This is a genomic window from Sphingobacterium bambusae (genome assembly GCF_033955345.1).
Taxonomy (GTDB): Bacteria; Bacteroidota; Bacteroidia; order Sphingobacteriales; family Sphingobacteriaceae; genus Sphingobacterium; species Sphingobacterium bambusae.
In genome coordinates, this window is sequence record NZ_CP138332.1 from 5,477,743 (window position 1) to 5,535,413 (window position 57,671).

The following is a 57,671-nucleotide window of genomic DNA, read 5'->3' on the forward strand; positions in this document are numbered from 1 at the left end:
CAGCGCGTCCTTCAAGAATGTAAACTGCTTTCTTACGGTGGTCATCGGTATAAATATAGCAATAATAAAATTTAGCAGGCAGCGCACAACGTATGATGGTGTGCTACATTACAAAAAACGCCACCTCAATCCAATCCCGGTAGCACCGGTCTGTTGACCGGGTACGGCAGCGTGCTAATCGCATCCAAGAAAGCCAGTAAAGCATCGATCTCGTCCGTGCTTAATGCCAAGGGCTTTAAATGCACCGATGTTTCCGGAAAAAGCGGATCATCCTGCTGCGCCGCTTTTCTTTTCGGACGAGGCATCCCGCGGTTATAGGTATTGAGCAAACCACGCAAATCCTGAAACATGCCATTATGCAACCAAGGGCCTGTTTTGGCCACATTGCGTAGCGATGCCGTCTTAAATTTCCCGACATCAGCAGGATTCTTTGTGTGGGTATATCGCCCAAGATCCTGTTTATCTTCCCCATACAGGCTAAAGCCAATATTATGGAAATCATTATCGGTAAAAAGCGGACCATTATGGCAGTTGATACAGCGTGCTTTGGTACGAAAAAGATGTAAGCCATGCACCTGCTTGTCGGATAGCGCCGTACTATCGCCGCCCAGAAAGCGGTCAAAAGAGCTTCAGGCACTGCGGATGCTACGCATAAAGACGACTACGGCGCTGACAAGCTGATCCACGCTGGGCTCGGTATGGGCATAGGCCTCTTGAAAGAGCGGCCGATAGGCTTCGATCTGCAGCAACGTATGCCGCATCTCGGGCAGCGAAGCATTCATTTCATTTTTATTGGTCAGCGAGCCTTTGATCTGTTCCTCCAGCGAATTGGCTCTACCGTCCCAGAACAGCTTTTCACTAGCCCAAGCAAAGGATATACTCGGACTGTTGCGCATCCCGATACGGTGATTATGGCCTATCGCCCGCACGCGTCCATCCGTCCAATGCATGTCCGGGTCGTGACAGGACGAGCAGGATATCTGCTGGCTGGCGCTCAGGCGCGGATCAAAGAACAGCGTCTTTCCCAGTTCGATCATCGCCTTATACTGGGGGTCTCGCGCCTGTATGGGCGCATTCGGCAATACGCCCAGTTCCCGAAAGACAATCCCCGAATCGAGCGTTGCCTGCGGCCAGCCGACGGTAGGCCCAGCATATAACTTACGCAGGGCGTCGATATCCAGCGTTGCCGGATCTTGAACAAAGGCTAAAAAGATGGGTAGTGCCAGCAAGAGCACTACCCGAAGAAAGTAGGGATACCGTTTAAAGCGCACGATTGTTGATTTCGTTAATAGCCAAGCCCCATTCCTCGCTGAGGTAGGTTCGGATAAGCGCATATTTAAGCGCCGTGCGACCGCTGGGATCTAAGGTACTACCCAGATAGCGCGTGCTGAAGTCCTGCTGGTTGTAGCGCAGGGCGGCATAGACAAACATCAAGAAGTCGAGCGTTGCCGTGTAGGATCGCTGGTATTCCAAGAAACCCAGCGAGCGGTAAGCCGTTGCAGAATTTCCCGTCGCATCAAAGAGGGCCACAAAGGCCGCGGGAACCTCAAATTTGGCGCGGCTTAGCGCCTGCGTGAAAAACGCACGATGCAGACTAGCCTGTAGATCCAACTTCTGGCTGGCTGTCAAACTACCGAGTTGGGCATTGGCATAGCCAAATGTCACCTGGTTCAAGCCGCTGTATACCCCAAGGTTGCTGGCTACGGTATCATAGCCGGTTGGCTGATTGGCATTTGCGGTAAGCTGATGTACCCCCGCCGAAAGTAACATCTTGAAAGGCAAGAGGGATTGTAGGCGCTCCTCGCTATAGTCCTGCAGGCAGGCTTTTTTGATAAAGTCAAAGGCCGGCGCAATGGCGGCTGGCTCCGCTTGCCGTGCCATATAGAGCAGCCTTGTGGTTCCATTCCAGCGGAAGTCGTTATCGCTAAAGCGGTAGAGCACATAGCTGCCATATTGCTGGTAGAAGGTCTCAAATTCGGCATCGTAAGCATTATCTCCTTGCGGGAAATCATAGAATTCCTGCGGAGCGGAGGCCACAAGAGTAGCCTCCTTGTCACAGGCGGTAAGCAATGCAGCCAGTACGAGAAATACGGGCACGAAAAGAATACGGTTCATGGTCATCATGTTTATTGGGCAGTCCCCGATCGTTGGGGAGCCAGTATATTTTGAGTTAACTGATTATTATTGAGCAATACATTATCCGGAATCGGCAATACATATGCCGGATCCCCCTGCTGCAAGGTATAGCGCGTCGCCTCCGGCTCAAACCACAGGTGTTCTAGGACTGGCATGCCATAGCGGCGCAGGTCAAACCAGCGTTGGTCTTCGAAACAGAGCTCGCGGCGTCGCTCCTCTCGGCAAAACAGCAGTGCCTGCTCCGCATCCGTAAAATTGACAGGCTGGTAGGAAGCGCTGGCTAGGCGGTTTTTGCGCAGCAGGTTCAGGTCCGCCAAGGCCGCGGCAAGATCGCCCCCTGCACCCGACAGCTGCGCCATAATATTGGCCTCCGCCCGGTTAAGGTAGGCCTCCGCTACGCGCCATGATTTGCCCGGTGCCGAGCGGCTTGCCCATTTTATGGCGCTATAGAGGTAACGCCCCGTGGTTTTCCGCAGATACGTATTCCAGCGTAGGTCGGTCGAAGTGTAACTGCTCGCTAGGGATTCCGAAAGCGTAAACATGGTCGTGTTCGTTGCCAAGTCGCCGCTCTGCACCTCGGTCGTTATCCCAAAGATCCATAGGGTCTCCGGATTGGCCGTGCTCACGATTACCCGGTTGCTTGCGGCGTCCACGGTATATCCATTGAGGTTCAACAAGGTTGGGCGGCGTTCTATCACCTGCGTGGCATGCAGCTTGGCCGATGCCCAATCTTCCATATAGAGGTACACCCGGGAAGCAAGCAGATGCGCCGCGCTGGCATTGATGCGAAAAGCGCCGCCATCAACGGCGGATATTTCCAGCAGTGCAATGCCGGCGTCTAGGTCCTGCTTAATCTGTGCATACACCTCGGCCACCGTATTCCGTCCTTGCGTGGCATCCTGCAAATCGGGGCTCAGCAGCAAGGGTACGCCCAGCGCGGTCTCCGGCGGATGGTTCGCGTCGTTGTAGGGCCAGCCATAGAGGTTGACCAACTGAAAATAGTAGTAGGCACGCAGCACATAAGCCTGTCCTTTAAGGTAGTCTTTATCCTGCACATCACCTGTGGAGCCATCCGCATATTTCAGGGCGATGTTGCAGCCCAGTATGCGGTTGTAGAAGGAAGCCCAAGGATTAGCGCCGGAGGTATTGGCGGCATTCATATATGTGCTGTAGTAGTCGGGCTGCCAGGTAAATGCCCAGCGGTAGGATGCCGTTCGAGCCGATGTAGAGCTGCGCGGCGCAATGCCATCCACGTCATCATCCATTAAGGTTGTCAGGGTATTCATCGGCGGATCGCCAACGCTGGCGCCCGAAAGCAGTGGGTATCCGCTACCCATCAGCAGCTCATTAAATTCTTTGGTGGTCGTGGGCACCAGTTCGTCTTGGGAGCTTTCCTCCAGAAATTTATCACAGGATGCTAAGAGCCCCAGGGCCGAACATAGCAGTATGGTAAAATAATATAGTTTCATCGTGTAGGACTAGATTCCGATTTTAATTGTCATGTTATAGCTTGGGGTGATCGGCTGTGCCAGCCCACCAGTATTCGCCTGCTCGGGGTCTTGCGAGCCCCATACCTTACTTTTTATAATAAAGGGATTGTACACCTGAAAGCCCAGCTGCAAGCTTTGTAGCCCCATCTTTTTCACGGTGTCTTCTTTGAAAAGGTAGCTGCCACCGATATGCCTTATCCGTAGAAAGCTGGCGTTGGCCACTCGGATGTTCGACAGGTTGTACATATCGTATAGACTCACGTAGGTGTTCGATTCGATGGGTAGTGGTACGCTCGTGACGGCAAAATCGTTCACCCGCAAAAAGGCCGGGATATCCGTCGCCGCCTCATCGCCAGGTTGGCGCCAGCGATCCAGCACCGTGCGTTCTAGGTTTTGATCTGGTGCTGGCACATACTGCGTGGCTTTATACAGGCTGTTCAGCCTCTTGTGCTGCCCGATATTAAAGGCCGAGGAGGCATCAAACAGGATGTTTTTGTAGCGAAGGGACATATTGACACCGCCCGTGAAGAGCGGGTCGCGCCTGCCCGAACGCACCAAAAATTGCGAAGGATCAAGATCCTGATCGCTCGTGTTGGTATTGACCTTGTCGATCAAGGGTAGCCCCTGCTGTCCATCAAGCCCTAAAAAGGCGTAGGAATAAAAGGTGCCTACCGATTCGCCATCCACAAAGGTATTCCCGCTGAGGTAGTCGGCGTAGGTATTGAGCGCGCCAGCACGGTATACCTTATTGCTATTTCTGGCGAGGTTTGCTGTGATGGTCCATTGCCAGTTCTTGTTGCGAATCGGCGTGGCGCTGACCGCTAGCTCGATACCCTCATTTTTTAACTGCGCCCCATTTTTATAAGCCGAAGCTATACCATATTCCAAGGGCGTCGGTATCTGGAAGATAATATCGCGACCACTCTTGCGGTAGTAATCCAAGGAAAAGGCCAGCCGGTTTTGCATAAAGCCCAGGTCGAGCCCCAAGTTGCTGGTCGCTGTTTTTTCCCAGCGCAGGTCTGGGTAAGGCAAGCTGCTGATGTTCAGGATGTATTGGCCCGATACCGGATCCACCACATTATCGCCGTAGGCAGCTATAAGCTCTGGTCCTACTTGTTGCACCACATTGCCCTGCAGGCCGTAGGATGCGCGCAGACTCAAGTCTGATAGCCATGCTTGTTCCCTTAACCAGCTTTCTTCATGCATGGCCCATCGGCCGGCGATACTCCATACGGGCAGAAAGCGGTTATTGGTGTATTGGCCAAAGCGGTTGGAGGCATCCGTGCGGGCGTTGGCATTTAGGATATACCGACGGTCATAGCTGTAGGCAAATGTCGCAAAGGCCGATAGGTTGTTGGACAGGTTGTCCTGCAGGGCGGCGTTGTGTTTGGCCAAGGAAGCCCCGTAACTGGATCCGCTCAAGCTGGTACTGGTTGATGAAGGATTGTATTCGTAGGAAATGCTTCGTCCCCTTTTCGGGAAATAGCCCCATTCGGTGGTCGAAAAACCGTCGTATTGGTTAGATCGCAATTCAAATCCGGCCATCGCGTTCAGGTCGTGCTTCGCCCCTAGCCTTTTTTTGTACTGTATGGTATTACGGATTGTATAGTTCAGGTTGTTGACATCATTGTAATACAAGATACCGCCATACGGAAGTTTGGATGCCAGTTCCTGCGCACTGCCGGCCGCTACCGCACCATAGTCGTATCCGCGTATCAAGGCTATGGAATAGGTTTCTTCGCCGGCATAGCGCGCAGCCTTACTGTTGGAGAAGCCCAAGGCCGCCAAGGCGCTGTAGCGGAAATGCGGACTCAGGTCCCAGTTTAGTTCCAGCTGCGCATTAACCTGCCGCACGTTGGCTTCATTTCCGCTATTTTCCAGCTCGTTTTGTATGTTGTAATTCAGAAGTGTCAATCCTTGGTAGTCGCTGGCAGGCGAATAGCGCGTCGGATAGCTCTCCGCAGCGGTCAGGGTGCGACTGGTGTTCAGCGCATAATCGAAAGGATTTATCCCGTAGAATCCGAGTGTCTTCCGGCTGGAGAAGTTAATCCGGCTGTTCAGCTGTATATTGTCGCGCAGCTGGTTTTTCAGGCGAAGGCCAAGGGCATAGCGCTCGGCTTGATCGCCTTTGGCACTTCCTTTATTTTTATCATAGCCTACAGAAAGGAAGTAGTTATCCTTGTCGCTGCCTCCGGATACGCTGAGGTAGTGGTTTTGGTTAAAGGCCGGTTCGAAGAGCAGGTCAAACCAATCGGTATTGTTGGTTTCGTACTGGGCAACACGGCTGTTAAATTCACTTTGGTCAATCCGGTGGTCAAACAGATCGAAAAGTGCGCCTTCATAGGAATAGCTGAAAGGCATATTTTGATAAAGCAATCCATCGTCGTACACCTCTTTGGAAAACGCGACCCGTTCTTTGGAGTTCATGACGTTGAAATCGCTATACGATGGGCGGCGCGAGAAGCCCATGGTGCTGCTGTAATTGATCAGCGTGCGACCCGATCCACCGGATTTCGTCGTTACGACAATCACGCCATTGGCGGCGCGCGTACCGTAGATGGCCGTAGCCGAAGCATCTTTCAGTACGGTTATCGAGGCGATATCTTGCGCATTAAGTCCGGCAATGGCGCCACCAAGGATGTTAAACTGTGCTTCATTGCCCAATTGATCCAGCCTATTGAGCTGGGTGGTTTCAATCAGGTTGTTTACTTCTTGGTTGCTGACGTTAACCGGATCTTCCCAGATCACGCCATCGATCACCCATAAGGGCGTACCGGCGCCCAGCAGGGTTGACACGCCGCGCAGCCTTATTCTTGGCGTCGCTGAGGGGCTTCCCGAGGCATGCATCACCATCAGCCCGGGGATCTGCCCCTGCAACATCTGGTCTAGGCTTTGGTAGCCGCCTAGCACTATGTTTTCGGCTTTCACGGTGCTGGTGGAGCTGGCCAAGATGCGCGCATCACGCTGCTGGTAGCCATCCACCACCACGCGATCCAAGGATTGCAACTGCGACTGCAAGCTGCTGTTCGCCCATCCGTTGCGCAGCACTTCCCCGCTGGCCGCATCATAGCCGAGGTGCGATACTTGGAAGGATAGTGCTTGCGGCGCCTGTCCTTCAGGGAGCTGCACAATTGCTCGGCCGCTTTTGTCGGTTGACAGGTGCCGCTTTAAGGATGGAAAATAGAGGGTCGCGCCATCTAAGGGAGCGCCGTCGAGTCCCTGCACCTGTATGCTGTAGGTAAACTGCTTTGCCTGTCGTCCCTCGGTTGTTTTGCGCTTAATCAATATTTCATTGGAGCTATCCAGCCTTTTCCAGCTGTAGTGGGGCGATAGCAATTTATCCAGCAGCTCCTCCAAGCGCGTGCTGCGAAAGCTGAGGTTAATCAGCTCCTGTGTGTCCACTTCGTCGGTACTGTAAAAGAATTTAAGGCCTTCGCTTTTTGAGAGCTGCGCAAAAACATCGCCCAGCTTCTTGCTGCTTACCTGTATTTCGTACTGCTTTTGCTGCGCAAACAGGGCTTGCTGCGGACTGGCCAAGGACATTGCTCCTGCGCAAATCAGGGCAAAAAGAGGCCTGCCAAGCCTTTTTGTAGGCTTGATTTTAGTCAACCAAACGGTCATATGTTACGTATTATGTTATTTTGTTAATAAATAGGATTTGTTTTCATGTGTAAATCGGATGCCTGCGGTCCAGCAAATCTTCTCGATATTACTGCGCAGATCCTCCTGCGGAGAAATCTCTCCAGTAAAACGGATGTTTGCCATATCCTGATCGGCTAAGCCGATCGGCACGGCATACCAGGCTTCCAGCTGCGTGACGATGCTGGAAAGGCTTTGTGCCTGCGCATGCAGCGGCTTACGCAGCCATAGGTAGTTCGCCGCTGCCGCCGCAGGCTGTTTGCTTACCTGCGCTGCGTGTACCAGCAGTCGCTCTTTTGGTTGTAGCTTCCATTCGGCGGTGTTTAGGCCAAAAGAACGGTAGCTCACCTTTCCCTCCTGCAGGTCTACGTAAAGGGAGTCGGCTTGCTTGTGGTAGCCGGCAAAGAAGCGTGTACCGGTCACCTGTACCCTGCCCTTTTCCAGCTGCACGATAAAGGGGTGTTCGGGGCTGCTCTTCACCTCAAAGTAGGCCTCGCCGTCGAGCTTCACGAGTCGTTCTTTATCTGCTTCCGCATGCTTGTACGAAAGCGTACTGTTTTTATTTAGCCATACTTTACTGCTGTCGGGCAGCAGGATCATGGACGATGCTTTGCCGTTAGCTTGGTAGATATGGCTGTAGATTATTTCCGCTTGGTATCCGTTTGGAAAGTTACGCTGCTGTATATACAGGTACGCAAATGCCGTCAACAGTAGCGTGGCGGCAACGGCGATTGGTGCGAGAAACGTGATAAGTCGCCTTTCTTTGGGCATATGCGGCCGGATCTGCTTCCATGCCTCGGATTTTCGGGTCTCGAAGTAGGCTACTTTTTCCGTTGCAACTTGCTGCTGCGCCACAAGGATTTCCTTCACCGCCAACCATCGGCTGTCTTGCGCGGCAATGGAGGCAAAAAACAGGTCAAACTCCGCTCCTTGCAAGGTCAATAGCTGCTCAAAACGCTGCTCATCCAGTGTTGCTATCAGTTCTTCCAGTAGGTTGTTTGTTTCGTTCATGTTGCTTGCGCACGCTGTGCTGTTTAATTATAAGACACCGAAAAAAGAAAGGGTATTACAATTATTTAAAAAAAATCTAAATAAAGACTGGGCATCCCTCCCGCCTGCTGGATTTAGAATAGGGTTGGGTAGAAAAATATAATAAAATATGGGATGTCTTTTGTCTTCAGACGCTTTCTAATTTCTTTGTATGCCCTGGACATCTGCACCTTCACGGTGTTCACGGAGATGCCTAGCTCGTCGGCTATCAACAGGTGCTTCATCTTTTGGTAGTGCGCCATCCGGAATATTTGTTGACTTTTGGCGGGTAAGCTGGAAATCGCTACTTCAATTTCATCTAAAAGTAGTTTATAGGCTGACTCCTTTTCGATTAAGCTGGCATCGTCTATATATTCGCCGGCCAGTTCTTCGGCTCCTTGTAGGTCTACGAGTTCCATAGCGCGCGCTTTGCTACGCAGATGATTAAGTGCTTGCAGGTAGATGGCTTTATGGGCGTAGGCTTGGAAACTAAAGGTTATCTTGATGGTGTCTCTACTCGTCCACACTTTAATAAAAAAATTTTGGACGAGGTCCTCGGCTTCTTCTTCGTTCTTCACGACGGCATCGGCGGCGGCACATAGCTTGCTGTAATGGTCGGAAAACAGCTGCTCAAAATCATCGACTGAGTTAATAATACTAGACATTATTATTTATAATCATTCTAAATAATATGCAATATTAGCTGTTTAGTTTTAGGATCGCAAATTTAGATGGAAAAAAGATTTGAGGGGGTAGTGCGTCGGATCTCTGAAACATACTTGATGCTATATTGAATTGAATTAACTTCCGACAGCAATGATGTTATCCCCTTAGATCAGGCGCAAACTTTATTAATAGCCATTTATCTTTACTAGTTTAAATGTATCCTCGATATTTCTTGTTCAATGCATTCAAAATCAACAACAAACAATTGCTTAAACTGTATTTATGTTCAAAATAGAGCACTAATTATCTTTAAACAATTTAATTTATCAATTTTTTGTTTAAATATTTGTTATTAAAGTTTTAAACATGTAGTTTAGTTGGTATTATTTACTAACATATATATTCTAAACATGAGATTCCTTAAAATTATTTCGAAGGCACTAATTACTGCAACGGCTATTTCGGCGACATTTCTAGCCTGTCAAAAGGACACATTTAATCCTTCCGCAGAAGAAGACTTGGGCGGGAAGATTTCCTTCAAGTCGGGCACTAAAAGCACTTTTTCGCAAGGTGCATTAAAGACAGGCATTTACCAAATTGATGCAAAACAAGATGGGAGAAAAATCTCTTACACAACAAAAATCGCTAATACCTCAATCCTAAACGGAAACAAAATCGATTTCTCAACGTTTCAACTTGAACTTGTTGATAATAAGCTCGTGTTAGATGGTGAATATGCAATTTATTTAAAAGATGACGAGTTATATTTGGAAACGCCACTATATAGTGGATTTATGAAAGATGGACGCGATAATAAAGTAATCGACACAAAAACAGCCGCTTTAATGCTCTTTTATGGAGAAATAGCCCTATCTTCGGAAAACGTAGAAAAGCAATCTTATGCTCAATTCCTCAACCATTTCGACACTAAGATTGTCGCACAAGGTAAAATGGCGGTCTCAAGAGAAAATAAGGCGCTTTTCAATAACAGGCAATGTGGCATAAATCATGCTGTCGAATTTGGTTGGAGTGCTTCAAGTACGGCGGCGGATCTCCAGCAACAATTAAATAATACGAGCTTTTACAACGGCTGTACTAAGGTTGGAGGCATTGACACATCTTGCATGACTGATTCCCATGCTTGCATGTCATCACAAACATATAATTGTCCATGTTAAAATAATAAAAAGTTATGATGTTATTTATTAATATTGGTTCTGTTGAAGCTACGATACTCATTGCGATTCCCGTTCTGCTGATTCTATATTCACTTTATTTAATCATTAAAAACGAAACTGGAATACCGCGTATCTTATGGATTTTATTTGTCGTCTTCGTACCGTTAATAGCAACATTAATCTATTTGGCGACGTATTTTATTTCCAATCGCGGTAGAAAACGATCATTGTCATAACAAAAGCACTCAGTAAGGCGGGAAATTCCCGCCTTACTGTTTTACACAATACTTTTGCTGCATTAGAAGTGGGCGATTAAAAATCGTAGATCACTAACCTCGCGATTAACCCAGTTTTTCAAATCGAAATTACAGTAAACGATAAACTCGTATTACTTATCACTCATAAAGAGATTATAAGAAACACAAAAATACCATCATTCCTTTAATACTTTGTAAGTTAGTTTTAGAGTTAGAGAACTCTAAAGAAAACGTAAAAATTGCTCTACAGATCTATTAATTAGTATTATAGGATTGAAGCGATTGCAGTTCTTTTTGGTAAGCATCGTGAAGAAGATCGTTCAATTTCGAAAACCGCTGAAGCTGATTGATCCTATTTTTTAACACTTCTTCACGGTACTCCTTATTAAATTCCTCTTGATCATAGTTTTCGATATTAAAAGATGGCTTCCGATCAAGTAAAATTTTTATGATTGTATTATCAGTAGTAGCGGTTGTTGGAACAGCATTTTCTATCCAACTAATTGTCCTGTCATCTTTAGCAAGTTCTGTACATCGCTCGAGAGCATACTCTATCCAAATCCTAGCGACCTTGTCTACATCTAAAACAATATTCCCCCACTCTTCAATCGATTTTAAATCAATATTTTCCGGATCGAATGTCGAAATCTCCGTTTCAAACATATCCGTCACAAAAAACGGCTTCTCGCGTTCGGGACTCAGCTTTGTCAATAAATCCAAGATGGCATCAAAATTTCGGAGAGGTTTTCGATCAGGCGGTAGACAATTGCGATGCTGCCAAAGTTTAAGAATGAGATCGAAACATTCCTTTTGAACCAATTCCCTATCATCTTTCTGAGCAGTCTCCAAATAGACTATTTTTTCGGATAGATAGTGAGCCATCCACCTTGCCAAGGTATCGACTCCCGGCTCTAGCTGCAACTCTTTCACTAAGAGCTTACCTAATTCTACCATTTTCATCTGCACTTCTAAGTTCTCCATCGGATGTCAGTATATAAAGTTTTACTTTAACCTTTTCAGATTCATATTTATCATTTTCATAGCTTCGGTCTATTTTTCGACGGACTTGTAAATCAATCAAAAGCTCACAGTCAAATGTCAAACATAAAGATTTTAAAAAGAGCACAGAGGCTTTAAGACATTTGCCATCCTGATCGGGATATTTGTCAATGTCCTGCCTAAATGAACTCCACATTTGCATCTGCAAAGATATAGATTGGCTAGAACGTGAGTGCCATTTCCTTCCATCATCACGGGTGACTAACTTCATTTTTATAACAATGTCTTTACCAATCTGAAAGGGAGGATAATCAACATTATCGGCATACGGATCATGTTCATCTAGTTTGGTCGAAATTTGTTCATCGACGATCCACCCTTTTAGGACAAATGAGTTATCATCAATCTCCATATCTCGTTCCTGATAGTCCGGTATCTTATAATCATATGGATCACTACAAGTTTGCAGCGCTCTCAATAAAGCATTGGAGTTTCCTTTTGACACCAATCCAGACCTAACAGAAACACTTTCGTGTTTTCCAGATCCTATTTCTTGCCAACCTCCCCAGATACGTAACCAATTTTCGCCATCTCGCTTTATTTTTAAAAGATTATCCATATAATCTTCAGAAATTTCTGTTTTCCAGTTTGGTTCTCGAGAAGTGTACACCCATGCAGGTCTCCTGTAAGGCACGGGATCTTTAAAATCTGCTAACCAATTTCCATTATTGTCCGTCAAAAGATGACGCGAAAGCCAGTAATCCCAACCTTCATAATAGGACCCTCTTTTTGATACGAGAGGCATATTCTCGTAAAGACGTCCTGCCACTACCATCATAGCGTGATAAGAAAGATAAAAATTCAGATTATCGGTTTTCGGATAACTTCCGTGACTATGCGATATTTCTCGATCATATCTTTCCAAAATACCCACCCGAGGATCTTTATCATAGGCGTTATCTTTCTCAAATCCCCATTCTTCGACGAGGAGCTCACCTGCAATATCTGCAACTTGTTCACTTGAAATACCAAATACCCTACCCAATGGCTCAAACCAGTACCTGTTAAAATCCCAACCAAAATGAAAATTATGCACTTTCTTATCCTTTCTCACATCCGTATGCCAATAGCTATCCACAACTTCTTGGTAAGCAACTTTTCGCGTAGCTTTCTTTGACAACTTTAACGAGTTAACCAATTTTAGATCATCTCCATTGTAGACACCATCTATAGCATTACCTAAATTGCTAACGATTTCCAAAGCAAATCTTCTTATAATAACATGTTGTTCAGAAATTCCATACCGTAAAAAAATAGATTTGTGCGCTATCAATAATTTGGGATGCTCCTTGGAAATCTTTGCAAGAGCGATCAAAAGATATTGCTTCGCATGGCGGTCATAGAAGGGAAATTTAGAAGAACCAAAGGCTTCGACCTTACCTTTTTCCATCCAATTTATTAATTCCAAAAGGATTTCCTTATGCCCGAAACTTGCTAATTGTCTTAATACATGAACAGCGTTCCACCTTTCGACTGACCGAGGAGAGCCAAGTGCCGACCATACAAACCCCGCTATATTTACGTTGATATCATCAGAAGTCTGCAAACTTTCTTTCCATTCTCCATCGCCAAAATCACTTTCGATATGAAGTTCAAACCTACTTAAGGCATAATCAAGTATGGATTCAGCTTCACTAGCAGACACTTTTGGCACTGCCAAGCCTGCAAAACCAAAATAAGTATTTGAATCCGAAAATTGAGCGCCGTCTTCTAAGCCTTCGAAAACTCCGTCATTTAGTATATTAGTTTCTTTCTTGGAAAATTTAAACTGCTCAATAAAAGCATCGTAAGAATAAGGATTACATAGCGCCACTGCATATTTTCTTCCCAACTGCTTTACGCGATTGTCCCAATCTTTTTTATAACTGATTTTATTCTTCCAAGTATCCGGCAAAGCAGCAAAAAAAACATAAATTTCATATCTATTTACGTCGGATTGCAAAACTGCGTCTGTAAGCAATCCCATTTGACTTTCAGAAACCCTAGCTATTAACTCCTTCCAAAAATATTTATAATCTACGTAACGATGTTCGACAACCATTTCCCAGCGTCGAAGAGCTATCCGAAACTGATCCGCATCAACGAGATTGAGGCTCCCAAAAACAGCATGCCAATCTATTTTCTCTACCGCCTCATTTTGCCTTTGTGAATACCCACCTTCCTTTACGCGATAATCCCTATAATCCTTTGAATTATAATAAGTTAGGATTTCATCGAGCCCGGAAGTTGAGATTTCATATTTATTGGCTAGCATTTCGATTTCTTTCGAACACTGCTCTAATGTTCCGTCTTTTTGGAGCAGTTCTATCGCATCTTCGAAAATTTGTGCCCTTATTACTTTATCCGACTCATGCTCTAAACATATCGATAGCATAAACGTTATATTGTGATCGGATAACATTTTGGTTAAAGACCAAGCAACCGATGGATAGATTTTTTTAGACTCGAGTAGCTCAACTAGCATTGCATTTAGTTGTAAATTAAACCGTCCAACGTCGCGATCTCGCCATCTACTAAGTGCGGCTATACCTACCGGTTGAGAGATGCGCGTACAAATCGCAACAGTCTCATCTCTGTCCCAATATTTTTCTTTAGACACGTAATCTCCAACAATCTCAGCACATCTTATAAATCTATAGGCCAACTGGTCATTACCAAGCCCCCCAGTACAAACATGTTTTGCGAGTGCTACAACTGCCTCCCACCTCTTGATAATTTCATCACCGAATTTGGAAACAACGCGCACAGCTTCATCAAAGTACACGCTAGCGTCGTCTTTAGCCGTATTCAATACAGCTCGAGACATATCTATATAATGATTTGCTACTTCATCGGGAGATGTTCTTTCTAAAGACTGTATCCTGCCGTACGCACTTTCCTCAATAGCTTGCTTAAAGCCTAGAAGGTGTTTGGCTCGCGAAGCGGTCCGTACAAAATCTATATGAGCATACAAATCAAGACTATTCCCTCCTTTGATATACTTTTCGTAAAAATAAGTTAAGTCGGAACATGAAGCTTGTGCATAAAAAACCATTAAAGAGACTTTCAGCGAAGTAATTTCTGCTGGAAGAGTATCATAGGATCTATGCCTGCTGGCCAAACTTTCCTGTGAGACTTTAGTTGCAATAACACATTCTTCAAGTAGATCCCCTATTTGTCCAGCCAATAATCTAGCCCTTAGTAGATACCAAGGTAACAGTCCACCGACAATTTCTTTAGCTTCTTTGAGATCATCCTTAGCGAGCTTCCGTTCAGATTTAGAATCCTCAGGCAACAACTCCAGGACGTCAACCTCGGCGCTTCCATTCAATAGCATTCTAAGAGCAAGCGCGCGTAGAAAATTATGACGTTCATAATTCTGGTTCGAACTATAAACCATTACACTCATAAGTTCGGGAATGTAGTTATTTAGCGCTTTAATAATCTTTTGCTCATTTAGTCCCCCATGAACACATGTCTCAACGAACGACACAATAGATGTAGTAATTCCATCATAGCGAAGAACATCCGGTGGCTTTACAACAAGCTTTTTTCTGCTCAACAACCCCAAAGTGGATTTTATTACACTTGTTTTTGGTAGTTTACCAACTTTATGCAGCTCGTCTACCACAGCCAAAATATAATACGGTTTACCAGCGGCACCTTCTAAAATCTTATCAATTTCCTCAAATCTCCCCAAATCAATAAGCCGGCTAGCTAGATTCTTCATGCGGCCGAACGCATATTCCTTGTACTTGAATCGATCAAGAAAATCGAGACATCCTTTAGTACCGTAGATATTAAAATATACGAAAGTCATCTCCGACATATCCACCTCTTCAATTTCGTTTTGGTGATACGTCCTTTTGTTTTTCTTTCCCTCTTCAATAAAGATATTAAACCAGTTTTCGGCGGCTCTTAAATATCCTCTAGCCTCCCCTTTATAGTCTTCAACACCAGAAAGCAAAGAGGCTGTATATAAATTTTCCGACCCAGTCCAATTTCCCTTGAGTTTACGCCTGAAAGCAATATCTTGAACTTTTTGCTTATCTTGAAGCACGACCAACAGATCGATATTGCTCTTGAAAAGATCGAGTTGCCTCTGATTTCCTGCGGCCTCCTCTCCCCCTCGAATTGCTATATTAATGGCGTCCTTATATTGCGCAGATCTTAATGCTGCCTGAAAGGCGAATTGCAGGCGATACAACCGCACATTCCTCGCATCAATTGGATTAGTTTTTGGGAGATAATCATCAGATAGGGCTATTCGAATTAATTTTTCATATTGGGCCGCTTTAAGATATAAATGAGGCAGAACCTCAGCTACGTAGACATATTCATCAGCAAGTGGCTCCAGTGTATCTATAAACGTTTTATAAACATCTTCGCCGACCAGAAAAGTATCCTTAAACCACGTTTCGGTAGGCTCATCTCTAAATTGTACAGAATAATCGGACAACCAAAGTGAACGGCCAATTTCTGAGACAAAACTTCTTATTGCTGCCGTTGAAACACCGGCCACTTTTGCCAATATTTCTATTGGCACATGGGGAGGAAGACTAGCCAATCCGATACAGATTGCCTGCGTATCTACCTGATAGTTCTCGGGCAGAAAATCCTTAATTTTCGACACAGCCGTTTGTAACTGTACGCCAATCTGTTCCTCAACCGTCATTCCCAAAGGCCCCAAATGATTCAACAGCTCCGTTACGGTCTTATGACCAGCACTCAATGCATTAGCCTGAACGCGAGGATTAGCACTGGTGAGCCGATGAAACTCGGCCCCATCTTTATCTGTCGAATCAGGAAAAACTGATCTCAGGAATTGCAGTGTTTCGGCCTCACTGAAAGATGCTAATTCCAGTTGTACTATTTTCGAACTCGGTTTTAACAACCCAATGCGCTCAGATCTGCATAGCAAGATCAATTGACAGCCTAAAGGAAAATTTTCCTGCAATAATTCGGCAGCGAAACAGGACTGTCGAAATTCCTCCGCCGCCATTTCAGCATTATCAGCAGCATCTATTAGGATAAACAATTTTGCAGATTTATTAGACTTCCTTAAGTTATCCAATGCCACAGTGATTCTGTTTAAGAAAGTCCGCATAATATCGCTGTCCAGAGAGGTATCACCTACTAAAACAGGATCACATAGACCAATTACCGCAAGCTCGTTTACTATTTGAATTAGCGCGTCACGATGACGATGCCTAGGGCTGCTCCGACTTCGGTAACTCCCTGCTCCGAAACAATCGTACGCTACGGCCAAGCTACCAACCTCTACTTGTTTAGAGAAATACCTACAAAAAACAGATTTACCAATCCCTCCAGAAGCGTGAATAATGATGGGACTATCGCTATCGTTGATTTTTGATATCAGCTCAGCTTGTTGCCGGCGCTCTATGAATGATTCTTCTTGTTCCCATATTGGAGGGGCTGGAAAAAGGTCTTTTTTAGAAGAAATACCAAATCGCTTTAGGATATCTTCTGGGTAAATTATATGAGTGGAGTTGGGCAACACCTTTTCTTGAACAAGAGACACTAAACTTTCTATTTTCTCATTATCCACGGTACTAACCATCAGCTGGGATAACTCCCGATGGAGATTATTTTTTTGCGACATATAGTCGCCTTCGCTATCGTTAAATTCTAACAATTTGCAAAAAGCACAAAGTTCTTGGTCCGTTAAGTCTGTGTAATGCTCAATAGTAGTTTGAAATCTTTTGTTCACAGGCTCTCCAATACTTAAGCTTTGAATATTATCTTTAACAGACTTTTCTACGGGACGGTTTGAAACCAAAAAGAATTTGACTGTAGCATTGGCTCTCTCGTTTAAATGCTGTTTAAACCTTTTCGAGAATCCAGAAATAGTGGCCTCTAGATCGCTTAGCGTAAAAGGCTTATCAAACTGTACGGTCGTATGCTTTAATTGGAAATAATCAATTCGGACACTATCTCCTTCCCCATAATATTCTGACACGTCAATTACATACTCTCCCTCCTTCTCTACTTCACGTGACCCTTCTATTACTACCGACTGTAATGAGGTATTCGGATAGATAAGTTTCAAACAGCGCCTAGCTGCCCATCTATAGTGAAATACATCCCCTGCACGTGAGTATGCTACTAATTCATTTGACATTTCGAAAATTTATGAGTACAATAAATTGATTGCATTAATCTAAGAAAAGTTATTAAACATAGGAAATTGATTTATATATTTAGATTGATTTATCGTACTATCTGCTACTTTACTTACACTAAACCACCTTAAATGAATTATTATCCAACATTAGCCTCACTTTATCTTCGCAGTATCGCACAATCGATAATGACATCTCCTTCTTTAGTGGCATCCAAAACGATACTTCTCTCATAAAAAAGCACAAGCGCAGTTATAAATTATCAATAATAAAACAAAAACAACATGGAGGAATTTGATACACTGATAGCACTTGGAAATATCGGTATTTACCTTTCTTGCGAAGTCACTGAGATTTTCGTAATTAGAAAAGGCGACCTAAATGTTTCAAACCTTTATACCCTAGTCGTATTCCAAGAAAAAAGTGTAACAAGCACCGATAGCAATTATCTAGGTGACAGGATTAAATTCGACAAGCAAATTCAGGTAGGAATTATGCAGTATGAGCTAACAATCCCTGATGCAAGAAACAAATTCGAGAATCTATACAACGGTAAAGGATGGGATAAGAAGATGCACAACATCAAGCTAAGAAGTCTGCCGAAACAATTTGTCCCCGTAACCGATGGTACGCCATTAAATAAAATACTTAAAAATAACATCGATAACGGTAGTTATGTCTTGGAATTCTTTGACGAAGAAAAAAGCACCAATAATCCAATACTAGACTACGCCTCAAGAGAAAAATTCGACGATCTATGTTCGGCAATAGCAGAGCAACTCCCAATTTTCCTTACGGGTCTACCTGACAGGATAGGAAGCGTAATGTTTCAATTCCCTATCACGATCGCAGATATTTCCTCTAGAGCGTTGAAAAGTTGGGCTGGAACTAAAATTTCCTTTGCATGGCATCCGGCATTAACAACAATACCGGACTGCCAGATCACCGTAACTGAGACACTCGACAATAACATCATAGGTTACAAAACTGAAGATTACAACAAATTGGATTCGCAGGATCTAATATCGGGTAGCCTTAATGGTAAAACCCAAATTGTAGTAACAAGGACCAACCCCACCCTAATATTAAGTACATTCTATGGCAACTACCTTAGGGGAATTAATTTCGGTATGAACATTGCCAATCACGAGCCTCGCATCTTCAATTTAAACGGACAAATACAATCCGTGCAAGTTAAGTCATCTGAAGTACCGAGACCTGCAAAAGTAAAAGAATTCGATGACCTTATCCGTAATCGTCTTTACAATGCTGAGCGTAGACGCTTAGAAAGTACTCTTCAATTTAAGCAATATGGCCGAAACGCAACCACCCATCAAGAAGGACTGGCAGATATCAGAAAACTTATAGAAAATAACGATCGAAATGGCGTATACCTATGGGATCCATTTCTATCTTCCCAAGACCTTCTTAATACTTTATTCTATTCTCCGACAGCCGAGACACCGCTACGGGCGATAACAGCATTAAATTCAGTTAAAAGTAGTAAAAAATCGTCCGAAACAAAACTACAAACGTTAGCTCGCTTTAAAAAGGAACTTAATGATTCGAACTCCAATAATCATGGGCTTGATTTAGAGTTTAGGTGCAAAATAGACCAGCATGGCTGGGCGTTTCATGATCGCTTTCTTATATTTCCAGGATCAGATCAAATGGTAGCAAAGGCATACTCACTAGGCACCTCAATAAATAGCTTCGGAAAAGAACATCATATCTTACAAGAGGTTACCAACCCGCAACGCATCGTTGATGCCTTTGAGGAATTATGGGACAAATTAAACAGCAGTAGATGCCTTATATGGAAATCACTATAGAAACTATACAGGAAGCCCGTTTATTAGGGATTACGAAAGAGTACAACCCTTACGTTAAAAGATTCAAAACTTGGCACAGCTTGGTAGTGGACGACTTGGTATTGGGCAAAATAAAAAAAAACACAGAGGCTCTATACACTGAGATTACTCGTCTAAAAGCACAACTGGCCACGCCACCGAATCGACAACGAACACACGCTCTAAAAAGACTTGCGACAATTATAAACTTTCAAAAAGCTGAATTGTCAAAGGCAATCCTTACAAATAATATTAACCATTTACTAATATTCTTAGAGACACATAGATACTTTGAAACACCGTATGAAAACTACTTAACCGACATTACTTTTAGTCCAGCTCAGCTGACCGAACTCGCTAAAACTCTACTCCCCTTGCTTGCAAGGTTCGGCATCGAATTAAAAAAAGGATCGTATGCTAGGTACCACGAGCAAAGTGAGTTGGAAGCCTATAATCAAGGAATTATAAACTTTAACATCGATAAAGTCTATACGTTAATAAATAGCGTGGAAAACTCAAAAGGAATACATTTGCCTTTCCGTCTCAGATCTCTGCTTCGCTTCCTCTTTGTAATAGACATTAATATCTTCCGCCAGTACATTGACGGCCTCAAAACTCCTATTAATTATGTAGCGGCGCTTGAATGGATGAGCGCCCAACAGCTGGCTACATTTTTTAAGGGACATACCTCTGCTAAAAAATGGCTTTTATTTGAAGGTATACGCCAGCTGGTAGCTAGAAAATCCAGTGTCGACAGTTTACTGACGGCGAAATATCTTTTAATCAAGCTCTACGATCAGGACAAAAACTTTTTCATACAGATCTGTAACTACGAAAATAGAAGTCCGTCATTTAATCAAATATTAGGCAGCTGTCTAGCAATCATCCCTACGCTTACACCAGACCTAATAAATCAATTATTTAAAATAGGTCAATACACCTTTTTTGTAAAGAATAAAGATTTATTGCTCGACGCTTTCCTTAATGATGCGAGTGATGACAGAATTGAAATATTACTGTACTGTATTCATAAAAAATGGTTAGCTTACCTAGACAGCTTACCTCAGGAGATAGATTTCAATGTATTGCATCCAGTCCTAACAGATTACGCAAATTACGTTGTTAAATATCTATGCAGGTCTTGCACAATAGATGAGACAAAGAAACTATGGGACGAAGCTTATTTTAAAATTGAAAATATCGACTCCAAATGGCATCGAACTCAGCCTAGCCGCTTAACATATTTTATGATCTTATTCGGCAAGCTTTATCTATATACACTGTCCCTGATTGATAGTGAGCATATCGATACAATGAAGAACAAATTCTTAAAACTTCTAAATAACAGTATTTTTATGAGCCGATATGGGGAAGAATCTGTTACCGCAAACCTAATTTCCGTAAGCCTGGTCATCGCTCATATCAAAGATCTGCTAAAAATTAAAGCCGAAGAAGCTAAATAACAAGCATAGCGATTGTGAAGATGAGAACAACACAGAAATACATTTTTTAATTGAGTATTTTAAAACAACAAACGTTTGTTAGTAACAACAACGCATAAGTCAATTAACAGCAACGAATCCGTAGTAGAGCATGACAGACACTTTAATGACCTATGCTATTTTTTAAAAAATTGTTAAGGTAGTAAGTCTAAAAGTTGTGTAGTTCAAGAAATTTGAGCATCAGTCTTTTTAGAAAAGAAAATAAAGCTGCATTACCTCTATACAGCTTCATAATCCTTTCATAGCTATCCACAACTTCATCAACAGTTCTTTCAGCAAATACAGAAGAGAGACTAAACAAAGCTATATCTTGATTTTTTTGATCGTCGATATTATCTAAATTAATTAACAGATCAAAAAAATTGAACACGGTATGAATGACACTTTCGCTCGTAGAAACCCTTCCTGCGAGCACTTTAGACAACTCCATAAATCTGTTTGATACGTGATACCCTTCTGACTTAAGGCAGTACAATAGTGTATGTTCATTGACAGAAATAAAACTATATTGAAGCTCAAGTAGACTAATCAAACTTTCATGGTATGTATCGTCTTCAATAAGTTCATGTTCTTTTAGGTGCTTAAGCAGCGGAACAATCCAGCAACCAATTTCCTCCCCACACAAATTTAAGATTTGACTTCTAAACGCAACATCATCAGATAAAAGCAGTGATCCTTTTTGGTGAGCTAACAATACGGCATCATAAAAAGATCGTCCATGCTTCTTGTATACTCTAATTTTGTCATTATTGTTAACTGCTAAAGTATCTGGATTTTCAATACAAACATATTTTCGTAGAGCAATCAATATTGGAGAGGAATCTAGCGTCTCGCCATCTTTTATGTTATATATGTTCTGTTGTAAATAATCATAAATTACTTCGTACGTGCTAGGGGTTATCGTTAAGGTACATAAATTTGAGCTAACAGTGTCCAATAAATTCAACTCTAACAAAGTAAACACCCCGCATATATCTAGAACCAAACCATTTCTTAGTTTATTTTTATCCAACATGTTGTGATCAGTAACGGTCGCATGGGAAGCCAATAATTTATGTCCTTGTACTCTTATCCGATGCCGAATACTAATGGGGTTATCATTTAGTATTGAAGAAATACCTCCTATTCCTATCTCCCCTGCCCTGTAGTAATCAAGTATGATAGAAAACGGGGTCCCCTTACCCTCTGCCCTGGAAAGTCCAATAGTATTTAGAATGTTACTCAATTCCTCAATTTGAAAAGATTTTACCGACCCCTCCCTTTTAAAAACTCCATTTGCATTGGCAAAGCATTGGTCAAACTGGTGTTTGTATTTACTGACTATAGATTCCATAATCCACTTCTTTTTCATAAAGGCACTTTCTAAAGTAACCTCAAAACTAACTTCTTTCCCCGCTAAGTGTACAAATAAGTTATCGTCAGTTGACACTTCGCTTCTCGACTTAATTAATTCGTAAGATGGTCGATTTTCAAAAAGAAGATTAATTCTTTCGTTAGCACCATCATAAAGAACTACATACGTGTCCTCTTCGACAATTGTGGGAATGTTTAAATAAGAAAGCACATCAAATTTAAACCAGAATGTCAAATACAAATCGTTTGATTGCGGGCTGTTCTGCCTGCGATGGTTTTCATACAAAATGTCAATAGATTTCGTTATTCGACCTCGGTATGCTAAAATTGTCAAATACTCCTGGAGATCTTCTTTCTCCAATGCTAGGTAATCGAACTCGAAATCTAAATATTGATCAAGTAGCTCATAGTTTTGCGTTTTAAAATGTAATGTAATAACAAACAATCGTACATCAATTCGGTCAGGATAAACCATTAAATATTGCTCGGCTACAGATATCGCCTTTTCAAATTGGTAGTTTAAGGTATAAAGATTACATTCCATTAGCGAGTGCTTGGAATGTATCCCTTTATTCTCCCTTAGTCCGCTTAATAACTCCACTAATTTGAAAGTATCGCCATTTTTTTCAACTAAACGCAGCAAATGATCGGTTATTGGATCATAGTCTAAGGTTAACACTCTCTTTTCCAAGAGAGCAATCGCTTTATCATAAGCCTTAGTTTCTTCGAACAATTCTACCAGTTGATAGATTAAACTAAATCTAGTTTGGTCATTGACCTGCGACTCGCATTCAGAGAGTAAGTTCAAATAATCGTCGGACTGTAGATAAATCAAGATCCTTATCTCAATAATTCTAAAATCCAAACCATCAAATTCCTTAATTTTCGTTTGCCAATAAATTAATTTATCGATATCTTGGTTTTTAATATATCTGTCGACTAGAAAATTGGTTGCTTGGTTTACAAATACGCTACCTTCTCTTTCTATGAGGTTTTGATAGTATCTCTCTAATAAATCGACCCTATTCGCTTGTGAGGTTATTTCGGTGAGCATGAGAGCATCTTCCATTTCACCGTACAACAAGAAGTGTTTATCCAGCGTTGCAATTGCGCCATCAAAATCCATTAACGAGTAATGAATCATAGCTTTTAGCCTATAAAATTTCTGTTGTTCAAGAGGATACTCAGATGCTAGTTCCTCCAAAATAACTAACGCATCGGATTCTTTACGAAGAAGATACAGCAAAGTTACCTCTGCCTGCTTCAAAAAAAGCTTACTTTCGGTAACATCTTTATCAGAACTAAGCAAGTCGTAAATTAACCCGAAGAGATAATCTATTTCTTTAATTAGGTCACTGTTAACACTTCGAAGGTTATATATCCTATAATCTAATTGGTACCTATGGAGTACACTTTCGATATAGGTCACTTTAATACTATCGTCTTCAGGAGATAAAGCGAAAGCCTCTTGAATAATTTTATAATAACTATCGAAATCATGCTGATCTCTGTATACAAGTGCAATAGCTCTTTTGACTTTTGGTTCCTCAACAAATCTTCCAGGAATCTGTTTAAGAATTTCATCAAGACCATGAATACCCTTTTTTATAATGATATATACTTCCCAAATATCAGAATGCTGTTGACCAAACGAAAGTACAGCCTTTTCAATCAACTTGTCCGCTTCGGAGCATTGGTTTCGATTATGCAGAACTTGAGCATAATTACATAAAGCTGCATAATTTTCAGGATTCAAATCGAAAGCTTTTTTAAAGTATTGGTGGGCTTCATCCTTTTTTCCAAGTTCAAAATGACAGTGGCCGATATTCGTTAGGATGGCAGATTTGTGATCAACAGATTTAATTACATGAAAATTCTTTTCCAAAATAATCAGTGCATCCAAAGCTAACGTAAATTGCTTGCCTTCTATAAATGCATTTGCGAAGTTAATCTGCTCCTTCACCAAAGGACTATCGTCATTTAAAGCTTTTATAGCCGCTAAAATTACAGTGGCCTGCTGGTTTGATTGCTCTTTAAAATCAACAAAAGAATTAAACATCTCACTTTGAACAGGTGTCATGACCGTTCTAAGCAGACTATCGTAGATCTTAAAAAACTCATCCAGGATAGTATCTTGTCTGTCTACCATCGCATTATTAACATGCCATACAAAAGGGGCCTTGTCTTTATTCTGTATATAGCTATTTTTAAAAACAAGAAAAGAATCTTCTCGCATTAAAAGATTGGAAAGTGCAATTTGGTTAAATCTAACTTCAAAAAGTAGCAACGTATGTATGTAAAGCGATTTCTCCTCATCTTTCGGCTTCTCGATATCATAAAGTGCTAAAAATTTATGAAATTCGTTTATATCCTTAAGTTTTTGGTATCCGAGGCTCGTAGCGGCCTTTAGTACGTCAGTGACAAATGGCAGTGCTAATAGCCCCAAAATTGTTTTGATCATAGTCAATTCGTAGAAAGAACAAAAATACGCAAAAGCTATCGAAAAGATTTAATTTTCAAACCTTCAAAAGCACCATTGAACCTTCTTTTTTTCGTAGCTGAAGTTTTTATTTTTAGGTTGTTGCATTGAAAATTTCGAAAATGAGCGGACAGAATCATTTTTATTTGCAAGCTTGGATCCAATAAAGTCGTTGATACATATACAAACACAATAATTACTAAAAAAACCGAAAGTAGATAGTTTAAAATTAGCAAAATACATTAAAATAGTACAATGAAAAATAACGCAACATGACTTCTCAATTGGTATTTTTTTATGATTTATATTCGTTCATAACAGCTGTTAATTAACAAAACAACAATTAAGAACAGTCAAAAAAAAATGATTAACATCGGCAAAACAAATATTACATGAAGTGGAAACACTTCCTTCGGCCGTACCTTAATCTACAAACTACAAAGGGTAGATGAAAATAGTCCAACCTCTTAATGAAGACCGGCATTTTAATTTATGTCATTTTATTCTTATCTTTTTACATTAATTATCTACTTTGTTAATTTACACAAAATGGATACAAATCCTAAATAACGTATTATGAAACCTAGTAACCCAACAAAACATCATTATGTTCCAAGAGTTTATCTAAAGCGCTTTGCTGATGAGAATAGTGAGTTTTTTCAATTCAGTAAACAATACAAAACGATTTCACAAAAACATATCTCTAAGGTTGGCTATAAACATGATTATTTCAAAATTCAACGAGAAGAAACAAAGCTTATCAATAGCATACAAGATGAATATTATATTGAAAAGAACGGTTTCACCCAACAGGAAAACAATTTCAATAAATTAGCGAGCCTCGTATCGCAAAAACTTCAAATCTCTTTTGAGATGAGAAAAATCGAGGTAGAAATACTTTTACAAACTATTATTACCATAAAAAGACGAAACCCAAGTACACGTCAACAACTAACCGATAATTTGAAAAAGGAAGCTGCATCAGGCACTTTTGAAAGAATCTTTGAACCATTCAGAGAATTAGCTCAAAAGGTTGATAATGCCGATCCCATGATTTATCTAAACAAGGAAAAGAATGAGTTTATTAATGACCCAAGTAAATCTGACGATCTCTATCTCAGCTCGTTCATTGATCAGTCCAAAGTCGTAAGAGAAATCACAAAAACTTTTTTTCAATCCGCCATTCAAATATATCATGCTCCCGAAGACAGTCAATTCGTCACCAGTGACAATCCAGGATTTTTTGTTAGTGGAAACGAAATTATCAATTTTGGCGGTTTAGGCGGATCATATCTGTTCGCATTTCCAATCAGCCCAGAAACATGTCTAATCATTGACAGCGACGAGTCAGGATATCCTTCGATTCATCATACAACGATAATCCCAAAAGTTTGTACAAAAAAACAGGTCGATTATATAAACTATGCAACTACACTTATTGCAAACGGCAACGTTTTCGTTAAAGACCGTCAGTATGCTGAACAGGTCAAAAGTCAATCCAGAACAAATCAATAGCCATTAAACTCTCTGGTTAATTGTTTCTTGACTACATTAATGAACAGTGTCAAGGTACTTTCTTTTTCTTTTGTACTGTACACAAATTTTCACATTGTAGGTGCTATCATCCTTTTTGAGATGTTCAAACACCTTCATACTTACAGTTGCCATAATTCTCTCGAATTAATGAACGTAAAAGCGCTGTAACACTTTTACGTTAAGTTCAACAAAAATTTAAATAAGTCACACTGGATCGCGGTTGACATTGCGGCTTAGGGCATTGGTTCTAATTGCCCTGAAAAGTGGATTTCTTGTTTTGTGCGCCCACCTAGGCTCAGTCCAGAGACCAAAATATTTTGAGACTTTTGGACGGCTCTGAGTAATATAGTGCAAAAGCTTCGTTTCTGACTCATTGAACTAATTTACAGATATCTATGGAGATGTGAAAATTCTGTGTTGTAACCTATTTGTAACACTTTTATTTTTTGTCATATTTAATTCTACATTTGCTAACAATCGTTGGAAATGTTCCCAATACGGATCTCTTTGGCTATTGCCTCTGCACCAAATCAGCTTACGCAACCATAACAAATTTGAAATTGTCAACATATAATCGTAATATTGCGATTATAAAAAGCTATAAGCATGGGAATCACCAAGACAGATATATTTTCAGAAGAACATAACAAGCTTGCTTCCTTGTTTAAAGTACTGGGACACCCGGCACGCGTTGCTATCCTTAACCATATTATCAAACAAAATGCATGCATCTGTAATGATCTTGTTGAAGAGCTAGGCTTGGCGCAAGCCACCATTTCTCAGCATTTAAAAGAGCTAAAAAGTATCGGCATTATTCAAGGATCTATTGAAGGAAAGTCCGTATGCTATTGCATTGAAGAAAAAACCTGGAAGGAAGTGCAGGGAATAATCAATCTGTTCTTTGATCAAGACGTTAAAGTAGAAAAATGCTGTTAGCATTTTTTTTGCCGCGCAACATCGTTATATAGCGATATTACAATTTAAAAATTAATTAGCAAAGGAGATACCTATGAAACTATCAGAAATCAAAAGCATCCTATCAACATTAGACAATGTTGAATTTCAATTAGAAAACGGCGCTTTCGTGCCGGAACATTTCCATGTAACCGAAGTCGGTATGATTAGCAAGAACTTTATCGACTGTGGTGGCACGATAAGAACAGAACGCGTGGTCAATTTCCAACTTTGGAATGCAGACGACTTCGAGCATCGATTAAAGCCCAACAAATTGCTTAACATTATTAAACTGTCTGAAGAACAACTGGGAATAGCCGATGCAGAGATCGAGGTAGAATATCAAACCGAAACGATTGGAAAGTATGACCTTGCATTTAGCGGAAAACATTTTGTGCTTAAAAACAAGCAAACAGCCTGCTTAGCGACGGAAGCATGTGGCCTGCCAAGTGATAAACCCAAAGTTGCGCTATCACAGTTGCAAAATTCTTGTTGCTCGCCAAATTCAGGTTGTTGCTAAGTTGTAAAGAGCTATACGCATGTACCCCAAATTAGTAGATACCATCGGGCAGTTTCAAGTGGATGCTGCCCTAATGCGCGAACGTAAAGCCCTACTAAAGCCGCTGATTGCCTACATTCAACGGAAGTACGATGAAGATCAGGAGATCCATATCAACTTTATTTGTACGCATAATTCCAGGCGGAGCCACTTCGCGCAAATATGGGCGCAAACGGCAGCTCGTTTTTATGGTATACAAAACGTTCATTGTTATTCGGGCGGCACAGAAGAAACCGCCTTATACGACAAGGTAGTTTTTACACTACGTCAACAGGGCTTTCAATTTCTCCAATTGTCAGCAGGTAACAATCCGATCTACGCGATCAAGTACGACGATAACTGCGCACCTCTTATTGGCTTCTCGAAGAAATACGATCACCCCTACAATCCCCTCTCCCATTTTGCAGCCGTTATGACCTGCTCGCAGGCTGATGGCGGATGTCCATATATCGCAGGAGCCGAAAAGCGGATTCCAATCACCTTCGAGGACCCCAAGATATCCGACAACACGCCCGAGCAAGACAAGGTTTACGCCAAAACAAGCTTGGAAATAGGCCAAGACATTTGCTATGTGTTTTCACAGATCCATAAAAAAAATGAGGCAGCCAACATTAAAATTTCTTGATCGCTAGCTAGCCCTTTGGATATTTTACTGATGTCCCTCGGAATTGGATTACGCTGTATGTTCCCCAATATCTCCAACATCACTGGGGCGCTTTGCTATCCCTCCTCAAGTAAAAAATTGGGTTGAATGAAAAGCCGTCCTTACTAACAGAATTTTACTCATCATCCGGTTTATGAGCCAATTAGATGTGCACATAATAATTGTGCAACAAAAGCACAAAAATTATTACATTTACTGATCAAAACCCACTCCATGCGAAGCTACACAGGTATTCAATTTTTGAAAGAATTTGAATATTCAGATATCGGATTATGTGTTGTAGATCCCGGTAACGATCAAATTGATTACTGCAATCCAGCATTTGAACATATACTCAACAAATCGGGCCGCGATTTGATCGGCAAGAATTATGTCGACCTGCTAGGCCCGCAATGGGAAATTAGCCAGACACTTTTTACAGAAATGCTGTTTAACAGTTCCGTTTTAAAAAGGAATGTCACGGCCCCGTCAAGCACTATGGAGTCGCATGAACAGATCTTGGAAGTAGGCTATATTGCTGTTCATTCCGATCACGAACAGTCCCGCTGGCTTATTATATCGGTCGTGCAGAAAGCAAACAGCGACCCACATCGGGAGGGTATAAAATCAGGCACTGGCGCCAATGCTGTCCTTGAGCTAGCCAAATCAAACATCCTGCTGAGCGAACTGAACACGATATTAAAAGAGAGCCAAGAAAATCTAGAATCGGCATTTGAAGCTGGTAACTTGGGACAGTGCGGCATAAATTTTTCCACGGGCGAAGTTACGCTCAGCAAAAAGGGCAGAAACTTCTTCGGACTGGCCCAAGATATCCAAGTAACATGGGAACTATTACTGGAGGCCGTAAACGAGGAATTTCATGAAATGGTAAATTCGGCATTTTCTGACGCCCTAACGTTGGGAAAACCAGTAGACAGCACCTATTCCATAACGCACCTTAGCTCAAAGGAGACCAGATGGCTCCGAGTGATGGCCAAAGTTCATTTCAATGCCCAGGGCGAGCCTTTAAAGTTATTTGGACTGGTGATGGACATAACTGAACAAAAAAACGATGAGCAGCGAAAGAATGATTTCATCGCTATGGTAAGTCATGAGCTTAAAACGCCCATCACTTCTGCACAGGGATATACCCAACTGATCCAGCGGAAGGCTGAAGAAAGCGGAAACGTGTTCCTAGGGAGCTTAGCCGACAAAGCTTTTACGCAGCTTGGAAGAATGTCGAAGCTGATTAATGGATTTCTGAATTTATCACGACTAGAGTCTGGCAAAATAGGTATCCATCGAGAAAGATTTGATTTTAAAGCGTTAATCAACGAGGTCGTTGAAGATGCCCGAGCAACTATCCCCACCCATACTGTCCAAGTGGATAAATGTACGAACATAGATGTGTGTGCAGACCGTGATAAAATACAGCAGGTACTAAACAATTTGATAAGCAATGCCGTGAAATATTCCACTGTCGGGACCAATATATTGATCAGCTGCGAGCGTATGGGCTCTTTCTTAAAAACACAAGTGAGGGATCAAGGGATAGGAATTGACTCCGAAACGATCTCGCTAGTTTTCGATCGCTTCTATAGGGTCGAATCAACGCCAACAGAACATATATCGGGCTTCGGAATCGGTCTATACATTTGCAAAGAGATCATAGATCGACATCAAGGAAAAATTTGGGCTGAGAGTACCCTAGGAATTGGAACGGTATTTTCGTTTACGCTACCGATAGCATAAAACCCCCAACAAGTTTTTTCACCCCCCTAAAACCAACGCCCAAAAAATAGCGTAAATAGCGCTAACTACATATTAGGCCGTACATCCGTACCAGCCAAATATTGTCGTCAATCAATTTTTATGAGCATTTAACAGCACCCTACTATGGACAGAATAGGTGGAAAGAGTCCGCTAAGGCAAATGATCCTTCGCGGCAAGGCGCGGGAAGATTTCTTTGCATGGTATGCAGATCAGTTTCAAAAAAAGCCGCTCAGTGTAGATCTATGGCTTATCGGCTTGCAACTGGAACTATTTAGTCTGTTTTTTAAGCAGACGATCCGCGATGCCAATGACTTTTATGCCGCATTGGATGCTTACAACAACGCAAGATCATAAGTCGTAAAAAAATCGTGCGAGGTAATTGTTCCGCATAAGTAATCACTTGTCGGCCGTAAGTAATCACTTGCCAGCCATAAGTAATCACTTGTCGGCCATAAGTAATCACTTGTCAGCCATAAGTAATCACTTGCCAGCCATAAGTAATCACTTGTCGGTCATAAGTAATCACTTGTCAGCCATAAGTAATCACTTGTCGGCCACAAGTAATCACTTGTCGGTCACAAGTAATCACTTGTCGGTCACAAGTAATCACTTGTCGGCCATAAGTAATCACTTGTCGGCCATAAGTAATCACTTGTCGGCCATAAGTAATCACTTGTCGGCCATAAGTAATCACTTGTCGGTCACAAGTAATCACTTGTCGGTCACAAGTAATCACTTGTCGATCATAAGTAATCACTTGTCGGCCATAAGTAATCACTTGTCGGTCACAAGTAATCACTTGTCGGTCATAAGTAATCACTTGTCGGTCACAAGTAATCACTTGTCGGTCACAAGTAATCACTTGTCGGTCACAAGTAATCACTTGTCGGTCATAAGTAATCACTTGTCGGCCATAAGTAATCACTTGCCAGCCATAAGTAATCACTTGTCGGCCATAAGTAATCACTTGTCGGTCATAAGTAATCACTTGTTGACCAGAAGAATTCCCTAAAAAATCGAAAACGCTAACCCGATCTCTGATCAAGTTAGCGTTTTTGGGTTTACATAAGTTAGCGGAAAGCAGCGTTGCTGTAGAAGCAGCCTGTAGAAGTTCACGAATTGACAAAAGATAGATCGGTCATTTTTATATCATCTAGTATTTATCAATCCAGTTAGCAAAAACAGCGATGCTAGATTTTAAGCGCCGCTTCGCTTGCACGCGATTGTCGACATTGCCCTCGATGCTGAGGATATAGGCATGCGACAGCCCGTTTACCAAGCCGACATGATTGATGCGTTTCGCGCTAGCGCTGTAGATGCCAAAGACATCGGCCAGTGCCGGAACGGACTGGGCCGTGGCGCAGTTATCGCGCGCTAGCGTGTATCGTCTTGCTTGGGGAAAGAGTGCCGGACTCCAAGGATTACGGGGTTGCGCTTGTCCGGCCTGCGCATAACACCAAGAGACAAAGGCAGCACACCAAGCATGCCCCTTGCCCAAGTGCGTATAGCGCAGATAGGCCTCTACCCTTTCGCCATCGTTATTTCCGCTCAGCTCTCGCACGCCCAGTTCGCCGGCGGCAATGCGCATAATCTGTTGACGCAGGGGAAGCCCGGCAAGACCTAACCCGTTATGCCGCAGGGCGAGTGCTTCGCGCTGCGCAGCCGCTGTTAGATCACGATGGCCAGTGCCCATAAGGAGGCAAAGAGCAAGAGAAAGAATACCGAGAAATAAAGAATACATTGTTGCCATGATGTACATTGTTTAAAAGTGTTCATTACATTTTTACGAAAATCCTTGAAGGGTTGCCACAGAAACTCCTGTAGCCACAAGCTACAGAAGATGGCTAAAACCAAGGCCAAGATGCCGAACAGCAGTACCGACAGGATACCGATATCCAGCACGGCAGCCGTAAAATCAATGCGCTGCAATAGTAGTCCGCAGCGTATAAAGGCGATCGTTAAGCAGAGGACAAGGGCTGCTATTATGAACTTTTTGTTTGTTTGCTTGGCAGCCGTTTCGCTTGTCCAGCTGCCGCGTAGAGCGATTGTTTTCATCTGTATCTAAATTTAAGTGTACCAATTTTTTGATTGCTGCTATAGGGTGAAGGCGGCTAGGCCAACCTCCACCCTAATTCATCGCTAGCGCGCAATAATGGAGGTAAATTCACTCCAGTCGCCGCTGCCGAGCGCATTGCGCCCTTGTACACGCGCAAAATACCGCGTGCCCGGTTCGAGATTGCCGACAATAAACTTTCGGGAATTTCGAACGGTGTAAGATTGCTCCCAGGTGATGCTTTCCGTATCGCCGAGCATCCTTCCGATTTCGATCAGGTATTCCGTTGCAGCTTTATCCGCTTGAAAGCGAATGCCAATTTCGCCACTCACGGCGCCATCCCCCATGCGTACGAGCAGGATCAAGCCGGGTTTCGTCAATGCACTGTTTGGCTTTCCTAGAATTAATGCCGAGCTGCTTATAATCGCCGCGCTGCCCAGCGCCACGCTATTGACCAAATTCGCCAGTTCCCGAAATGCCGCCAAGAGTTTGACCCTGCTCTCCTCTTTCTGATCATTATCGTTCTTGCTGCCACCGCGGATCGCAATCTGTAGCTTCGCAATATAATCTGCTGCCTGCTCCGTAAAGGTTTCAATCAGCGTATTGGGGCTAGTAAAATTGGGGTTGTCCGTTAGCGCATTGCTCACTTTACCTGCCAGCACCGCTAATTCTTCGTGTCGTAGATAACTGTAGTCTATCCTTGCTTTTAATCTTTTCATTTTTCTGTTTTTTTAAATGATTAAACATATTTGTTAATTGTCCTGTAAGTTCTGGCGGGTACCCATTCGTCGACCTTACAACACAAAGTTTATCAACCGCTTACAAAAAAAAAAGACATGGAGGCCTAAGCGGACGAAAACGAACGAAGTAGTACGAAAACGAACGAATTCGAACGAATTCGAACGCGAAAAGCAAAGTTTCTGGACGTCTTTGTAACAAGGGAAAGTGCTATAATGGGGTAAAAAGGTTTGTGAAGAGGCGAAAAAGAAGAAAAATGGTCGACAAGCTGCGATTAGCTTCCTGTAGTGCGCGAGACTATTCAGGTTTACCTACCTTTGCGCTGCTTAAGCCGAAGTACTTCATGCTTATAGTAGAAAGGCTTTCCACCAAATTTGTGGATGGTTAAATCAACTCTAAGCTCGTAAAATTTCGTTAGACCACAGTCAAACAGCTCGCACGCTTCGGTACGATCAATCAGGTTCTCCAGCTCGGCTTGAATAGTAGCTACTATTTTTTCGCTAGCCTCTGCTTGTTGTAGGCTCTCAGAGATTTCTTGCAGAACTAAAGTTTGTTTTACTGCTTCTTGCAATAATTGTTTCTGAAGATCGAGCATTTCATAGGTATGAAGCAGCGCCAAGTTACTAGCTTCAGGAGAAGCAGCCGGCGGTGCTGCGGTTGCGGCAGTTTTAGTAATACGTATAATCGCGACCTTTCTCATAATACATAAGGTTTCGTACGCTATTGGTTAACGCCGACGCTATAGCCAAGGGCTATGCTCGGATTGAACATCATCAAAAAGAAACAAGGAAGGTAGCAATTTGGAGCATTCAACTTCGTACAATTGTAGCATACACCTAATCTAACAACCTGTACAACATAAAAGATAGAAATCGCTATTCCGATCGGAAACTGACCTATGAGCGAATCCATACGTTTACGTATTTATCCTTGGCGAGTCATTATGTTGACTAAAGATACAAATTATTTCAATTGTTTTTCAAAAAGAAAATTTCATACAATAAAAGTAATTAAAAAGTTACACAGATACATAAGTTAAAACCTGTCGTTAAAAAAGAATTAACACAAAGCTTTTTTCCCCAAAGAAGCCACCGGTGGTTGGTATACCATGTAGCCCTGGTTAATAATCTGCTCTTGCGCCGGCATCGATTTCCGTAACAATTGCATAATCGCCATCGCTGTATTGCTTTTCCCACCATTGGCGGAATTTGGGCAAGTTAAAGTAATTGTTCTCCTTCAGCAGGGTATTATTTTTACCGGTCCCATTGGTCAGGTACATCCAAGCCATAATTCGTCTATTTTCAAATCCTTTTTCATATTTGTACTGCTCCGCAAAATAGACCAAGTTGCTCAGTATGGCTAAGCGCTCCTGATCGCTCAGCTCCTCGATCTGCTCATCAAAATTGGCGAAATAGCGCACAAAGAGCTTGATGTCGTTTAAGATGCTTTGGTTTGTTGGGCTTAGCGTTTTCTGTAGATAGCGGAAGGTATTGGCCTGCAGTTTCAGCCTGCCATCGCATCGTTTGTGGTAGAACATTTTGCCAAAAGCTAGCGGATGTCTTTTGTCAAATTTATTGTTATCCATTACCCATTTTAGCAGCTGTTCATCGGCTGTCCAACCAAAAGTCAGGACGAGGCTTTCCATAAAGGCAGCATCATGCTTTAAAAGCCAAGGCAATTTACTTTTATCATCATTAAATAGGTACAGGTTTCGATTTACCAAAAGCTGCAGGTTAAACTTTTGCGCTTGTTCCAAATCGTGAACATCTTTCCATCGGGTGATATAGATGATTCCATCCGCTGCAAGATCGCTTTGCTTTTGGGTAGCGATCGTTTCTTCCACTTGGGCAATCGCTGGGTATACTGCTTTATAATCAATCAGCTCAGGAATGGCATACTGCCCGATAAACAATTGCTTATCCAGCGAGAAATAATAATTTGTTTTAAATCCATCCCGATCCGCATATCGGATGTTTTTAGGCGTAGCGCATTGCCCATTAAAGTTATTGAAGTACAAGAAGTCATCCACCCGTACAAGGCCGTCAAAAATATCGTTTACCCTTTGCTCAAAACGTTCCTTATCGGCTTTATAACCCGCTTTTAGCAAGCTATCCTGCAAAATAAGCACGGACGCATCCAAGTCATTCCGATCATAGTCGAAATAGGCGATATCGGTCACCTCATTGGCGGCGCCATAGGTTTTCAAAAGCTGCGCCCGTAAGGTAGTCTCGACAAACTGTACTGTCGTATCAAGCGTGTCGCTCGCACTTTCCGAGCTCGGGATGGACTTCCCCTCATCCGCTTTGCTGGAACTTCCTGCAGACTGACAAGAACAAAGTGCCGCTGCGGCGAACAAGATCAGCATCCAAACCTGTGTTTTTTTCATAAACATTCCCTGCTTTATCCGTTTCTTATTGAAAATCGAAGTACAGACGATTGATCATATTGGGCGTAGCGCTAAACGTTTTAAAGGTATGCGGCTGCGATTGCGGTCCCATTTCCTGCGGACCCGAGAATTTCGTGCCCACGGCAGGTATAGCATCCATAAAGGAGATATCCCCTTTCGGATATTTCGGAAAAGTATAATTACGCTGCCTATCGTACTGCTTTTGTATAGATGGCGTGAACAGCTGTAGCGTGATATCCTCAGCGGAGGAATACACGGAAAAAGGAACGGCCGTGTGCAAGCGCATACCATAAAACAGCGAATAATAGCCTTTGAACTCCGGATAGTCCCAATCCTCTCCCGTAATCGCATCATTATACGTCTTCTCCCAGATACCTAAACGACCACCCTTCATGCGATTGTTGTACACCCGATAGGGTCCATTTGCCAATAAGGTAGCCCCTTGTACGCCCTGCTCGGGAAAACTAAAGCTGATGCCCGCCATCTCCATGCGATCGCGCGGCCGATAGTCGTAATCCAATTGCAGTATACCATTGCTTTTCATCGTCCAAGAAAAACGGTAAGCCTCGCCACCACGTGGATAAGCATAGCGCACATCGATCCGGATCAGGCTGTCCGAAACCGTGGATGTGAGTCCGGTACAAGTTAGCTGTTCATCGCTGATCAATACCGGACCATTCGAGAGAGGGATTTCCCCTTTGGCGGTAACAATACCCTGCAACAATCCAGTCGTTTTATGGATGGCTACCGTTGTTTCGCCATGGCGTAGGCGAAACAGGCTATCTGTCTCGGTCATGACCAGCTTGGCGCCAGCCTTGTCCCGCGCTACCGTAGCACGTTCCGCAAAACGGGCCGGTGTGTTGATCTCGTAACTCCAGGTAAAGAGCTCTTCGCCATTGGGATCTTCGGCCTTCAGGTAGAGCACATCAAAATCCCTCCAGTTTGCCGGTAATTGTAAACCGAGCATCCCCTTAGCCCCCGGCTCAATGGTCGGCGACAGAATCGTATCTTGATAGGTTTCGCCCTCCCTATCTACGGCGTTAAACTTTTTCATGCTGTAGGAGAACCGACATTGGGCGGTATTTGTAAAATCATACCGGTTTTCTAGCTGTAAGGAGCCGTCCCAACGCGCGGTGATATATTTCTTCTCCATATGTATAGGCGACCAGATCTCCTTAATCGTAAAGAAGCTGCCTTCCTTTTCCCGAAAAGGACCGACAATACCATCGGCGCCATGGTCTTTATCCGTATCAACAAACCCATCTTTGTCCGTTCGCACAATGCCCTGATCGGCAAAATCCCAAAGAAACATACCGGCAGATAAGGGATTGGAACGCATCAGATTCCAAAAGTCATCCAGTCCGGCGCCATGCCCGCCATCATACAGCCCATGTATCAGTTCGGTAGGCATAAAGATATCCCTTCCGTTGAACATATTTTTAATACCGCTATTGTAGGAGATGTAATGTACCGTATTGATTCCCCCAAATAGCCCAAAAGGATGAATCACCGTTCGCTGCTGTATATCCAAGGTGCCAAAGAGCGGATCCAGATCCAGGTTGAACCCACCTTCATTGCCGTTTGCCCAAAGCACCACCGAAGGATGGTTGATATCACGCGTCAGCATCTCGGTGAGCAGCGTGGTGCCCACCTCCGTATCATAGGGCGGCGATTGCCAAGCACAAAGCTCGTTGATGACATATAGCCCCAAGGAATCGCAGAGCTCCAAGAAGTGCTTATCTGGCGGATAATGCGACATGCGCACCGCATTCATGTTCATTTCCTTGATCAACATGATATCCTGCAAGCTCTGTTCGCGACTGATTGTTCGCCCCGTGGTGGGCCAAAAGCAATGCCGATTAACACCCTTGAAGCGCATCTTTACCCCATTGATATACAGGCCGTCGCGCTCCCTGACCTCTACCGTGCGGAAACCAAATCGTTCCATCGTCTGCTGTACGGGCTTGCCGCGCTCGAGCAGCGTAATAACCGCGCGATAGAGATGCGGATTTTCGCTGGACCATGGACTGATATCGCTAACAGAAGCATTTGCCAGCAGCCGCTTGCTGGCCGATGCCGCCGCTGTGGAGGTAAAGGATTTCTTCTTTTCGCCCGTCTGGCTGTCGAAAATATCGACCTGCAGGCTCGCTTGCGCAAGCTCCTTATCCAAGACTACCTCCAAGTTGATTTTCCCATCGGCTTTGGCATCGATACCGCTGTAGGCCATATGTGTGTGCGGCACCGCCTCGAGGTAAACCGGTCTGAAAATTCCGCCGAACACCCAAAAATCGGCTTCGCGCTCGGCGCTGTTTACGCTGGCATTGGCAGACATCTTGCTGACCTCAACATCCAGTTGATTTTCCTTCTTAAAACTCACCAAGTCGGTGATCTCCCGTTTAAACCTGTAAAATGCACCTTGGTGTATTTCTCCGGCTTGCTTGCCATTGACCTCCACCTTGGTATCTGTCATGGAGCCATCAAACACGATATAGATCCGCTTATCTTTCCAATGTGCAGGTAGTTTGAAGGAGGTTTTGTATAGCCCCCGTTCCGAGGCCATATCTTTGTCGTGCCCATAGTTGTAAGCCCCAAAGCCTTCCTGCTCCCAACAGGAAGGAACGTGGATCGTGGTCCACTGACCACTTTGCCGGCCCGCCGTGCAGTAGAACTGCCATACCTTGGCATCTTCTCGGCTGCTGCCGGATAGCATCATCTTTTCCGTTTGTTGACCCCGCAGGTAGCTGCCTGTCGACAGCAATAAAAGTATAAGTAGATAAAATTGGATACGCATCATAAGCTGTTAAGTAGCTTAAATGTAAGCAAAAAACAGACAGAAACATAGTAAAAGAAGAATAGTGGGTGGAGTGGTTTTGTCCATTTTCATACGCCCCCACCGCTGGCGTTCTAAAACTTCATTCCGCTGGAAGACAAAACAAAACGTTGGTTTGTTTTGTATTTCTATTAGTACGTGTGAATCGATGAAATTTTACTTCATTTCTTAATCCAGTTAAATTTCTAGCTGATTTGGATGATTTAAATTTGCAAGATAAACTTAATAAAATTAAAGAATTGATATACAAATAACAGAAGCGTAGAAACAGTACCATCAAATCTAATAAAATCTGATAGTTATCTCCGATAAAGAAATGTCTTTGAAAGGTTAGGAATAACACTATCTCTAACAAAATTTTGGTTTAATTTCATCAATTAATATGTACGAAAAAATTTTAGAAAACGTCACGAAGTGTGTTGAGTTAACACAAGAAGAGATCCAACTGTTTACAGGTATTTTGACTCATCGCATCATCCCCAAGAAAACAATATTGCTACGCGAAGGGGAAATTTGTGAGTTTGAAGGCTATATAAATAAGGGTTGTGCTCGAATTTATTACATCAATGAAAAAGGAACCGAGGTTACGCTCTCCTTTGCCGTCGAGGATTGGTGGGTAACCGATATTGCCTCATTTAATGACAAAACGCCATCTAGATTCTACATCGAAGCTTCCGAAGATACCGAGATGTTCTTACTTACTCCCCACAGTAAAGAAGCGTTACTAACTTTTATTCCGAAATTTGAAAGAGTGTTTCGTATGCTAGTGCAAAAAAGCCTTTCTAGACTTCAAAATCGACTCGTCTCAACCATTAGTAAAACAGCCACTGAACGTTACTTAGAGTTCATCGAATTATATCCTTCAATCCCGTTACGCGTGCCGCAATACTACATTGCCTCTTACCTCGGTGTATCGCCGGAATTTATTAGCACAATACGAAAACGACTAGCTACAAAATAGGATTAGTGTTTCATATCCCCTCCTTTCTAAGGAAAATTTCTTTGATTTTTCTATTTCTTAAACGAGTTAAATGAAAATGAAAGTTTATTATTCGATTTTTGTTGCACTATGAAAAGTAAACACAAAACTATCGGACGATATTTCAATGGAATATCCAAAATAATCATCAAAATTTATATTATAAACTATAGCTATTAACATATAGTATCACATTTTTATAGCTGGTGTCGACGACTTATAAAAGTATGGGTTGCTTATTCATTATGTTTAGAAAACATCCCAAATAGAAGACGCTTGTTTAACTGCCTGTTGAAAATTCCCGCTGCAGAGGACAAACAACTAGGGCATCTTGCACAGCTACATTTAACAATAACGGATAAATAACTGAATATCAAAACAAACGATTTAATATGAAAAAAGTAATTTTAGCACTCCAATTAGTTTTAGCCTCGAGCATTGCTTTTGCACAGAAGCCAAGTCCAGAAATGTTGGACCCGAAAAACCATGCTTTGTTACTCATCGATCATGAGGGGCAAATGGCATTCGCGACACACAGCATTTCAACCGTTGAATTGAGAAACAACGTTGGTCTTATCGCCGGTGCGACAAAGATTTTTAACATCCCCACTGTAGTAACAACGGTTGCCGAAAAATCCTTTGCGGGGCCAGTATTTCCTGAAATTTTAGAATTTTATCCAAACACAGCGACGTATATAGACCGTACGACAATGAATACTTGGGAGGATATTAATGCACACAAGGCGATCTCTGGAAAAGGCAAAAAGAAGATTGTGATGGCAGGTCTTTGGACTAGCGTATGTGTTGTAGGACCCGCTTTGTCTGCTATCAGCGAAGGATATGAGGTTTACATTATTACCGATGCTTGTGGCGATGTATCTAAGGATGCGCATGATCATTCCATCGCACGTATGATACAAGCGGGTGCGAAGCCCATTACATCATTACAATACTTACTTGAGTTGCAGCGGGACTGGGCTAGGCAGGAAACGTATAAGCCGGTAAACGATTTGGTGGTCAGGTTTGGTGGTGCCTATGGCATTGGTGTTCAATATGCCCGCGATATGTTAAAACATTAAAAAAATTAAACTCGAAAAGGCAGGATGAAGAGCGCCTGCCTTTAAATTAAGTTAAAGAAAATGAAGACAATCAACGTTATCGCGTTCTACCTGCTGTTTACCGTATCGCTCGTAACGCAAGCGCAACAGGCTGATATAATCATCACAAACGGCAAAATATCAACCTTAGATGATCAAAATCCCGAAGTCCAAGCAGTAGCGATCTCTGGAAATAAAATCCTACAAACGGGGTCTAACAAACAAATGCTATTGCTAAAAGGAGAAAAAACCATTGTTGTAGACGCGCAGAAAAGAAGGGTTATCCCTGGACTATTTGATAGCCACATGCATGTTATCCGTGCCGGACGTTTTTACAATATGGAGCTTCGCTGGGATGGTGTGACATCTTTAAAACGAGCTTTGCAAATGCTAAAGGAGCAAGCGGCCAGAACGCCCGAAGGACAATGGATACGTGTTGTAGGCGGCTGGAACGAATATCAGTTTGAAGAGAAAAGACTACCCAGCATTGAGGAAATTAACGAAGCGACGGGAGATGTGCCTACCTTTATTCTTTATTTATATGGAAGTGCTTGGTTAAACAAAGCCGGACTTAAAAAACTGAATATCAATAGCGACACGCCTAACCCGGCGGAAGGACTAATTCAAAAAGATGAGCAAGGGAATCCGACGGGGCTATTGATTGCAGAGCCAAATGCATTTATCCTGTATTCCACCTTGGCGAAATTGCCCACACTGACGAAAGACGAAGAGGTAAATTCTACGATCCAGTTTATGACAGAGATGAATAGACTGGGTGTAACAGGCGTAATGGATGCTGGCGGAGGTTTTCAAAATTTTCCCGACGATTATAGTATTACCAATGCCTTGAGCGAGCAAGGAAAAATAACAATCAGGTTGCCTCATTTTTTATTCGCGCAGAAAAAAGGTACAGAATATGAAGATTTCGCCCGTTGGATAGGCATGGTGGAATTACATGCCGAGCGACCGAAAAACAAAGTGGACTACTATGTTAGCGGTGGCGGTGAGAACATCGTTAGTGACGCGGCTGATTTCGAAAATTTTCTGTTCCCGAGACCAGAACTTTCTCCGATAATGGAAGTTCAGCTGAAAAGGGTAATCAAAATATTGGTAAACAACCGTTGGCCGTTTCGACTTCACGCAACTTACAACGAAAGTATCAACCGTTTTTTGAATGTGATCGAAGAAGTGGATGAGGAAACTCCATTAGAAGGGTTGGTTTGGTTTTTTGACCATGCAGAAACGATAAGCGAAGAAAATTTGCAACGCATCAAAAAATTGGGTGGTGGTATTGCAATTCAACACCGAATGGCATACCAAGGAGAGAGTTTTATTAAGCGTTATGGAAAAAAACAAGCGCTGACCTCTCCGCCTATTAAAAGAATGCTTGAACTAGATATCCCTGTAGGATTGGGAACGGATGGGACACGCGTGGCTTCTTATAATCCCTGGGTAGCACTCTATTGGATCACTACGGGTAAAACAGTAGGTGGCAACCAAGTAATGGCCAACGCAAATACAATAGACAGAACTACCGCGTTAAGATTGGCTACGCATAAAGGCTACGAATTGATTCAAGAAAGCAATAAGGGCAAAATCAAGAAAGATTTTTTTGCAGATATCATCATTTTGGACGATGATTTTTTTACAACTTCCGATGAGAACATTAAGAAAATTAGTAGCAAGCTTACGATAGTAGATGGACGTGTGGTTTACGGAGATAATGACTACAAGAATGTATCTCCTCCCCCAATAGAAATCGTCCCGGCTTGGTCGCCCGTAAAGTATTTCGGAGGCTACCAGCAAAATTAAAATGACAATGATTTCTTTACATTTACGCATTTGGAACCTCCATAATGTTTAAAAGCATATTATCTGTTTATCAGAAAAGACCTAGCTAGCTCAGCAATTAAAAGATAAAGGATGAAGCAGGTATTATTAGTATATCTTTTTATGTTGTCCGTAAAGGTGGGTACCATAGCGCAGCCGTTTAAATTACTGCGCTATGATGAAGACTATTCAACGTTTAAAGATAGCACGAGCACTGCGCACAACAGGATAAAATATATCCAATTGTCTGATCAGGCTAACATCTATTTCTCTTTAGGATTCGACATGCGCCAAGAGTTGGATTATGCAGTCAATGAAGATTGGGGCGAGACCGGATTGGGAACAGATATTTTCTGGTTACAACGCTATAATACGCATGTGGATTTTCACGTGGGAGATCGTTTAAGGTTGTTTGGTCAGTTGCGAAGCGGATTAGAGGATGGTCGTAAAAATGGTCCCCGTCGAATTGATGAAGACAAATTGAATGTTCAAAATCTATTCCTAGATATCATCCCCTATAAAAATGCAGACAAGTCACTTACACTACGTCTAGGTCGCCAAGAGATGCAGTATGGAAGCGGTCGCCTTGTGGACGTCCGAAATGGGCCCAATTTGCGTCTGTATTTTGATGGTATCAAAACAGCATATCATTCTCCTAGGCTGAAAGTAGATGCATTTGTTTTAGCTGACAGCAAAGTGAATTTCGGTGTTTTTGACAACGTCTCTAATCGAAAGCCTAACCTTTGGGGAACCTACAGCACCTTCGGCAACGCGCACAGCATGAACGTCGACCTCTATTATTTAGGCATTGATCGCGCCAATGCCACTTATGATGATGGTGTAGGAAACGAACTACGACACACGGTAGGTGCCAGATTCTGGCGCAACAAAAAGGGCTTCAGCTATAACTTTGAAGGCGCCTACCAGTTCGGGAATTTTGGCAACCGTGATATAAGTGCTTGGACTTGCTCTGCAGAAATCAGCTTTTCCTTTGATAACATACAAGGTGCGCCCGTCGTAAAATTACGCCACGACTACATATCGGGCGATAAGACAAAAGGTGACGACCGCCTTGGAACATTTAACCCATTGTATCCCAAAGGTGGCTACTTTGGGTTCAACCCGCAGGTAGGTCCAGCGAATCTGATAGATCTCCATCCATCTATACTTTGGAAGCTGATCGATAATGTAGCTGTTGACTTTAATGTGGTGCTTAATTGGCGCTATGCCCATCAGGACGGAATTTATGGACCTAACGGATTGTTCGTTTTATCATCCTCGGGATCGTCCGAAAGCTTTATCGGTACAGCCTATCTCACCAGCGTTTCATGGGATATCAATAGCTTTTTGAATTTCAATACCGGCTTGCAATATTTCAAAACAGGAAATTTCATAGACGATGTGGTCAAACAGCACAAAGACGGATTTTTTGTGGGCTCGGTACTAGAATTTACATTTTAATCGATATGAAAATACATTTAATAGTTTAGATCACCTCGCTATACAAATATTTATCAACTACAATTTTTCAATTCCATGAGCAGCATTCAACCAATCAGAGATACTAAAACGGATCACCTCCTTACACCAGAAAATTCGGCACTTATCCTTATCGATTATCAGCCACTGCAGGTAAATTCCGTCCGATCAATGGATCACGAAACGCTTGTAAAAAACATCGTAACCGTTTGCAAGCTGGCAAAGGGATTTAATGTTCCCATCGTCCTGACAACTGTAAATGTCGAGAGCGGTATTAATAAGCCTACGTTAAAGCACATAAAATCCATATTATCAGACATTCCAGAACTAGATCGTACTTCTGTGAATTCTTGGGAAGACAAGGAGTTTCAAGAAGCCGTAAAGGCTCTAGACAGAAAGAAGCTAGTTATATGTGCCTTGTGGACGGAAGTTTGTTTAGCATTTCCAGCACTGGATTTAATAAAAGAAGGATATGAAATATATACACTCGTGGACGCTATAGGCGGGACATCAACCATCGCTCACGAAACGGCACTGCGTAGAATGGAACAAGCGGGCGTCCAACTATCATCGGTTACTCAATATGCGTGCGAGTTGCAAAGAGACTGGAATCGTCTGGATACCAAACCCGTATTTTTTGACGGCTTGATGGAGAACGGTTCTTTTTTTGTTGAAACGCTACGTTGGTAAAATAGGCTTTTTGCAATTCTTACGGCAACTCGATTGTATGTCTCTTCAAAGACAAATCAAGGAACCCCTGTTTTACTGAGAAAAAACGGCAAGAATGGGTAAGAAAGTTTCGTTATCACCGGTATCTCTTGTGTAAGGATATCGGATTATTAAAAGATTAGGTTTATAGTTTTTCTTCAAACTAGGTGCTTTCAACCATTATTCCGCGCTCGGAAAACGGATGAAGCACCTTTTTACAAACTTTACCCTTACAACGAAGGAGAAACATTTCTTTATGCAGTTATTCCATCGGAAATCAAACTGCTATTTTGTATTGCACGCGGAAAATTAAAATTTGATACGGATCGACAAAACATTGAACGGTTTTTAAGCAAGGTATTCCCGACATTTGGATATACCAAAAATCTAATCGATGATGATTAAACCTATCGTTTCCCTTTGTCTGTGGCTATTTTGTATAGCCGCGCATGCGCAAAAAGATGCCTTACAGAATTTCCCAGATGGCTACCAGCCCGAGCAGGTGGGCAAAAAACTCGCCTACCGATTTGTTGCCGGAAAGCATATGCTGCATGCCGGAAAGTGGATCAGCTACCCCGAAACCTTCAACTGGACCGGCGCGCTGAAATTTGCCGCCCGCAGCGGCGACCAGCAGTTGATTAAGCTGCTGGAGGATAAATTTGATCCGCTCTTCAACCGCGAAAAACAGCTGCTGCCACCCATGAACCATGTCGACCTCAATATGTTTGGTACGCTGCCTTTGGAGTTTTTCCTGACCACTCAAAATAAAAAGTATCTCGAGCTGGGGCTACCCTATGCCGACAGTCAGTGGCAGGTACCAGAAAATGCGACTGCAAAGGAAAAAGAATGGGCCAGCAAAGGCTACTCCTGGCAAACGCGCCTTTGGATAGACGATATGTATATGATCACCATTTTGCAGACGCAGGCCTACAGGGTCACCAAAGAGCAAAAGTACCTCGATCGTGCTGCGGCCGAGATGGTGCTGTACCTTGATGAGCTGCAACGACCTAACGGTCTCTTCTACCATGCGCCGGATGTGCCCTTTTATTGGGCGCGCGGAAATGGCTGGATGGCTGCCGGCGTTACGGAACTCTTGCGCTACCTTCCGGAAAACCATCAGCACCGGCCACGTATACTTCAGGGTTACCAATTAATGATGGAAAGCTTACGGAAATACCAAACAGCGGAGGGCATGTGGAATCAATTGATCGACGAGGCGGATGCCTGGGCGGAAACATCGGGTTCGGCGATGTTTACCTATGCCTTTATTACAGGCGTCAAAAACGGTTGGCTTGATGAAAAAGCCTACGCGCCAGCCGCGAGAAAGGCTTGGATAGCGCTGGTATCCTACATCAATGATAACGGCGACGTGCGCGAAGTATGCGTAGGAACCAATAAAAAGAACGATAAACAGTATTATTATGATCGGCCGCGTCATGTAGGCGACTACCACGGGCAATCGCCTTACCTCTGGTGCGTGCTCGCTTTAATGGAGTAGTTGCTTCATGCTTTGTAAAAACACTCGCGAGATGAGCAGTTTTAAAGAATTAGGAACTGCTTGAAACCTCACCCCCTTTGTCATATCGAAAATCTAGGCTACTTTCTGAAAAGTCTAGCTTATTGGTAAAAACCTTACAAGAATGGGCAATCATAAAAAACGAATTATCTGCAGTTTCCAATAGAAATCCTCGCGAGGATTGCCCCTTGTAAGCCAAATTTTCAAATGGATGACTAAGCGCTTCATCTAAAATAAATTCGCGAATTGTCAGGCCAAACAAGTTAATGCCCGACTGAATAAAATCAGTATCAAAAAAGATAATATCCATATTTTCAGGATGAATCTCGTCTTTTTGAGATCTCAACAGCACCTGTCGATGGCTTATTCGCACGTCAAAAATCGTAAAGTATCGATCAGAATGAAAAGAAAACATATGTATAGATTTTTATTTAAATAGCTTTCGTATAATTCTTCGTCCAGCATAACTCTATTGACGCTATATGCTAAGGTTCAAAAACTAAGGGTAACAAATTTTTACGACACATTCTTACCTCCCAAAAAAGCTGCTTCCACATTAATCCAAAGTCCTGTTTCATAAAAATCTATTTCTCGCTTTGAAATTGGCGTTTTGAGCTTGTAAAAGCTATAAAAAGAAGAACTCATGATGTAAAATATCTCCTTATCGGCGTTTGCCAGTTTGACCATCCAGTCGTTGTCTTCGGTGCAATTAACAGCTTTGATTTCGAGTTTCATAAGTTATTTGATCGATTTTTTTCGAAACCTGATAGTTTGTGCGTAAAATACGCGATTGTCGAGGAAAAAAGGTTGAATAAAAAAACTATTCATCAATTCTGTAGATCACAGCTTCTTTATCAAAGCCATTATAAAAAACGTGTAATCTGCCGCAATTCGGACAGTGCGCAACTATTTTCATTTCGCTATACAACTCCTCGGCTTTAATCTCTATATCAAAATATTTCTCAAAAGAAACATCTGCTATCATCAGGTATTGATTGGAACTCGGTATTTCACTTAGGCTAATTACATCATCACAAATACATCTTATTTTTGGCATAACATTATTCAATTTTCAGCGTATATAACAAGCATGATTAATAGGGACAACATCCGAAGCATAGGCCACTGCAAATTGAGCGATGAGTGACCTCGCTTCATGACCTAAGCGCTTTTTGTATTTACCGGCTAATTTAGGGTCTTCCACATCGGCGAGGAACTGCCCCTGTTCCACTAGATACCATCGTACTGAAAAGTGCCAATAGTTCCAAAGCATCGGTGTATGTAGCACATTACAAATAGCCTGAAACTGGTCCCTGTTTTCACCCATCGTATAATCAGCGATCTTCCCTTTGATATCCTTGATCGCGACCATCCAGCTACCCTTGTGCTGCTGTAGCGTAAAGTGGGTGTCAAAAACCGGCACCGGATCTACCTGCTGATCTGGATTGCAAGAGACTGCATATTCGCGCTTTCCCATTTGGGTAAGTTCGACAGGGACGTGACCATGGTTGTAAATTCCAAACAGACTGGTCGACAGGTCTTCAATCTGCTCTTTGGGCGAACAGATCGCTTGAACATCAATTTTCCCCGTTAGCGCATCAATTATTCCTTCGCTAGATTTCGTCGTACGGATCAAAAAATAGTCAGACAGATCGCAAACTATCGTCTTAAATTCAGGGCAGGGCAATATTTCTACGGGGTAAATGGACATCTATTCCTCCTGAAGCCCATTAATGATATGTATCGACAAAGGCTTGGGTGAAGCTTGAGAAGTCACCTGCAAAACTTGGCAGCTTTTCACCATTATGAAACGCAGAAAACGCGAGCTCATCGTCATCGTCATCTTCTTGTATCAAAAAATGGCTGATATAAGCAGTCACATTGGCTTTGATAAATGTATAGAATATCGTGTTATCGTAAGTTGGCCTGACAGATAATTTTTCGGGTTCCATCTTTAATAGAAAATCAAGCGAGTTTACCAAGCAACCTTTTGCAAAATCATACGGAACCATATCATTCTCTTCCGAAAGATCGCGATACTTCACTTCAAAATCGCTCAGATAATTAATGAAATCTGTATCAGCACGTCCCCGCTCGACTAAGCTATTGCTAACCGAGGTAGATATATAGACCATGTCACTATGGACAAAATCATTGTTAATTTGTGTATAGGTATCTGAAGATGCGCCCATAACGACAGCAAAGGAAGTATCTGCCCTCCTTGTATCGGGTACTACGCCAATATTTCTTTTCTTTCGATCGACTACGACCGGCAAGGTATCCGCTGCAAATGTTGTCATAACGTTGTTATTTTTGATAAACTGGATGCAGTTGTGCAAGAAAATCGGGTTGAAGCATATTAAAAAACACTTCCTTTTCCTTTTCGTGCACAAGCTCGATCTCTTTTAAAAGATTATCCAAAGTATGTACGTCTATTGGTTTAATAATATCGATGTCAATGGTCGAAAGACGAGCAGCTAGGTTGTCCGCACCTAATACCTGCAAATTATTGGAAATTCCCAACACCGCCCGTATGGAATCTCCAAAGTCAAATTCTGATCTGAATTGGAAATTATCCGAGCTTACATCGGGCATACCAAATGAAAACTCGAACTTGGTGACAGTTCTAAGGTCAATACCTTCATATTGACTGATGTACCTCAATCCTACGCGCGTATAAGATTCAAACTGTGCTAGCTTATCTATACGATGAAGTACTTTCTTAATCTCCCCAAAATATTTATCCCATCCTAAATACTCTTCCAAGCAGTTGAAAACGATCGAGTTAGGAAAAAACTCAAATTTGATACTGTCGTTGTAAAATAAAGAGTTCCCGCCTGTCACCAACTGCATCTGCTGCGAAGGATCTATTGGCAACGATTGCGGTCCAACAGGTCTACGCTGATACTTGTAGGACTCATCAAGGGAAGTAAAAAACATCCCAAGCAGAATCTCCAATGGTAGCTTTGATAAATATCTTACCTCTACAATGGCATCACGTAAACGATATGGACTTATACTTTTTGGGAACATACAATGTTCTTTATCTATTTATCTGTGAACTGTTAAAGATTAACTTCTTTGCAATAAAACCACACGACAACCCTAATGCTTACCTAAAATACATATTTTTTTATATTTAGACGTTAAAAATCGTGAAAACATAAAGTATTGACATTGCCATTATCAATGAGCAAGGCATTACCGGTAGCGACTTTCATTTCACTGTGGAAGGCAAATACGATTTCATGATAACCGTCCTATCCTGCAGAGAAAATAAATCTAAAAGCCCTCCAGCATTGTTCTATGCTAAAAAATACTATGCGAGCAATTTGGACAGGGGCAATAGGCTTTGGTTTGGTCAATATCCCAATTAAAATCTTTAGTGCGATTCAAAGCAGCCAGTTGGATCTCGATATGTTGGACCGGAAAGACCTATCTAACATTCGCTTTAAGCGGGTTAATGACAAGACCGGCAAGGAAGTCGTGTGGGAGAATATCGTGAAAGGCTACTTTTTAAAAGATAAATACGTGGTGCTGGAGGAAGCCGATTTTGAGGAGGCGATGCCCGAGAAAAACAAGATGATCAACCTGCAGACCTTTGTGAAGGAACGGGACATCGATAGCATCTATTTCGACACGCCCTATTATTTGGAGCCGCAGAAAGGTGGCGAAAAGGCCTACTCCCTCCTCTATAAATCCTTGGAGAAAACCGGTCATGTGGGGTTGAGCACCTTTGTGATGCGTACCACGGAAAATCTGGCCATCGTGCGCCCCTACGAAGGGATGCTGCTGTTAAACAAGCTAAGGTTTGAAGAAGAAATCCGTAAAAACGACGACCTGAAGATACCAAGCAGCCGCATCGCGAAAGCGGAAATGGATATGGCCGTGAAGCTGATCAAGCAGAACAGCTCCGACTTTGATATCTCAGGCTACCGGAACATGTACAGCAAGGAGCTGCTCAAGATTATCAAGAAAAAAGCACAAGGCAAACGGGCAACTATCCGCAAGATCAATGTGGACAACGAACATACCAAGGCCTCGGAGTTGCTCGCGAAACTAAAAGCCAGTCTCGGTTAGAACGCAGAAATGGCCTTCTTAAGATCAATGGGTTCATCGAAAATCGTTGCCCAAGGATCTTTTTGCGCCGCGATACGCTCAAGCAGCGTTTCCATGGTAAAGCGCTGTATGGTCAGTTCGTCATTTACCTCCGACCAGTCTAGCGGCGTAGAGACCGTAGCCAGGGGCTTCGGCCGCACCGAATAGGGAGCGACAACCGTTTGGGCGCGCTTATTCTGCATATAGTCCAAGTAAACCTTGTTTTTCCGCTTACTGGGCGAACGCTCCAAGCTGCTTTCCTTTTTATGCTGTTCATGTACCAGCTCGGCCAGCATTTGTATAAAATCGCGCACCACATCAAACGTATATTGCTGCCCTACATAAATATAAATATGCAGTCCGGTTGATCCGGAAGTCTTCACATAACTGCGGACATTGGCCGCCTCTAAGATATCATGTGCCGTATTTGCGATGGCCAGCACCGTCTTAAAATCTACACCATTGGGATCCAGGTCCAATACCCCGAAAACCGGCCTATCCTGCTTGCGGTAGGTAGCCAGCCAAGGATTAATCTCTATAGAGCCCATATTGGCAATCCAGAGCAAGGTAGGCAGATCATTACAGAGCAGATAATTTACCGTATCGCCGGTGGATTCCGACTCCAGCTCCACGGTCTTCAACCAGCTAGGCCCCAGCTTCTTATCCAGATCTTTTTGAAAAAAACTGGCCTCCTCAATGCCATTTGGAAAGCGATTGAGGGATATGGGCTTATCCTTCAGGTAGGGCAACATCAACTCGCCTACCTGCTCGTAGTAATGCAGCAAATCGCCTTTTCGAATCTTGTCTTTGGGCCAATACAGTTTCTGCTGGTTCGTAAGCTTCAAGACCTTTCGTCCGAAGCGTATTTCCCGTTCGTTGGACATCGCTTGCACGGCCTCCACCTTGACAATATCGGCGACGTCTTTATCTGTACGCAAGGCCTTAAAAACAGGATGCCGCAGGTGCCCATCGCCTGTCCATTCGGCGTAGTCGATTTCGGCAATCAGCTTGGGCTTGACCCAAGTTACCTTCTTTTCGTTCGCTACCTTTACCGTAGCCGGAAAAGGTTTCTTTTTTACGAGCAGTCGTTGCAGCTTGGCATGCAGGTCCTGCAGCAGTTCGTCCGTAAAGCCCGTTCCGACGTTGCCGATATACTGCAAGGTTTTATCCGCGCCCCACACCGCCAACACCAAGGCACCAAAGCCGATGCGGCTGCCATTCGGCGCGGTAAAACCGACGATAATGGCCTCTTGGGATTGCTGGATTTTTAGCTTGCGCCATGCATCCGAACGCTTGCCCGAATGATAGCGGCTGCCGGCCTCCTTGGCCATTACCCCTTCCCAATTGTGCTTCTTGGCTTTCTGCAGGGCATCTCCCTTCAATTCGGGAACAAGCTTAATCTGCGGCGCGGAGATCTTGGCAAAAAGCCTGCGCAGGAGATCGCGACGCTCCAGCAGGGGAAAGTCCCGAAGATCATTGTCATCGAGCATTAGGAGATCAAAGACATAGTAAACCAGCTTGTAGCGGGCAGGCAGCGGTTCGCCCTGCTGCAACAGCTGGAAATTGGCCTTGCCCTTGGCGTCCTCTGCCACGATCTCTCCATCTAAAATCAAGGTTCTGTCGAGCCCTTGCAGGCCCTCCTGTATGGACGGAAATTGCTCATTGAAATTTATGCCGTTGCGCGAGACGAGCGATACCTTGCTGTTGCTGATCTCGGCCAAGGCGCGAAAGCCATCGAACTTCTGCTCATAGATCCAATCGCCATCATCGGGAACAGCCTTAGACAGCACCGCCAACATCGGATCCAATAGGGTCGCCGACCCCTTCTTTTCGTTTTTCTTTTTATCCTGTTCTGCTGTTTTACCAGAAGCCGCCTTCGTGTTAGCTTTTCCCTGCTGTTTCCGGAACGAGCGTCCTGCTTCCTTCACCTTTGCGCTTACTTCATCTTCGGCATCGTAGGCCTCATCGACGGCGTAGCGGTCCTTATGCTTGATCAGCAGCCAGGCATTATCCTCCTGCGGATTCTTGATGCGCACCAAAGCAAACTCGCCCTTGAGCTTTTTGCCATGCAGCACGATCTTGATACTCCCTTGCTTTAAGTCCTCCAGCAGATCCTGCTCGGTATGTACATTATCTACAGCGGTATAATATCCCGAATCGAAAATGGATACGGTACCGAAGCCATAATTTCCTTTAGGAATTTCGCCTTCAAAGGTACGGTAGCTAAGCGGATGGTCTTCCACCATCACGGCCAGCCGTTTGTCGTCGGGGTATAAGGATGGCCCCTTGGGCACCGCCCAACTCTTCAGCACGCCGTCCATTTCCAGTCGGAAGTCGTAATGCAGGCGCGAGGCATGATGCCGCTGCACCACAAAACGCAGTTTCTTGCTTTTGCGGGCAGCAGCACCTTTTGGTTCCGCTGTCTTATCGAAATCTCGCTTTTTGTTGTATGCTTCTAGGGCTGCCATAGCCTAATAACAAGCGTATGCCTACAATGGTTCTTGTGGATGAGTGGTTGTTTCGCTTAAAATAAAGGATAGCTTAGCGAAGTGCGGAAGACTCGGCTGGGATGCCGATTTGTATAAGAAAAGGAGAACGCATGGTTTAAATAATTAAGATAATGACTTGAATCACTTTTATTTAGATCCAAAATATTTAGGTTTGAACTATTGTGTAGCCCCTCCCAAGGGCACAACTTCATAAGCAAAGCTCTCCATTCAAACGTGGAGAGCTAATGGAGGGTGGGTTTGACCAATTCGATCGGCACCAACCGCGCGCTAGGTAATATAAAACTCATCTCCACTTAATTATCAATTCATTTGTGAACCTTAGTTTTGCCGCAACATGAGACGCATAATTTCCCCAAATGAACGTAGCATTGACCTCCAGAACTTGTCCCTATTACAAGCCAGTGAATCCGAGGCCAATCTTTTCTTAAATCAACTGTTCGAAAAATATTGGAAAGCACTGTATCAGTTTTCCTTCAATCTACTGCAGGACGGCGATGAAGCGCAAGACACTGTACAGGAACTATTTATAAACCTTTGGGATCGCCGGCATCATATTGATATACAGACCTCATTGGAGGCCTATCTGTTCAGTTCGGTGCGTTATAAATCGTTAACGAAGCTGCAAGCCAAGTTAAGCAACGCCAAAAGAGATATTCCGTTAGAAAGCTTAGTTGTGGAAAGTTTTCAAGAGGCGGTAGACCCCAGTCTGTTAAAAGAACTTCAAGAAGAAATAGCACTACAAATCAGCAAACTACCTGCGCGTATGCAACAAGTGATCCGGATGCGTACTATGGACTGCATGAGCATTTCGGAAATAGCGAAAAATCTTCATATTTCCGAGGATACCGTCAAAAACCATTTGGCCGCTGCACGAAAGAAACTCCGTATACAGCTTGGTGACGCCGCCTATCTATTGCTGCTCGGCAGCGTGGGTTACCTGCAATAGCGCAGGTGTTATTCTTAACAAACTGTTAACTGTTTGATAATGCACTTGACTAGCCCCTAAGCCTGTTTTTTTAGACATATAAGTAAAGTACAACACTTATATGCAGATACAACACATCAAGAAACTTATACAAAATTACCTTGCGAAGAAAACAACAAAGCAGGAAGACCAAGCATTAGCGCAATGGTTCTCCGCCTTGGAGGAAAAGCCGCTTCCGCATGATACAAAGCAGCTAAGCGAAATTGAAAAATCGCTATGGTCTAACATCCAAGGAGCGACAAATAGTACAGATCCCGTAAAACACAAAAGCGTATGGTTTTGGCCGGCCATTGCCAGCACGGCCGCGCTATTGCTTTTTACTATAGGTCTCTCCTACTACTTTATAAATTCACCGAAAACCTATACAACCGCCTATGGCGAGACAAAAAATATAGCGCTGCCCGATGGCTCCACGGTGTCGCTCGGTGAAAACAGCCGCTTGGTTGTTTCCAATGACTTCGCAGCATCTGCAAAAAGAAAAGTGCAACTATACGATGGTCAGGCATTCTTTCAGGTAGCGAAAGACGCAAGCAGACCGTTCGTCGTAGCGGGTGAAAACATGCAGACCGAAGTATTGGGTACTTCATTCCATATTCATGCAAAAAAAGGCGCGTCGGCTTGGCGCATCTTCGTAAAAACGGGTAAGGTACGCGTGTTTGACCGGCGTGATTCTACCAAGAAATTCACCTTAATGGCTCAGGAGTCACTGCTGTATGCACAGCACGACCGATCGTTTAAGCTCCGGAAGGACAACGATCAGCAGCAGTACCTTACATTCAACGAAAACAATCTTCTTGAAGTCGCTAAAGAGCTAGAAAAGCACTTTGCGCTACGCATCACGATAGAAGCTGGGCTAGAAAATGATCATCATTTCTCGGGAGAATTTAAAGCTACGGAATCGATGTCTGAAATTCTAGAAATCATCTGTATTGCGACAGGAACGCAATACAGCCTTCAAGGAAATGAAGTAACGATAAGCTCGATCAAGAAATAATCACATACATAAACAATTGGCAACTGAACACCGGATAGCGCGCAAAACTAAATAGGTCTGGTAAAGGAAACCAAAACTCAACAAACAGTACAGAAAAGAAAACCATGAAAAGTTACCTATTACTACTTACCGGAGCCTGTCTTTGGACCGGAACAACAGCTCACGGTAAGTTATTGCCTAGTACAGCTATTTATGCTATGCAGGCCAAAGAAAGTTCACTACTGCGTTCACTAGAGCATGTTGCCAAAGCGGCAGGAAAACGACTGGTCTACGACAAGGAAATTCTTAACGGTAAAACAGCAAGGCCTTATCGCGCCAACCAGTCGTTGGATGTCATACTTACCGATCTGCTAGCCGGGACTGGCGTAGGATTTCAGATCAAAGGCGAAATCATCGTGCTGCACGTCGCAAAGGATAACCCTAACAACAGTTCCCGCCAGCTAAGCAGCAACCAACAGGAAGTAACCCTACGTGGAACGGTTAAGGATGAACTAACCGGACAACCAGTAGCCGGAGCAACGATCTTGCTGCTAGGCAGCAACCGCTCGGCACAGACCGGCGTCGATGGACAGTTTAGCCTGCGCGGCAAGGACGGCGAGTTCTTGAAACTTCGCATCAGTTTTATGGGCTACAAGACAAAAGATGTGAGCATAGCCGCCGGTGCTGCACATGAATCTCTAGCCATTAACCTCGCCCAAGATCTTTTTGGCTTGGACGAAGTCGTTGTTACCGGCCAAGGCCTGGACATCAACAAAAGACGCCTCTCCACCAACGTAGCCAGTATCAGCGGCGCGGAACTGGAAAAGGTTCCCGCCACGCGCTTCGATCAGCTGTTGCAATCAAAATTACCCAATGCACAAATCCGCCTCACGGGCGGACAGTCGGGGGCAACATCATTGATTCGCGCACGTGGTGTGGTTTCGGCATTTATGAACTCTACGCCTGTCATCTACATCGACGGCGTTCGGATGGATAACCTGAATACCGCTTCGACCATTGGTGGCGGCAGTGCACAGGGATCCGGCGTGAGCGCATTAGCGGATATTCCTATTGACAACATCGAGCGTGTAGAATATGTAAACGGTGGTGCAGCCACCACCCTTTACGGATCGGACGCCGCCAATGGGGTCATCCAGATCTTCACAAAAAAAGGCGGTGCTGACCGCACCAGTGTCTCCGCAGAGGCTACGGTTGGGGCAGAACGCGCCACGACAGATTTCCTGCACTTCGACCGTACAAAAGAACTGCTTTTTGAACCCGGGCTTTTCCAGCGCTACAATGTAGCGGTAAACGGAAACAGTGGGAAAGTAGGCTACAGCGTTACCGGAGCATACCTCAATAGTTCGGGCGTACAAATATTTAAGCAAAATCAAAACAAGCGATTCGACCTTCGTACAGGCTTTAAGGCCGAGCTGCATGATAAGGTGTCCTACGAGAGTAGCTTTTCCTTTGTGAACAACAGCTACAAGCGTACGCGTAACGGTAACCAAGGCGGTTATACCGGTCTTTGGTATGCGGAAAGTGGAGCCTCGGCCGTGACCGGGCCAAACCCGCGCTTCAACCCGCGTATCGACGAGCTTTCTGACGAGGAATTTGCCAATATGAAAACATTTGTCCATACCGCTGAACGGCTGCAGGACAATGATATCATCGTGAACCGATTCCAAACAGCGCAAACCTTCCAGTACAGGCCCACACACAATATCAATGTGAAAGCTGTTGGCGGTATAGACTACCGCGTTGTACGCAACCAAACGATACAGACCAACGAATACCTAACGCACACCACGGGCAACCTGAGTACCGATCGCGGCAGCATCAACAGTGGCGAACGTAAATTTTGGGGGCTTACCCTCGAGCTAAACGCGCAACATAAAGCGGAAATCGGCGACTTTTCCGCCGTGACTACTGTAGGCGGACAGCTCTTCCGAAACGAAGATCGGCAGGTAGCCTACAATGGCACCAATGTGCGTGATGGCGCAAGGACTATCGCCGATGCCATTGTGACCAGTAGCAACAGCTTTGTGGATGAAGTCGTTAATTACGGTGTATATGTGCAAACGAATCTCGGCTGGCAAAACAAGCTATTTCTCGATCTAGGTTTACGTGGCGATGGAAATAGTGCTTTCGGTAAGGACATCGGCGTACAGTACTACCCAAAAGTAGGATTCTCCTATATTCCATCAGCAGAAAGCTGGTGGGCAGATCATCTGAGCTTTTTGCCATCCGCCAAGTTGCGCGGTAACTACGGACTTGCCGGAAATTTCCCACCTTCCTTCCAAAACTTACGCACGGTAAGCTTTGGTGGATATTTGGGTGACCAAGCGGGTTCATTTGGTATGCCGGGGGTAGACCTGCGCCCAGAAAAGACCAGTACCTTTGAAGCGGGCCTCGACCTCGGCTTTTGGAAAGATCGCCTCACACTTTCAGCAGGCATGTACCATGCGACAACAAACGATGCACTCTTTTCCGTACCTGCTGCTCCATCAACCGCAGAAGCGGAAGCCCTACGCAATGTCGGGAAAATCCTAAACCGTGGATTGGAATTCTCGACGCAGATTATGGCCATCCAAAAAGAACATACCTCCTTAAAATTCAACCTCGCGGTCAACACCCTATACAACACGGTACTCTCCTCTAATGGTGCTGCTCCCTTCAACATAGCTGGATTTAGTGAGCGTACCATACAGACCGTCGTACAAGAAGGTTACCCGATCGGATTTATCCGCGGTGCCTATGGCGAATTTGGTGAAGACGGTGTCCTTGCCACGACCACGCCGCTACAGTATCTAGGTACCACCATTCCGGATCTTTTTGGAAGCATGGGCGTCAATTTTCAATGGAAGGGACTGAATGTATTTGCCAATGCCGACTACCAAGAAGGTGCTTACGCAAACAATTGGGACAGCCAATTTCGCTACAACTATGGTGCTGGCGATGAAGGTATTCCGCAAGGCGAGATCGATTCGGAATTTGGACGTACACGCTGGTTGCAATTTACGAACATGTTTATTGAAAAAACGGACTACATCAAGATTCGTACAATTGGTGCGAGCTATACCTTACCGAGCCATGCCATCAAATCCTTTGCAAAAAGCCTCGTGATCAGCGGCTCGGTCATGAACCCGTTCAACTTTGCCACATCCTCCTTTGATCCAGAAGCCACCATCAGTGGTGCCGCTAAAGGGCAAGGGCGCGCAACGACAGGAGGTATCTCCTACG

43 protein-coding genes (2 of these 43 only partly in view) are annotated in these 57,671 nt (G+C 43.4%); 20 read left to right on the top strand and 23 right to left on the bottom strand.

Annotation, left to right across the window (positions count from 1 at the left end):
- The 8 genes from SCB77_RS22795 to SCB77_RS22830 all read right to left on the bottom strand — a co-directional run.
- Window positions 1-45: the beginning of a hypothetical protein gene (locus SCB77_RS22795; protein ID WP_320184313.1), read on the bottom strand. The gene continues 342 nt to the left of window position 1, outside the view; the window shows 45 of its 387 coding nt (coding positions 1-45); it begins with the start codon at window positions 43-45; the stop codon falls past the left edge of the window.
- 80 nt (window positions 46-125) lie between these two features.
- Window positions 126-575, bottom strand: a complete 450-nt coding sequence (locus tag SCB77_RS22800) for a cytochrome-c peroxidase (protein ID WP_320184314.1) — start codon at window positions 573-575, stop codon at window positions 126-128.
- A gap of 54 nt (window positions 576-629) precedes the next feature.
- Window positions 630-1,271, bottom strand: coding sequence for a cytochrome-c peroxidase (locus SCB77_RS22805; RefSeq protein ID WP_320184315.1), 642 nt, complete (start codon window positions 1,269-1,271; stop codon window positions 630-632).
- Window positions 1,261-2,124, bottom strand: a complete 864-nt coding sequence (locus tag SCB77_RS22810) for a hypothetical protein (RefSeq protein WP_320184316.1) — start codon at window positions 2,122-2,124, stop codon at window positions 1,261-1,263. Before SCB77_RS22810 ends, SCB77_RS22805 begins: the two co-directional genes overlap by 11 nt.
- A gap of 2 nt (window positions 2,125-2,126) precedes the next feature.
- Window positions 2,127-3,605 (bottom strand): RagB/SusD family nutrient uptake outer membrane protein, encoded by a 1,479-nt coding sequence (locus SCB77_RS22815; RefSeq protein ID WP_320184317.1) that lies wholly within the window; start codon window positions 3,603-3,605, stop codon window positions 2,127-2,129.
- 9 nt (window positions 3,606-3,614) lie between these two features.
- On the bottom strand, window positions 3,615-7,247 hold the full coding sequence (locus SCB77_RS22820; RefSeq protein WP_320184318.1) for a SusC/RagA family TonB-linked outer membrane protein: 3,633 nt from the start codon (window positions 7,245-7,247) through the stop codon (window positions 3,615-3,617).
- A 15-nt stretch (window positions 7,248-7,262) separates the two neighbouring features.
- Complete coding sequence (locus SCB77_RS22825) at window positions 7,263-8,276, bottom strand: FecR family protein (RefSeq protein WP_320184319.1); 1,014 nt, start codon at window positions 8,274-8,276, stop codon at window positions 7,263-7,265.
- Between the two features lie 113 nt (window positions 8,277-8,389).
- Window positions 8,390-8,959: an RNA polymerase sigma-70 factor gene (locus tag SCB77_RS22830; RefSeq protein ID WP_320184320.1), complete on the bottom strand. Its 570-nt coding sequence runs from the start codon at window positions 8,957-8,959 to the stop codon at window positions 8,390-8,392.
- A 411-nt stretch (window positions 8,960-9,370) separates the two neighbouring features.
- On the opposite strand from SCB77_RS22830, the gene SCB77_RS22835 reads away from it, so the two are divergent.
- Window positions 9,371-10,138 (top strand): hypothetical protein, encoded by a 768-nt coding sequence (locus tag SCB77_RS22835; protein ID WP_320184321.1) that lies wholly within the window; start codon window positions 9,371-9,373, stop codon window positions 10,136-10,138.
- A 512-nt stretch (window positions 10,139-10,650) separates the two neighbouring features.
- Here the strand turns inward: SCB77_RS22835 and SCB77_RS22840 are convergent.
- Together SCB77_RS22840 and SCB77_RS22845 are read right to left on the bottom strand one after the other, a co-directional pair.
- A complete protein-coding gene (locus SCB77_RS22840) occupies window positions 10,651-11,376 on the bottom strand; it encodes a hypothetical protein (protein ID WP_320184322.1) in 726 nt (241 codons plus the stop codon).
- A complete protein-coding gene (locus SCB77_RS22845) occupies window positions 11,333-17,575 on the bottom strand; it encodes a hypothetical protein (protein WP_320184323.1) in 6,243 nt (2,080 codons plus the stop codon). The genes SCB77_RS22840 and SCB77_RS22845 overlap by 44 nt, the downstream gene beginning before the upstream one ends.
- 285 nt (window positions 17,576-17,860) lie before the next feature.
- Between SCB77_RS22845 and SCB77_RS22850 the strand changes: the two genes are divergently transcribed.
- Both SCB77_RS22850 and SCB77_RS22855 read left to right on the top strand, forming a co-directional pair.
- The gene (locus SCB77_RS22850) at window positions 17,861-19,408 is read left to right on the top strand and encodes a VPA1262 family N-terminal domain-containing protein (protein WP_320184324.1); all 1,548 of its coding nucleotides are present in this window, start codon (window positions 17,861-17,863) and stop codon (window positions 19,406-19,408) included.
- Window positions 19,384-20,889 (top strand): hypothetical protein, encoded by a 1,506-nt coding sequence (locus tag SCB77_RS22855; RefSeq protein WP_320184325.1) that lies wholly within the window; start codon window positions 19,384-19,386, stop codon window positions 20,887-20,889. Before SCB77_RS22850 ends, SCB77_RS22855 begins: the two co-directional genes overlap by 25 nt.
- A 187-nt stretch (window positions 20,890-21,076) precedes the next feature.
- Here SCB77_RS22855 and SCB77_RS22860 read toward each other — a convergent pair whose 3' ends face one another.
- Window positions 21,077-24,742: a tetratricopeptide repeat protein gene (locus SCB77_RS22860; protein ID WP_320184326.1), complete on the bottom strand. Its 3,666-nt coding sequence runs from the start codon at window positions 24,740-24,742 to the stop codon at window positions 21,077-21,079.
- Window positions 24,743-25,336: 594 nt separating this feature from the next.
- Here SCB77_RS22860 and SCB77_RS22865 point away from each other — a divergent pair.
- The 7 genes from SCB77_RS22865 (at window position 25,337) to SCB77_RS23195 (ending at window position 31,237) form a co-directional block, all read left to right on the top strand.
- Window positions 25,337-26,275 carry a DUF4238 domain-containing protein gene (locus tag SCB77_RS22865; protein WP_320184327.1) on the top strand — a complete coding sequence of 313 codons (939 nt, stop codon included), beginning with the start codon at window positions 25,337-25,339 and terminating at the stop codon, window positions 26,273-26,275.
- Window positions 26,276-26,902: 627 nt separating this feature from the next.
- Window positions 26,903-27,232, top strand: coding sequence for an ArsR/SmtB family transcription factor (locus SCB77_RS22870; protein ID WP_320184328.1), 330 nt, complete (start codon window positions 26,903-26,905; stop codon window positions 27,230-27,232).
- A gap of 73 nt (window positions 27,233-27,305) precedes the next feature.
- On the top strand, window positions 27,306-27,770 hold the full coding sequence (locus SCB77_RS22875; RefSeq protein ID WP_320184329.1) for a DUF6428 family protein: 465 nt from the start codon (window positions 27,306-27,308) through the stop codon (window positions 27,768-27,770).
- Window positions 27,771-27,789: 19 nt separating this feature from the next.
- Window positions 27,790-28,434 (top strand): protein-tyrosine-phosphatase, encoded by a 645-nt coding sequence (locus tag SCB77_RS22880; protein ID WP_320184330.1) that lies wholly within the window; start codon window positions 27,790-27,792, stop codon window positions 28,432-28,434.
- 252 nt (window positions 28,435-28,686) lie between these two features.
- Window positions 28,687-30,204 (top strand): ATP-binding protein, encoded by a 1,518-nt coding sequence (locus SCB77_RS22885; protein WP_320184331.1) that lies wholly within the window; start codon window positions 28,687-28,689, stop codon window positions 30,202-30,204.
- A 144-nt stretch (window positions 30,205-30,348) separates the two neighbouring features.
- On the top strand, window positions 30,349-30,579 hold the full coding sequence (locus SCB77_RS22890) for a hypothetical protein (RefSeq protein WP_320184332.1): 231 nt from the start codon (window positions 30,349-30,351) through the stop codon (window positions 30,577-30,579).
- Between the two features lie 130 nt (window positions 30,580-30,709).
- A complete protein-coding gene (locus tag SCB77_RS23195) occupies window positions 30,710-31,237 on the top strand; it encodes a leucine-rich repeat domain-containing protein (protein ID WP_380935523.1) in 528 nt (175 codons plus the stop codon).
- Between the two features lie 141 nt (window positions 31,238-31,378).
- Here SCB77_RS23195 and SCB77_RS22900 read toward each other — a convergent pair whose 3' ends face one another.
- From SCB77_RS22900 to SCB77_RS22925, 6 genes are all read right to left on the bottom strand, one after another.
- Complete coding sequence (locus SCB77_RS22900; RefSeq protein ID WP_320184334.1) at window positions 31,379-31,975, bottom strand: CHAP domain-containing protein; 597 nt, start codon at window positions 31,973-31,975, stop codon at window positions 31,379-31,381.
- Window positions 31,894-32,280: a hypothetical protein gene (locus tag SCB77_RS22905; RefSeq protein ID WP_320184335.1), complete on the bottom strand. Its 387-nt coding sequence runs from the start codon at window positions 32,278-32,280 to the stop codon at window positions 31,894-31,896. The genes SCB77_RS22900 and SCB77_RS22905 overlap by 82 nt, the downstream gene beginning before the upstream one ends.
- Before the next feature lie 84 nt (window positions 32,281-32,364).
- A complete protein-coding gene (locus SCB77_RS22910) occupies window positions 32,365-32,997 on the bottom strand; it encodes a fibronectin type III domain-containing protein (RefSeq protein ID WP_320184336.1) in 633 nt (210 codons plus the stop codon).
- A 326-nt stretch (window positions 32,998-33,323) separates the two neighbouring features.
- On the bottom strand, window positions 33,324-33,716 hold the full coding sequence (locus tag SCB77_RS22915; protein ID WP_320184337.1) for a hypothetical protein: 393 nt from the start codon (window positions 33,714-33,716) through the stop codon (window positions 33,324-33,326).
- A 420-nt stretch (window positions 33,717-34,136) separates the two neighbouring features.
- The gene (locus tag SCB77_RS22920) at window positions 34,137-35,402 is read right to left on the bottom strand and encodes a hypothetical protein (RefSeq protein ID WP_320184338.1); all 1,266 of its coding nucleotides are present in this window, start codon (window positions 35,400-35,402) and stop codon (window positions 34,137-34,139) included.
- Window positions 35,403-35,427: 25 nt separating this feature from the next.
- Entirely contained in the window at window positions 35,428-38,217 is a 2,790-nt protein-coding gene (locus SCB77_RS22925; RefSeq protein WP_320184339.1) for a glycoside hydrolase family 2 protein, read from the bottom strand.
- Between the two features lie 418 nt (window positions 38,218-38,635).
- Here SCB77_RS22925 and SCB77_RS22930 point away from each other — a divergent pair, with 418 nt between their 5' ends.
- From SCB77_RS22930 to SCB77_RS22955, 6 genes are all read left to right on the top strand, one after another.
- The gene (locus tag SCB77_RS22930) at window positions 38,636-39,214 is read left to right on the top strand and encodes a Crp/Fnr family transcriptional regulator (protein ID WP_320184340.1); all 579 of its coding nucleotides are present in this window, start codon (window positions 38,636-38,638) and stop codon (window positions 39,212-39,214) included.
- A gap of 410 nt (window positions 39,215-39,624) precedes the next feature.
- On the top strand, window positions 39,625-40,311 hold the full coding sequence (locus SCB77_RS22935) for a hydrolase (RefSeq protein WP_320184341.1): 687 nt from the start codon (window positions 39,625-39,627) through the stop codon (window positions 40,309-40,311).
- A gap of 60 nt (window positions 40,312-40,371) precedes the next feature.
- The gene (locus tag SCB77_RS22940; protein ID WP_320184342.1) at window positions 40,372-42,141 is read left to right on the top strand and encodes an amidohydrolase; all 1,770 of its coding nucleotides are present in this window, start codon (window positions 40,372-40,374) and stop codon (window positions 42,139-42,141) included.
- Window positions 42,142-42,252: 111 nt separating this feature from the next.
- Complete coding sequence (locus SCB77_RS22945) at window positions 42,253-43,620, top strand: alginate export family protein (RefSeq protein ID WP_320184343.1); 1,368 nt, start codon at window positions 42,253-42,255, stop codon at window positions 43,618-43,620.
- Between the two features lie 75 nt (window positions 43,621-43,695).
- The gene (locus SCB77_RS22950) at window positions 43,696-44,328 is read left to right on the top strand and encodes a hydrolase (protein ID WP_320184344.1); all 633 of its coding nucleotides are present in this window, start codon (window positions 43,696-43,698) and stop codon (window positions 44,326-44,328) included.
- Window positions 44,329-44,740: 412 nt separating this feature from the next.
- Window positions 44,741-45,844, top strand: a complete 1,104-nt coding sequence (locus SCB77_RS22955; protein WP_320184345.1) for a glycoside hydrolase family 88/105 protein — start codon at window positions 44,741-44,743, stop codon at window positions 45,842-45,844.
- Between the two features lie 49 nt (window positions 45,845-45,893).
- On the opposite strand, the gene SCB77_RS22960 is transcribed toward SCB77_RS22955, so the two are convergent.
- The 5 genes from SCB77_RS22960 to SCB77_RS22980 form a co-directional block, all read right to left on the bottom strand.
- The gene (locus SCB77_RS22960; protein WP_320184346.1) at window positions 45,894-46,277 is read right to left on the bottom strand and encodes a hypothetical protein; all 384 of its coding nucleotides are present in this window, start codon (window positions 46,275-46,277) and stop codon (window positions 45,894-45,896) included.
- A 101-nt stretch (window positions 46,278-46,378) separates the two neighbouring features.
- Complete coding sequence (locus SCB77_RS22965; protein WP_320184347.1) at window positions 46,379-46,597, bottom strand: hypothetical protein; 219 nt, start codon at window positions 46,595-46,597, stop codon at window positions 46,379-46,381.
- Between the two features lie 337 nt (window positions 46,598-46,934).
- Window positions 46,935-47,573, bottom strand: a complete 639-nt coding sequence (locus SCB77_RS22970; RefSeq protein ID WP_320184348.1) for a hypothetical protein — start codon at window positions 47,571-47,573, stop codon at window positions 46,935-46,937.
- Between the two features lie 19 nt (window positions 47,574-47,592).
- Window positions 47,593-48,162: a hypothetical protein gene (locus SCB77_RS22975; RefSeq protein WP_320184349.1), complete on the bottom strand. Its 570-nt coding sequence runs from the start codon at window positions 48,160-48,162 to the stop codon at window positions 47,593-47,595.
- Window positions 48,163-48,169: 7 nt separating this feature from the next.
- Entirely contained in the window at window positions 48,170-48,895 is a 726-nt protein-coding gene (locus tag SCB77_RS22980) for a TIGR04255 family protein (RefSeq protein WP_320184350.1), read from the bottom strand.
- A 288-nt stretch (window positions 48,896-49,183) separates the two neighbouring features.
- Here SCB77_RS22980 and ku point away from each other — a divergent pair, with 288 nt between their 5' ends.
- Window positions 49,184-49,942, top strand: a complete 759-nt coding sequence (gene ku, locus SCB77_RS22985; protein ID WP_320184351.1) for a non-homologous end joining protein Ku — start codon at window positions 49,184-49,186, stop codon at window positions 49,940-49,942.
- Here the strand turns inward: ku and ligD are convergent.
- Window positions 49,939-52,428, bottom strand: coding sequence for a DNA ligase D (gene ligD / locus SCB77_RS22990; RefSeq protein WP_320184352.1), 2,490 nt, complete (start codon window positions 52,426-52,428; stop codon window positions 49,939-49,941). The genes ku and ligD overlap by 4 nt on opposite strands.
- 376 nt (window positions 52,429-52,804) lie before the next feature.
- Between ligD and SCB77_RS22995 the strand changes: the two genes are divergently transcribed.
- The 3 genes from SCB77_RS22995 to SCB77_RS23005 all read left to right on the top strand — a co-directional run.
- Window positions 52,805-53,416 carry a sigma-70 family RNA polymerase sigma factor gene (locus tag SCB77_RS22995; RefSeq protein WP_320184353.1) on the top strand — a complete coding sequence of 204 codons (612 nt, stop codon included), beginning with the start codon at window positions 52,805-52,807 and terminating at the stop codon, window positions 53,414-53,416.
- 100 nt (window positions 53,417-53,516) lie between these two features.
- A complete protein-coding gene (locus tag SCB77_RS23000; RefSeq protein WP_320184354.1) occupies window positions 53,517-54,449 on the top strand; it encodes a FecR family protein in 933 nt (310 codons plus the stop codon).
- 104 nt (window positions 54,450-54,553) lie between these two features.
- Window positions 54,554-57,671 carry the 5' portion of a TonB-dependent receptor domain-containing protein gene (locus SCB77_RS23005; protein WP_320184355.1) on the top strand. Its footprint extends 53 nt past the window's final position, so 3,118 of the gene's 3,171 nt are visible here — the first part of the coding sequence; its start codon is at window positions 54,554-54,556; its stop codon lies off the right edge, out of view.

Excerpts from the sequence above, each read along its gene's own strand:
- SCB77_RS22810 (WP_320184316.1), bottom strand. The coding sequence starts at position 2,124 with ATGATGACCATGAACCGTATTCTTTTCGTGCCCGTATTTCTCGTACTG.
- SCB77_RS22815 (WP_320184317.1), bottom strand. The coding sequence starts at position 3,605 with ATGAAACTATATTATTTTACCATACTGCTATGTTCGGCCCTGGGGCTC.
- SCB77_RS22820 (WP_320184318.1), bottom strand. The coding sequence starts at position 7,247 with ATGACCGTTTGGTTGACTAAAATCAAGCCTACAAAAAGGCTTGGCAGG.
- SCB77_RS22825 (WP_320184319.1), bottom strand. The coding sequence starts at position 8,276 with ATGAACGAAACAAACAACCTACTGGAAGAACTGATAGCAACACTGGAT.
- SCB77_RS22830 (WP_320184320.1), bottom strand. The coding sequence starts at position 8,959 with ATGTCTAGTATTATTAACTCAGTCGATGATTTTGAGCAGCTGTTTTCC.
- SCB77_RS22835 (WP_320184321.1), top strand. The coding sequence starts at position 9,371 with ATGAGATTCCTTAAAATTATTTCGAAGGCACTAATTACTGCAACGGCT.
- SCB77_RS22840 (WP_320184322.1), bottom strand. The coding sequence starts at position 11,376 with ATGGAGAACTTAGAAGTGCAGATGAAAATGGTAGAATTAGGTAAGCTC.
- SCB77_RS22845 (WP_320184323.1), bottom strand. The coding sequence starts at position 17,575 with ATGTCAAATGAATTAGTAGCATACTCACGTGCAGGGGATGTATTTCAC.
- SCB77_RS22850 (WP_320184324.1), top strand. The coding sequence starts at position 17,861 with ATGGAGGAATTTGATACACTGATAGCACTTGGAAATATCGGTATTTAC.
- SCB77_RS22855 (WP_320184325.1), top strand. The coding sequence starts at position 19,384 with ATGCCTTATATGGAAATCACTATAGAAACTATACAGGAAGCCCGTTTA.
- SCB77_RS22860 (WP_320184326.1), bottom strand. The coding sequence starts at position 24,742 with ATGATCAAAACAATTTTGGGGCTATTAGCACTGCCATTTGTCACTGAC.
- SCB77_RS22865 (WP_320184327.1), top strand. The coding sequence starts at position 25,337 with ATGAAACCTAGTAACCCAACAAAACATCATTATGTTCCAAGAGTTTAT.
- SCB77_RS22870 (WP_320184328.1), top strand. The coding sequence starts at position 26,903 with ATGGGAATCACCAAGACAGATATATTTTCAGAAGAACATAACAAGCTT.
- SCB77_RS22875 (WP_320184329.1), top strand. The coding sequence starts at position 27,306 with ATGAAACTATCAGAAATCAAAAGCATCCTATCAACATTAGACAATGTT.
- SCB77_RS22880 (WP_320184330.1), top strand. The coding sequence starts at position 27,790 with ATGTACCCCAAATTAGTAGATACCATCGGGCAGTTTCAAGTGGATGCT.
- SCB77_RS22885 (WP_320184331.1), top strand. The coding sequence starts at position 28,687 with ATGCGAAGCTACACAGGTATTCAATTTTTGAAAGAATTTGAATATTCA.
- SCB77_RS22890 (WP_320184332.1), top strand. The coding sequence starts at position 30,349 with ATGGACAGAATAGGTGGAAAGAGTCCGCTAAGGCAAATGATCCTTCGC.
- SCB77_RS22900 (WP_320184334.1), bottom strand. The coding sequence starts at position 31,975 with ATGGCAACAATGTATTCTTTATTTCTCGGTATTCTTTCTCTTGCTCTT.
- SCB77_RS22905 (WP_320184335.1), bottom strand. The coding sequence starts at position 32,280 with ATGAAAACAATCGCTCTACGCGGCAGCTGGACAAGCGAAACGGCTGCC.
- SCB77_RS22910 (WP_320184336.1), bottom strand. The coding sequence starts at position 32,997 with ATGAAAAGATTAAAAGCAAGGATAGACTACAGTTATCTACGACACGAA.
- SCB77_RS22915 (WP_320184337.1), bottom strand. The coding sequence starts at position 33,716 with ATGAGAAAGGTCGCGATTATACGTATTACTAAAACTGCCGCAACCGCA.
- SCB77_RS22920 (WP_320184338.1), bottom strand. The coding sequence starts at position 35,402 with ATGAAAAAAACACAGGTTTGGATGCTGATCTTGTTCGCCGCAGCGGCA.
- SCB77_RS22925 (WP_320184339.1), bottom strand. The coding sequence starts at position 38,217 with ATGATGCGTATCCAATTTTATCTACTTATACTTTTATTGCTGTCGACA.
- SCB77_RS22930 (WP_320184340.1), top strand. The coding sequence starts at position 38,636 with ATGTACGAAAAAATTTTAGAAAACGTCACGAAGTGTGTTGAGTTAACA.
- SCB77_RS22935 (WP_320184341.1), top strand. The coding sequence starts at position 39,625 with ATGAAAAAAGTAATTTTAGCACTCCAATTAGTTTTAGCCTCGAGCATT.
- SCB77_RS22940 (WP_320184342.1), top strand. The coding sequence starts at position 40,372 with ATGAAGACAATCAACGTTATCGCGTTCTACCTGCTGTTTACCGTATCG.
- SCB77_RS22945 (WP_320184343.1), top strand. The coding sequence starts at position 42,253 with ATGAAGCAGGTATTATTAGTATATCTTTTTATGTTGTCCGTAAAGGTG.
- SCB77_RS22950 (WP_320184344.1), top strand. The coding sequence starts at position 43,696 with ATGAGCAGCATTCAACCAATCAGAGATACTAAAACGGATCACCTCCTT.
- SCB77_RS22955 (WP_320184345.1), top strand. The coding sequence starts at position 44,741 with ATGATGATTAAACCTATCGTTTCCCTTTGTCTGTGGCTATTTTGTATA.
- SCB77_RS22960 (WP_320184346.1), bottom strand. The coding sequence starts at position 46,277 with ATGTTTTCTTTTCATTCTGATCGATACTTTACGATTTTTGACGTGCGA.
- SCB77_RS22965 (WP_320184347.1), bottom strand. The coding sequence starts at position 46,597 with ATGAAACTCGAAATCAAAGCTGTTAATTGCACCGAAGACAACGACTGG.
- SCB77_RS22970 (WP_320184348.1), bottom strand. The coding sequence starts at position 47,573 with ATGTCCATTTACCCCGTAGAAATATTGCCCTGCCCTGAATTTAAGACG.
- SCB77_RS22975 (WP_320184349.1), bottom strand. The coding sequence starts at position 48,162 with ATGACAACATTTGCAGCGGATACCTTGCCGGTCGTAGTCGATCGAAAG.
- SCB77_RS22980 (WP_320184350.1), bottom strand. The coding sequence starts at position 48,895 with ATGTTCCCAAAAAGTATAAGTCCATATCGTTTACGTGATGCCATTGTA.
- ku (WP_320184351.1), top strand. The coding sequence starts at position 49,184 with ATGCGAGCAATTTGGACAGGGGCAATAGGCTTTGGTTTGGTCAATATC.
- ligD (WP_320184352.1), bottom strand. The coding sequence starts at position 52,428 with ATGGCAGCCCTAGAAGCATACAACAAAAAGCGAGATTTCGATAAGACA.
- SCB77_RS22995 (WP_320184353.1), top strand. The coding sequence starts at position 52,805 with ATGAGACGCATAATTTCCCCAAATGAACGTAGCATTGACCTCCAGAAC.
- SCB77_RS23000 (WP_320184354.1), top strand. The coding sequence starts at position 53,517 with ATGCAGATACAACACATCAAGAAACTTATACAAAATTACCTTGCGAAG.